This window comes from Ferrimonas kyonanensis DSM 18153 (assembly GCF_000425405.1).
GTDB classification, from domain to species: Bacteria; Pseudomonadota; Gammaproteobacteria; order Enterobacterales; family Shewanellaceae; genus Ferrimonas; species Ferrimonas kyonanensis.
Genome location: NZ_AUDJ01000028.1, coordinates 1 through 57,671 on the forward strand (window position 1 = coordinate 1; position 57,671 = coordinate 57,671).

Sequence of the window (57,671 nt, forward strand, 5' to 3'; positions counted from 1 at the left end):
TTTGGTTCTTCGCAGATTAGCGGGAACTAGATACGAGAACGGCTGGAAAGGTTATTGTGTAGTCGCCAAACAAACCCAATAACCAACCAGCCGTTCTCGATGCCGAAGCTTACCTTGCCTGTCTCACTGTGGGAAGGGTTTTCCCCCACTCATACTGAGCTCCACCACGACACTCTTACCATCCATTTGACCCCTACGAGCCCCGGTCGATGTCACTGTGGCCAGCCAGTCACTCAGGTCCATGATGTTTCCTCGCGCACTGTCCAGGAGCGAGACATTCTTGGCTATCGCACCCTGCTATCGCTGCCGCTACGCCGACTTCGCTGCTCTGGTTGTGGAGTAACTACCGAGAGCCTCTCCTGGCTTGAACCCCATGCGCGGCAGACCAATCTGCTGATTCATTACATCGAACACTTGCTTAAGCTGATGCCCATCAAGCACGTTAACGAGCTGACTGGTTTGCACTGGCACACCCTCAAGCGCCTGGATATGCGGCGCCTGACCCGAGAGGTGATGGAACCTGACTGGAGCCAGGTGCGGCGTTTGGTCATGGACGAGTTTGCCCTGTTCAAGGGCCACCGCTACGCCACGGTCATCGCTGATGCCGATACCCATCAGGTGCTGTGGGTCGGCGAGGGCCGTAGTCGAGAAGCAATACGGCCGTTCTTCCTACAGTTGGGGGAGCACTGCCAGTACATCGAAGCGGTGGCCATGGATATGAATACCGCCTTCGACCTGGAGGTGGCTATGCACTGTCCAAACGCCGAAGTGGTCTATGACCTGTTCCATGTGGTGGCCAAGTATGGCCGGGAAGTGGTGGACCGGGTTCGGGTAGACCGAGCCAACGAGCTGAAGCAGGACAAACCGGCCAGAAGAAGGGTGAAGCGAGGTCGTTGGGTGTTGCTGAAGAATCGGGAGAACATGACCGGCAAGCAACATGCCTATCTGGAGGAGTTGCTAGCCGAGAACCGGTCGCTGATGGTTGTGTACCTGATGCGAGAGCAACTGAAGGAGTTGTGGTATGCCGACAGTCCCGATGTTGCTCTGAACCAGTGGCAACTGTGGTGGCAGCAGGTCACCGAGAGCGGTATAGAGCCGCTAATCCGCTTCGCCAGGAAGCTCAAACCTTACCTCAAAGGCATCGTCGCCTCAGCGACTTATCGGCTGCATACCTGCAAGCTGGAGGGGATGAACAACAAGATAAAGGTCATCAAACGCATGGCCTACGGATACCGGGATAGCGACTACTTCTTCTTGAAGATACGAGCCGCTTTTCCCGGTAATGCGCGATGAACCTTTTTTTAGGGGGATTGAAGCTACACTCGCGAGCGCTGATTCAGCTCCGCCAGCTTCATGGTCACCGCTTCCAGCGCTTCGGAAGCGCCGCGGCCGAAGCGATTGGCCAGGTTCTTTTTGATCACATAGCTTAACTTCAGTACCTCTTTGTCCTTGGCCTGTTTCATCAGCCAGTCGTCGGAGGTGCTCAGCTTATCCACCAGCCCCAGGTCCAACGCCTGAGTCGCAAACCAGTGTTCGCCGGTGGCCACCTTACCCAGATCCAGCTCGGGGCGATAGCGGCCGATGAAGTCCTTGAACAGACCGTGGGTCTCTTCCAGCTCCTCGCGGAACTTCTCTCTAGCCGAGTCGGTGTTTTCACCAAACATGGTCAGGGTGCGCTTAAACTCACCGGCGGTGTGCTGTTCAAACTCAATGTTGCTCTTTTTCAGAAGCTTATTGAAATTAGGAAGCTGGGCAATGACACCGATAGAGCCGATGATGGAGAACGGTGCCGCCACAATGTGGTCCGCCACACAGGCCATCATGTAGCCACCGCTGGCCGCCACCTTATCCACCGCGATGGTCAGCGGAATGCCCGCCTCCCGCAGCCGCGCCAGTTGACTGGATGCCAGGCCATAGGCATGCACCATGCCACCGCCACTCTCCAGTCGCACCAGCACCTGATCCTGCTTGTCGGCCACCGTCAGCAAGGCACTGATCTCCTCTCGCAGACTGACCACCTCGGACGCCTCGATGCCGGCTTTAAAGTCCAACACAAACACCCGGCCATCGCGGGGCTTATCGACGTTGGCTTTCTCCTCTTTCTGGCGGGCCTTTTCGGCTTTCTTCTCCGCCTTCTCTTTGGCCTTCAGTTGCTCCTTAGTCAGCAGCGCACCCTCGAGGTGATGCTGATAGTCTTCCAACTGGTCCGACAGACAGGTGACCTGCAGCTCGCCCTTCTGGCCACGCTGCGAGCGCCCGACCTGGGCCGCCACCAAAATGATCGCCACCACGGCTACCACCAGGGTCAGGGCCTTTGCTAAAAACAGGCCGTACTCAAATAAAAACTCCAAAATCAGCTCCCTAGCTTTGTTTGGCCCTTATTCTATAACGAATCCAAAAAAAAGACCCAGCCTTGGCTGGGTCCTGTTCAGAGTTTACTCAGTTCAGGGACAAGGCTGAGTCACCACGTCGTTGCTCACCGGCAACGACATCCCCAGGCTGGCCGCAAATTCGGCCACCTGAGCCTGCATTTCAGCCGTAGTCGCGGCGGCATTGACGCCGTCGGTCACGCCGGGGATCTCGTTGGGGCTCAGCAGCGAACCGTGGTGGCCCTTGCTAAAGCGCACCGCACCACTGGCGTCGGCCCCCTGCAGAGTTTCATCCACACAGCCCAGGCCGATGGCGGCAATCAGAGGCTCGGTTCCCGACAGAGGCGCACCGGCCACGGTATTGGGCAGCACCTGGTCCGGCAGGTTGGTGTCGCCGTCGCCAACGATCTCCTGCACGTGCACCTTGGCATTGGTTGACGCCAGGGCCGCCGCATGGTTGATGGGATCAATCGCCTCAATCTGAGTCTGAATCGAGAACATCAGCAGCGGAATCACCTCCTCCTGCACCTGTTTGGCAAAGGCTTCGTATTCAGGCGTACCCGGCTCGGGAACCGGTACGCCGGCTTCCTCCGCCAGCACCTTAATCAGCTCATTCACTAACAACGGGCCAAAAGTGGCACTGCCGGCAAACACTCCGGCCAGACCGGCGGCCGGCGCCGACAGCGACGCCGCCTGAATGGTGTAAGGGTTCATCTCGGCCGGAACGCCGTCGATCGGCAGGTTGGCGTAGGTGGTCAGGTCGGCACCGGTAATGGCACCCAGGCTCAGCCCCTGCATGGTGACCTTGGTCAAATCATAGGTCGGCGCACCGCCGGCTCCCACTTCGGCCATGACCATGCCAGTGACTGCCGCCCGCACTGCCAGGTGGTCAATCAGCGCTTGACGGAAGTTATCCCGTACGGTCAAACCGCTGCTGATGTTGATGAACACCAAACCGGAACCATTGGCAAACTGCGGCCCAAAACTCGGGTCACTGGCGCTGATCTCGTACACGCCGTCGCCATTGAAATCAAAGCCACGCTCACCGTGCAGCGGCATGTCGATGGCAATGGTAGCCAGGCCCGCCGCCGACATGGCGCCGGAATTGGCCAGGGTGGTCTCCTTGGTGGCGCTCAATCCGTGCAGCGCCATGCTCAAGGGCCAGCCGGTGGCCGGCTTGGACACGGTAATGCCCAGCGCCGCCAACTTGGCCGCATTTGGCATGGTCATCAGCACAGGTACCGTCTGTGCCGACTTCGGAGCCGGTACCGGGTTGAAGCGGGTCAGGTGCTGCTGCACATCCAGATCGCTGCCGTCGTCGGCAAGGATGGTACAACCGACAATCTCGGCCGGGTTGGAGATCGCTTCCACCGGATCGCGACCACAGGCCACCACTTGCTCAGAGAACTTCTCCAGCGTCAGGGTGCCCGCCTGCAGCGCCTGCAGCACCGCCAACGGGCTGTCCCCCAGAGCACGCCAGGTGCTGGAGATGGTCGGGTCCGCCGGCGTCGGCGCGGTCAGGTAGTAAGGCAGAGTCAGTTCGGCCTTAAATACGTCGGTGGCGTCGGCCAACAGATAGGCGACACCGTCGGCCGGTGTCAGCGGCAAATAGTTGGCGGCGGTACCAGCTGGCATCGGCGGTGCGGTCCAGACTGGTTTAAATGGCGCGTGCTCGGCGGCGGGAGACACCACCAGTTGCTTGGTGATCTCCAGTACGTCAAACACCGATTGAGTGGTGTAGACCCCACTGTAGGTGATGCTGTCCGGGTCGACACCAAATCCGGCGGCCAGGCTGCCTTCGTAGTTGTTGACCAGCGCCTGCAGGTCCCGAGAGCTCCCTTCCGGCAGTGGCTTGGTATTAATATCTAACTTCAGCTGTTTATAGGTTTCCGATGCTTGCAACTGGCGGCCGTCAGAGTCCTGCAGCAGATCGGTGGTGATGTACAGGTATCCACTGGTGGCTGGCAGCGGCTTCAGCGGCTGGGCAATCACGGTGTTGCCGGATACGGCGGTAACAAAGTCGCTGCCCCAAACCAGCTCCTCGCCCACCTTACACACGCTCAGTGACGGCGCGGCGCTGCACTCGGCATCCGGCGACAGGGCGCCGCCCAGAGTCACGGAGAACACCCGTACGGCACCGGCCTGGGCCACGCTGGTGGCGTCAATGGTTAAGCCTTCCGGCAGTTCGATGTTTAGCTGAATCGGCTGCGTGGTGGACCAGCCATCCAGTGCGCCCAGGGCGACCATAGGATCGGTGTAATCCGGCGTATCGCCGGCGGCCACTTCATCGGGAATCTGCAAGGTTCCGTCGGGAGTCCCCAGGAACAACAGGTCATTCGGCAAAGGCAGCACACCATTTGCCGGATCAAAGGCCACACGGGCTGAAACTGGAATCGGTTTGGCGTTGTTCACGTCGTCGTTGTAGCTGTCTCCGTTACAGCCTGACAGTGCCAAAGCCGACAGGACGGCAGTACTAACCAGCAGTCGTCTCATTTTCTCTCCCCAATCCTTGTTGTAACCCACGGCTGCCCCCAAGGGATTAAGGGCTGAACAGGTCTGCGACCGTGAGTATTAGTTTTGTTTTCCGTAATTAATTTCGTCACAATAGGCGCGATTCTGGCGAATATGACGCTCTATATGCCGATTGCGACCTATTTCAAAGTAACGCAAAAACCATAACTTAGCTACATTTTTGCAACGAGCAGCCGGTTCTGCGGTCCTAACAAAGCAATCAAATGTTTAAAACAACTGTTTGCCGCCGCCGCAAAGCCACAAATGACGCGTATTACAAAAAAAGGATGGCGTTAAAGGATGTTGGATTACAGCCCCAAAAAAGATCTGCTTACTGACAAGGTAATCCTGGTCACCGGCGCCGGAGACGGCATTGGCCGTCAGGCTGCCCTGACCTACGCGGCCCACGGTGCCACCGTGATTTTACTTGGCCGCAGCGTCAACAAGCTGGAAGCGGTGTACGACGAAATTGAAGCCCTTGGCGCACCACAAGCGGCGATCATTCCGCTGGATATGCAGGGCGCCACCGAGCAGAACTACATCGACATGGCCGACACCATCGAAGGCCAGTTCGGCCGCCTCGACGGCGTGCTGCACAACGCCGGTATGCTCGGCAGCCTGACCCCCTTGGAACAGGTCTCCACCGAGATGTTCAATGAGGTGATGCAGGTAAACCTGACCGCTCAGTTCGTGATGACCAAGGCACTGATGCGCTTGTTCCGGCAGCAAAATGCCGGCTCCATCATCTTTACCTCTTCCGGCGTGGGTCGCAAAGGCCGGGCATTCTGGGGCCCCTACGCCATCTCCAAGTTTGCCACCGAAGGGATGATGCAAGTGTGGGCCGATGAACTGGACGACACCCAGATTCGGGTCAACTGCATCAACCCCGGCGCAACCCGCACCAAGATGCGCGCCCTGGCCTACCCGGCCGAAAACCCGGAAACCCTGAAGACGCCACAGGAACTGATGCCGCTGTACCTGTACCTGATGGGCGATGACAGCCTCGAGGTTAATGGCCAGAGCATCGACGCTCAGCCAAAATAGCCGTCACGGCACCCCTAATTCCAGGCGCGGGCTGATCACATTCAGCCCGTTTTTTTTAAGACAGGGCGCAATACTGGCCAAACCTTTGCCGCATTCATAAGCACTCTGTAACGAATTCATTATAATAGCCTGACTTAAGAGGGTTTAATGATGAAACCGACGCCAGGTCGTGACACACTAGATGCCCCGTTATGATGCCCCTATAGACAGAGCCCTTTTGAGCCAATGAAATGGAATAATGCTGCCCCCCTTCCCTCTGCAGCCAAACGGAACAGCAAGCGCTCGGACTCCGGCCTCAAACCTCTTTATGGCGCCGTGGCAGCTTCGGCCATCTTTATCTTTACCCTGGCCCTGACCATCAGCGCCGCCAAGACCATCGAAAACTACGAGACCGACAAGCAACGCAACCAGATCTACGACTTCCTCAGCAGTGCCGAAGAACGCATGGTCTCCGAGGTCGCCAAGATTCACTCGGCCATCTACCTGGCCGCGTCCTCCATCCAGCAGCACCACCAACAGCCCGACCTCAAGCAGCGGTTTCAATCACTGGCCTATCTGGTGCTGCAGAATAACCCCAGCGTCCTCAGCCTGGATATTGCCCCGGGGGGGCGCATCTGGGCGGTCTACCCGCAGATCAGCAACAATGCCATTGGCCACGACACCAGCGACACCCTCTCCAGCCGCGAGGCAAGGCGACTGCGAAAGGCGGTGATGGGCGGTCCCTATACCCTGTACGCCGGCGGCACTGGCCTGGTGCTGAGCCAGCCGATTTTCGTCTCGGACAACGCGGAAAATCCGCCACTGACGCCGGCCGACGGCGAGCGGTTCTGGGGCTACATCAATGCGGTGATGCGCTTTGGCGACAGCAAGATGCTCAGTGGACTGGATATCCTCGCCAACGACACCATCAACTACAGCCTCTATTGCGGCAACGTCATCGCCAAGCATGTGTACAACAACAGCGGCGACCCGGTGGAAAAGGGCCTCAAACGCAGCTTCACCGTCGATGGCCTCAGCTGTGAGCTCAGGGCCGAATCCAAACTGCAACAGCAGACCCCGATCTCGGCGCTGTTTATCTTCCTGTGTGGCCTGGTAACCGCCACCCTGATGAGCTTCTGGGCCTGGCAACAGAGCACCGCCAAGCGGCAACTGGAGCTGCTGGTGGCACAAAAAACCAAGGCTCTGCAAGACTCGGAACTGCAGTTTCGCGAGCTGTCGGAACGCTCACTGACCGGCATCTTTATCATCGTCCACGGCCGCTTTACCTACACCAACCCCACCATGTGCAACACCTTGGGTTACAGCGCCGATGAACTGTTCGCCATCAAGGATCTGTCGGAGCTGATTCATCATCAGGACTACCTGCGCATTCAGGAATGGCTGGACGATCCCAGCACGGTGGAAAGCCCCAATAACGAGCGGGACAGCCAGCATCTGCACCAGCGAGTGCGCTGCTTCAACAAAGCCGGGGTCACCAAACACCTGGAGTTTTACTGCGTGACCACCGAATATCGCGGCGAAACCGCCATCTTCGGCTCCATGCTGGACGTCACCAGCCAGGTGGCCGCCGAGCGTAAGATCACCTACCAGGCCTACTACGATCAGCTCACCGGCATGCCCAACCGGGCGTCGTTTCAACAGCGAATCAAGCAATCCATCGCCGCCGCCAGTGGCCATCAGCAACTGGCGTTGATGTTCATCGACCTGGATAAATTCAAGACCATCAACGACAGCCTCGGCCACGACTACGGCGATCAGTTGTTGAAGCTGGCGGCCTCGCGACTCAAAACCTCGTTAAGAAGCGATGACTTCATCGCCCGCATCGGTGGCGACGAGTTCTCCATCCTCATTGAGGACTATCAGGATAAACATCAGATAGAACAGATCGCCCAGCGGGCCATCAATGCCTTTAAGGAGCACTTTACCCTCAAGGGCAAGAACTTCTACATCGGCCTGAGCATCGGCATCTGCCTGTACCCCAATGACGGCGAAGACGCGGAAACCCTGCTGAAAAACGCCGACATCTCCATGTACCTGGCCAAGAACAGCGGTGGCTCCAGCTACAAGTTCTTTGACGAAAGTGAATCCCACCTGTTCTACAGCAAACTGGATCTGGAGAACGAGCTGCGCAACGCGTTGGATCAAGGCGGGCTGCATCTGGAGTATCAGCCGCAAAACTCGCTGGTCAGCGGTGACATCATCGGCACCGAAGCCCTGGTGCGCTGGTACCATCCGGTCAAAGGACGAATTCCTCCGGTGGAGTTCATTCCGGTAGCCGAGGAGAGCAGCCTGATACTGGAGCTGGATCGTTACGTACTGGAGCGGGGCTGTAAGCAGTTGGCGCAGTGGCAACAGAAAGGCATCAACGTCAAGCTGGCCATTAATATCTCTTCGGCGCAGCTGGAGAAAGGCGACCTACTGGGGCTGGTCAGTACCTGCCTCGATACCTACCAGATTCAGCCAGACAGGCTGGAGCTGGAGATCACCGAAAACTCACTGATCAAGAGCCCAACCGAAGTGGCCGCCATTCTCAGTGGTCTGCAGGAGATGGGGGTCAGCATCGCCATCGACGACTTTGGTACCGGCTACTCGTCGTTTGCCCTGCTCAAAGATCTGCCCATCAATAAGATCAAGCTGGATAAGAAGTTCATCGACGCCATCGAAACCGATGCCAAGGATCGCAAGATCATCAACACCATCGGCGAGCTGGCACGGTCACTGCAGTTGCAACTGATTGCCGAAGGGGTAGAGAGCAACTCCCAGGTAATGCGGCTCTTGGAATGCGGCTGCTATCAGGGCCAGGGGTTCCTGTTTGCCCGCCCCATGAGCGCCAGTGACTATGAAGAGATGCTGGCCCACAGCCACATCATCGACTAATCCCGGTCACAGGCACAAAAAAACCAGCCACTTGGCTGGTTTTTTATTGGCTTGCGCTTAGCGCTTCGGCCCCTTCGCCGGGCGATGCTTCTTAACGGCACGGCGAATCTTACCGGTCTTAATCTTGTTCTGACGTCGAGCCGCCTGCTTGTCCTTATCCATCAGGGTGCGGGACTCGGTGCCCAGGTCCACCAACTTGCGCAGGTAGTTAACCTGGTCCAGTTGCAGCTCTACCCAACCGCCGCGAGGCAGGCCTTTCGGCAGCGTGATGTCACCGTAGCGGATACGCATCAGGCGAGACACTTGCATCCCCTGACTTTCCCACAACCGGCGCACTTCACGGTTACGCCCTTCACTGAGGATGGCGTGGTACCAGTGGTTAAGGCCTTCGCCGCCCGCGGCAATCAGTCGCTTAAACCGAGCCGGACCGTCTTCCAGCTCAACACCGGTGCGCAGCGCCTGCAGATTCTGCTCGGTGACTTCGCCAAAGACCCGTACGGCGTACTCCCGCTCCACTTCCCGAGACGGGTGCATCAGCCGGTTGGCCAGTTCACCGTCAGTGGTAAACAGCAGTAATCCTGAGGTGTTGATGTCCAGGCGCCCCACGGCCACCCAGCGACTGCCGCGCACTTTAGGCAAACGATCGAACACCGTCGGCCGCCCCTGCGGGTCGGTGCGGGTACAGAGTTCGCCTTCCGGCTTGTAGTACGCCAGCACTCGGCAAATCACTTCATTTTCAGCCTGAATGGACACCAGGTGGCCGTCAACCCGAATCAGAGCATCGCTACCGGTCTCAACCCTATCGCCCAGCTTGGCGACACTGCCATTCACACTTACTCGACCGGCCTCAATCACAGCTTCCATCTCACGACGGGAACCGTGGCCAGCTCGAGCCAACACCTTCTGTAGCTTTTCGCTCATCAAATCTCTTCTTTAATGTACGGAGTCTGCGCTTTTGCCGGTATCGAGCAGGGCCTCGATGGCACCTTCATCACTCAATGCCGGCAACTGTGCCAGACTCTCCAGGCTAAAATACTGCAAAAATGCATCGGTAGTCGCATAGAGGGCGGGCCGTCCCGGCACCTCCTTATGTCCCACTACCTTAACCCAATCTCGTTCTGTCAGGGTGCGGATAATATTGGAACTCACCGCCACCCCACGAATTTTTTCAATCTGTCCCCGAGTCACCGGTTGCCGATAGGCAATCAGAGCCAGAGTTTCCAGCAGCGCCCTGGAGTAACGGGGCGCTTTCTCCTGCCACAGGGCACTTAAATGGGCGCTCAGATCCTGGTTGCTCTGGAACCGGTAACCACCGGCCACCTTGACCAGATTAATGCCTCGACCGGCGTAATCGCCTTCCAGCTCGTCCAGCACCTCGTTGATGCGCCCCAGGCTGACCTGCAGGCTGGCCAGCACACTCTGGCGCAACCCCTTGGCAGACATCGGTGCATCTGCCACAAACAACGCCGCCTCAATCAACTGCTTTAACTGAGTGTCATTAATACGACTCATGCTCGGGCTCTCACGTAGATGGCACTGTCAGGCTGTGCCTGTTGAATCTCAACTAAGCGCTCTTTCGACAACTCCAGTATCGCCAAAAACGACACCACCACACCGGCGCGCCCCTCTTCGGGCGTAAACAGAGCCACGAAGGGCGTAAAACGTTCCGGTCCCAATTGACTCAGGATGTGGCTCATCCGCTCCCGGGTCGACAGGGCCTCGCGCGCCACCTGGTGCTGCTCAAACAACTCCGCTTTAGCCAGCATGCCCCGCAGCGCCGACACCAACTCGTCCAGCTCTACCTGGGGCGGCACCACCTGGGGCACCAGGTTAGCGGCACGGGCCGCCTGAGCCACCCAGTGTTCGCGCTCCAGCCGAGGCAGTTGCTCCATCTGCTCGGCCGCCTGCTTCAGCACCTCGTAGGCCTGAAGCTGGCGAATCAGCACCATCCTGGGGTCGTCTTCCTCCCCCTCTTCGGTAGCCGGTTTGGGCAGCAGCAACCGGGATTTTACCTCCGCCAGCGTCGCGGCCATCACCAGGTACTCCCCCGCCAGCTCCATCTGCATCTGATCCATCAGTGCAATGTAGTCCATATACTGACGCGTGATCTCAAACACGGGGAGATCCACAATATCCAGTTTATGACGACGAATGAGGTACAGCAGCAGGTCTAACGGTCCCTCAAATGCTTCGAGAATAACCTCGAGGGCATCTGGCGGAATGTACAGATCCGCAGGCAACTCCACCATTGGCTTGCCGCGAACCACGGCAAGGGGCAGAGGAGGCTGAACCGTTAATGGGGCTTGAGTCATATCAGATCATGCTCATAGCAAACGCCGCTATTATAGGTATTTGGGGGTAAAAAGCTAACCATACTATAAAAACGGAGTCGAATCCCCCGCCCCTTCACGAACCACAACCACGTCATCGTCGCTGCAATCCACCACCGTGGTCGGGCTTTCACTGAGGTAACCGCCGTGAATGATCAGATCCACCTGGTGTTCCAAACGGTCACGAATCTCTTCCGGATCCGACTCGGCGAACTCTTTCCCTGGCAAAATCAGGGTGCTGGACATCAGCGGCTCACCCAGCGCTTCCAGCAACGCCAGGGCAATGGCGTTGTCGGGAATGCGAATGCCGATGGTCTTACGCTTGTCATTCAACAACCGGCGCGGTACCTCTTTGGTGCCTTTGAAGATAAAGGTATAGGCCCCCGGGGTATTGTTGCGCAGCAACCGGTACGCCTGATTGTCCACTTTGGCGTACAGAGACAACTCCGACAGATCCCGGCACACCAGGGTAAAGTTGTGGTCACTGTTGATCTGACGAATGCGGCAGATCTGTTCCAGCGCCTTTTTATTGCCAATCAGGCAACCGATGGCGTAACCGGAATCGGTGGGATACACCACCACGCCGCCGTTGCGAATGATGGCCACAGCCTGGCTGACCAGCCGGGTCTGCGGGGTTTCAGGGTGTACATAAAAAAACTGACTCATACTTCCTCCAGGCCAAGCCGTTGCCAGACACCGGGAAGATCCGGCAGATGCAGATGCCTTCCCAGTTCAATCCAACGGCCCGGTTGATGAAAATCACTACCGACCGAAGCCAGCAAACCGTGCTCCTGGCACAGTTGGGCTAAAAATTGTCGCTCCTGAGGTGGCTGCTGACACAACACCACCTCCATGCCATCCCCTCCCACCTCGGCAAACAGCGCCAACAGCTTGCGCAGCCATTTGTTGGAGAGACGATAGCGGCAAGGGTGGGCAAGCACCGCCAGCCCCCCCGCCTGGTGAATCACCGCCACGGCGGTCTCGATGTCACACCAGTTATTGGGCACGTAACCGGCCTTGCCCTTGCCTAAATACTTATCGAAGGCCGCCTGTTGTTGGCTGACCAGTCCCCGGTCCATCAGTACCTTGGCGAAATGACCACGGCCGACCGCACCATTACCAGCCTTGCGTTTGGCCTCCTCATAGACCCCGTCGATGCCCCGCTTCGCCAACCGCACGCCGATCTCCAGCGCCCTGGCCTCACGGCGCTGACGCTGCTGCGCCAGCAGTTCCACCATTGCCGGCTCGGCCGGATTGATGCCCAGCCCGACGATGTGGATGTCGAAACTGTGCCAACGCGCCGAGATCTCCACCCCGTCGATGATGGTCAATCCGGTTCCCGCCGCCGCCCGGTGCGCTTCCTCCAGGGCGTCGGTGGTGTCGTGATCGGTAATGGCCAGCACCGCCAGCCCCTGATTACGGGCACGACCCACCAGTTCACTCGGAGTCAGGTCACCATCGGAGGCCTTGGTATGGGAATGGAAATCAAACTTCATCTATCGCCTTTTGACCGCGCCTTGGCAATCTCTCATCAATACAAAACCGCCAGGAAGCTGGCAAAACGTAAACCGGGAAAAAACAACGGGACAGGACAGTCCAGGCAACTAACCCGCATTCTGTTCCCTCTATTGTACGTTAGTTTGTAATATTCGCACCCCCAAGCACGGCTAACCACGGCATTGGCCTGCAATTATTCGCCGATTCAATCTGCGTCCTGGGGCCACAGCGCTTCTGTTACAAACAGCAACAAGGCATTTGCGCCAAAGGTGTTGACACCTCAGCTCCAGCAAGGTAATTTTGCTGTAAACGCCAAGCGTAAACTTATAGATACGGATTTACAGCAATGACTCAGGTTTCCATCTTCACCTCAGCTCACACCACTCAGTGGTGGTGGCGCATCCCAAATAAGCGGGGTGTACGGTGGCCTGTGCCTGAGTAAAAAGAGCACAAACCAAACATCAAAAACCCGCTTTTTAACCGAAGCGGGTTTTTTTATACCTTTTTGACGAGAATATGAACATGATCATTATCTTAAAACCACATGCCAGCAAAGAAGAAGCGCAAAAGCTGCTTCAGCAAATCGAGCAAAAAGGCCTCAAGCCACTGTACATGCCCGGCGTGGAACGCACCGTTATCGGCGCCATCGGCGACGAGCGTGTACTGCAATCCTTACACCTGGACAGTCACCCGCTGGTGGATCAAATCAAGCCCATCCTGTCCTCCTACAAACTGGTCAGCCGTGAACTCTACCCCATCGACACCCGGGTCAAGGTGGGCCGCCACGCCGTCGGTGGCGAAACCTTTACCGTTATCGCCGGCCCCTGTGCGGTAGAAAGCCAGCAGCAACTGGACGGCATCGCCGATTACCTGACCACCCACGCCGTTGCCGGCATTCGCGGTGGCGCCTACAAACCCCGCAGCAGCCCCTACAGCTTTCAAGGCCTGGGCGAAGAGGGGCTGAAGATTCTGAAAGCCACCAGCGACCGCACCGGCCTGCCAACCATCTCCGAGGTGGTGGACGCCAACGACGCGCCGTTGATGGCTCAGTATGTCGACTGCCTGCAGATCGGGGCCCGCAACATGCAAAACTTCCGCCTGCTGGAAGCCGTAGGCAAGTTGGACAAGCCGGTTCTGTTGAAGCGAGGCATGAGCGCCACCATCGAGGAGTTGTTGCTGGCCGCCGAGTACATCGTCAATGCCGGCAACCCCAACGTGATTCTGTGTGAGCGTGGCATCCGCACCTTCGAAACCGCCACCCGCAACACCCTGGACCTCAACGCCGTGGCTTACCTGAAGCAGAAAACCCATCTGCCGGTACTGGTGGATCCCAGCCATGGCACTGGGGTCAGAGAGTTGGTGATTCCACTGGCCCGGGCGGCGGCGGCAGTGGGCGCCGATGGCATCATCGTCGAAACCCACACCAACCCGGCCGAAGCGCTGTCCGACGGACATCAAAACTTAGATCCGCAGCAATTTGATGATTTAATGAGCTCACTGAAGCCGTTTGTGGAAGCCGCCGGAAGGAGACTGTAATCATGACCGAACTGCAGCCGGGTCACAGCCATACCCTGACCCTGACCTGTCGCTATCAACATCAACCGGCGGCCCTGTTTCAGGCCCTGTGTGGTGACAAGGCCAACAGCATGCTGCTGGAGTCTGCCGAGGTGGATACCAAGGCTGGCACCCAGAGCCTGCTGATGATCGATGCCGCCCTGCGCATCGAGTGCAACGGTCGCCAGGTGCGCTGTGAGCCACTGACGCTCAATGGCGAAAGCCTGATTCCGCTGCTCAGCGAACGCCTGGCCACATTTTCTCCGCAGCTGCAGCAAGGCACCCTGTGTCTGACGGTACCAGAGCCACCACGGGATCTGGACGAAGACAGCCGCCTCAAAGCCCCTTCGCCGCTGTCGGTGCTCAGGCTGATTCAACAGAGCATCGAAGATGACGACGCCTGTGCCCAGTCACTGCTGCTGACCGGCGCCTTCGCCTTTGACCTGGTGGCCAGTGTCGAGCCCCTGCCCACGGTCAGCGACGGCCCCAACAACTGCCCGGATTTTCTGTTCTACCTGGCGGAAACCACCCTGGTCATCGATCACGTCCGCCGAACGGCGCGGCTGGTGGGGGCCCTTCAGGGCGGAGACTACAGCGAGCGCTACCACCACCACCTGAGTCAACGCCTGGCGGACCTGGCCCGACAGGTCGATGAGTTCGACGGCAACGAAACTCTGACCCCGGCCCCGACCGCCGCCGTCAGCATCAATCAGGACGACGCCCTTTTCCGCAGCAAAGTCGAGCAGCTGAAGCAGCACATTCGCGCCGGCGACATCTTTCAGGTGGTGCCCGCCCGCCGCTTTTCCCTGCCCTGCCCCCAGCCACTGGAGGCTTACGCCCGCCTGCGCCGGGACAACCCCAGCCCTTACATGTTTGTACTGCAGGACGCCAGCTTTACCCTGTTCGGTGCTTCGCCGGAAAGTGCACTGAAATACAGTGCCGAAAGCAACCAGGTGGAGATCTACCCCATCGCCGGCACGCGAAAACGCGGCCGTAAGCCAGGCGGCGAACTGGACCATGACCTGGATGCCCGCATAGAACTGGGGCTGCGCCAGGATCAAAAAGAAACTGCCGAGCACATGATGCTGGTGGATCTGGCCCGCAACGACATCGCCCGCATCAGCCAGCCCGGCAGCCGCCAAATCCCCGAGTTGCTGAAGGTGGACCGCTACAGCCACGTGATGCACCTGGTGTCCCGGGTGACCGGCCAACTGCGCACCGATCTGGATGCCCTGCACGCCTATCAAGCCTGCATGAACATGGGCACCCTCACCGGCGCCCCCAAAGTGCGGGCCGCCCAACTGCTGCGCCAGGCTGAAGGCGAGCGTCGTGGCAGCTACGGCGGCGCCGTCGGTTATCTCAATGGCCGCGGCGACATGGACACCTGCATCGTGATCCGCTCAGCCCTGGTCAACAATGGTACCGCCCACGTCCAGGCCGGCGCCGGGGTGGTCTTCGATTCCGACCCGCAATCAGAAGCGGACGAAACCTGCAACAAGGCCATGGCAGTCATTCGCGCCATCGGAGGTTCCCTATGACCCCCATCATCCTGCTGGACAACTTCGACTCCTTTACCTGGAATCTGGTGGATCAGTTCCGCACCCTGGGTCACCCGGTCACCGTGTACCGCAACGACATCGATGCCCACACCCTGGCCGATACCCTGATCAACCAGCACCACAATGCGGTGCTGGTGCTGAGCCCGGGCCCCGGTGCCCCAGCCGAAGCAGGCTGCATGATGACCCTGCTGTCTCTGGTGGCAGGCAAGCTGCCGATTCTGGGGATCTGCCTCGGCCACCAGGCGTTGATCGAACACTACGGCGGCAAGGTCGGATTCGCCGGCGAAGTGATGCACGGCAAGGCCAGTCCCATGCGCCACGACAATGGTCCGCTGTTTGCCGGCATGCACAACCCGCTGCCGGTAGCCCGCTACCACAGCCTGGTGGCACACCAGGTGCCGGATTGCCTGTCCGTACCGGCCCAGGTCGGCGACATGGCCATGGCGGTGGTCCACAACCAGCACCGCGCCGTCGGCTTTCAATTCCATCCCGAGTCCATCCTCACTCAGGATGGCAGCGAACTGTTAACCCGAACCCTGAGCTTACTCACCAAGGAGAGCCCGTTATGCTAACCGAATTGATGGCCACCGTAATGAACGGCCAAGCGCTCTCCCAGACCCAGAGCCAGCAACTGTTCGCCCAAATCATGGCCGGAGAAGTGGGTCAGATTGAACTGGCCGGGATCCTCACCGCCATGAAGATGCGCGGCGAGACCGTCGATGAGATCACCGGTGCCGCCAGCGCCCTGCGCGCCGCCGCCACTCCGTTTCCCCGCCCCAAGGGGGATCTGCTGGACATCGTTGGCACCGGCGGCGATGGCGCCAACACCATCAACATCTCCACCACCTCGATCTTCGTCGCCGCCGCCGCCGGAGCCCGCATTGCCAAACACGGCAACCGCAGCGTCTCCAGCCAGTCCGGCGCCTCCGACCTGCTGACCCAGTTCGGCGTTAATCTGACCATGAGCCCGCAGCAGTCGGCCCGCTGCCTGGAACAACTGGGAGTCACCTTCCTGTTTGCGCCGCATTATCACGGCGGCATCCGTCATGCCATGCCGGTGCGCCAGGCGCTGAAGACCCGCACCCTGTTTAACGTGCTGGGCCCACTCATCAACCCGGCCCGCCCCAACCAGATGCTGTTGGGGGTCTACAGCCCGGAACTGGTGCAGCCCATCGCCGAAACCATCGCCGCCCTCGGCGTCGAGCGGGCGCTGGTGGTGCACGGCCTGGGCCTGGATGAGATTGCCATCCACGGCGAAACCCATGCGGTGGAGCTGCTGCAGGGGCAGCTGATTCAGCGCCAGTACACCCCGGCGGATCTCGGTGTCAACCAGCACCATATCGAGGCCATTAAGGGCGGCAATCCGGCCGAGAACCACGCCATCAGCCAGGCCATTCTCGGCGGCGGTGGCACCGATGCCCAGCGCAGCGCGGTGGCGGTCAATGCCGGTGCCGGCCTGTACCTGGCCGGCAAGGCCGACAGCCTGGCAAAAGGCACCGAACTGGCGTTTGCCACCATGGACAGCGGCAAACCCCTGCAGCTGATGCAGGCCTTCGCCGAAATGAGCAATCAGCAACCGGAGCAGTAACCGATGAGTACCATTCTCGACACCATTGTCGCCACCAAGGCCGCCCACATCGACGCGCTATCGCGGCGCTACGGCGAACGGTTGAGCCAGCGAGCGCCAAAGAGTGAGCGCTCACTGTTTGACGCCCTTAAAGGCGGCAATGCCGGCTTCATTCTCGAATGCAAGAAAGCCAGCCCATCCAAAGGGCTGATTCGCCCAGATTTTGATCCGGTGGCCATTGCCACCCTGTACCAACCCTATGCGGCGGCAATCTCGGTGCTCACCGACGAACAGTTCTTCCAGGGCGACTTCGACTACCTGCAAGCGATTCGACAGGCGGTCGAGCTGCCGTTGCTGTGCAAGGACTTCATCATCGATGTGCGTCAATTGCGACTGGCCCGTCACATGGGGGCCGATGCCGCCCTGCTGATGCTGTCGGTGCTGGACGACCCAACATACCGCGCCCTGGCCGAGGAAGCCGACGCCCTGGGCCTGGACATTCTCACCGAGGTCAGCAACCAGCAGGAGTTGGAACGGGCCCTGGCCCTCGATGCCCGCATCATCGGCATCAACAATCGCGACCTGCGCGATTTGTCCATCGACCTGACCACAACCGAGCGACTGGCGGCGCAGATCCCTGCCGATCGAGTCGTCATCAGCGAATCCGGTATCGAAACCCACCAGCAGGTCCGCCAGTTGGCTCCCCATGCCGATGGCTTCCTGGTCGGCAGCAGCCTCACCGCCCAGGCCGACATCGATCTGGCCTGCCGCACCCTGATTTTTGGCCACAATAAGGTCTGTGGCCTGACCCGGCCCGAAGACGCCCGCCACGCCGCAGCCGCCGGTGCCGTTCATGGCGGCCTGATTTTCGCCGCCAAATCCCCCCGCTGCGTCACTGAAGCCCAGGCCCGGGAGATTCGGGCCAGTGCCAACCTGAAGTTTGTCGGCGTCTTCGTCAACCAGGCCATCGACGAGGTGGCCCGACTGGCACACGCCCTCAAACTGGATGCGGTGCAGCTGCACGGCAGCGAAGATGACCACTACCTGGCCGCGCTGCGCCCGCTGCTGGCTGACACCGAAATCTGGAAGGCGGTCAAGCCCGATGGCAGCAACCGGGTCGACAGCGCCGATCGGCTGCTGTTTGACTCCGCCAGCAACGGTCGCTTTGGCGGCACCGGCGAAACCTTCGACTGGCAACGGGTCGGCAGCGAGCGCCGCAACGCCATGCTGGCGGGCGGCCTGACCCCAGACAACGTACAACAGGCCGTGTCAGCCGGATTCCTCGGCCTGGATCTAAACTCCGGACTGGAATCGGCCCCCGGCATCAAACACCCCGATAAAGTCTCGCTGGCGTTTGCCCGCCTGCGACAGTACTAACGAAGAGGCTTAAGGAAACCCATGACCATTCTCAACCCCTACTTTGGCGAATACGGCGGCATGTATGTGCCGCAAATTCTGATGCCAGCCCTTAAGCAGCTGGAACAGGCGTTTGTCGACGCCCAGCAGGATCCGGACTTTCAAAGCGAATTCATGGATCTGCTGAAAAACTACGCCGGTCGGCCAACGGCGCTGACCCTGACCCGCAACTTCAGCCCCAACCCCAAGGTGAAAATCTACCTCAAGCGGGAGGACCTGCTCCACGGCGGTGCCCACAAGACCAACCAGGTACTTGGCCAGGCACTGCTGGCCAAGCGAATGGGCAAAAAGGAGATCATCGCCGAAACCGGCGCCGGTCAGCATGGGGTCGCCACCGCCCTGGCCTGTGCCCTGCTGGGACTGAAATGCCGGGTGTACATGGGCGCCAAAGACGTGGAGCGTCAAAGCCCCAATGTGTTCCGAATGCGGCTGATGGGCGCCGAGGTGATTCCGGTCCATGCCGGCTCGGCCACCCTGAAAGACGCCTGTAACGAAGCGATGCGTGACTGGTCCGCCAACTACGACCACGCCCATTACCTGCTGGGAACCGCCGCCGGACCGCACCCCTTCCCCACCATCGTCCGCGAGTTTCAGAAGATGATCGGTGAGGAAACCAAGCAACAGTTGCTGCAGAAAGAGGGGCGGTTGCCGGACACCGTCATCGCCTGCGTCGGCGGCGGTTCCAACGCCATCGGCATGTTTGCCGACTTTATCGACAACGAGGAAGTTGCACTGATTGGCGTCGAACCTGCAGGCAAAGGCATCGAAAGCGGTGAACATGGCGCGCCTTTGGCCCATGGTACCACCGGCATCTTTTTCGGCATGAAGGCGCCGATGATGCAGAATGAACACGGCCAGATTGAGGAGTCCTACTCGGTGTCCGCCGGGCTGGATTTCCCTTCCGTCGGCCCGCAGCACGCCCACCTTGCCGCCAGCGGCCGAGCGAGCTACCTGTCGATCACCGACGATGAAGCGCTGGAAGCGTTTCAGAAACTGGCCAGCAGCGAGGGCATCATTCCTGCTCTGGAGTCTGCCCACGCCCTGGCCATGGCCCACAAGCTGGCCACCGAGGCAACCGACGACACCTTGATGGTGGTCAATCTGTCCGGGCGCGGCGACAAAGACATCTTTACCGTACACGACATTCTGCAGCAGGAGGGCAAGCTGTGAGCCGTTATCACACCCTTTTTGACACCCTGGCCCTCAAGGGCGAAGGCGCCTTTGTTCCCTTCGTGACCCTCGGCGATCCCGAGCCGGGAATGACTCTGGACATCATCGATGCCCTGGTGGCCGGGGGCGCCGATGCCCTGGAACTGGGCATCCCGTTCTCCGATCCACTGGCGGACGGCCCCACCATTCAGGACGCCACGGTGCGGGCACTCAATGCCGGCACCACCCCGGCCCTGTGCTTTGAGATGCTGACCGAGATTCGCCGCCGCTACCCGCAACTGCCCATCGGCCTGCTGGTGTACGCCAACCTGGTGTTCTCGCCAGGGCTGGATGCCTTCTACCAGCGCTGCCGTGACGCCGGTGTCGACTCAGTACTGGTTGCCGATGTGCCAGTGGAAGAGAGTGCGGAGTTTGCCGATGCCGCGCGTCGCCATGGCATCGCTCCCATCTTCGTCGCCCCGCCAAATGGCGATGAGGCGACGCTCAAAGCGGTGGCCGAACAGGGCGAAGGCTACACTTACCTGCTGTCCCGGGCCGGAGTCACCGGCACCGAGTCCAAAGCCGGTAAACCGGTAGGGCCACTGCTGGATACCCTGAAGCGCTTTCAGGCACCGCCGGCCATTCTCGGCTTTGGCATCTCTGAACCGCAACAGGTCAAAGACGCCATCGCCGCCGGTGCCGCCGGGGCCATCTCCGGCAGTGCCACGGTCAAACTGATCGCCGAGCATCGGCAGGACCCAGCCGCACTGACCCAGGCCCTGACCCAGTTTACTCAGGCGATGAAAGCCGCAACCCGCTGATTTTCGGGTTTTCTGGACCTAAGGTGAACGCCACAGGGCGTTCACCTTTCCTGCCCAGCCGGGATTGGTTAGAATGTGGCACCCTGCTCGCTGAAAACAGAATCCATGAAACAAATACTCGACTTTCTGCCCCTGCTGGTCTTCTTTGGTGTCTATAAATTCTATGACATCTACCTGGCCAGCGGCGCCCTGGTAGCCGCCTCTGCGGTTCAAATCGCCCTGCTGTATCTGCTGTACAAGAAAGTAGAAAAGCAGCACCTGATCACCTTTGCCCTGGTGGCGGTGTTTGGCACCCTGACCATGGTGCTTCGGGATGACACCTTCATTAAGTGGAAAGTCACCGTGGTGCAGTTCCTGTTTGCCGGCGCCCTGCTGATCAGCGAATTGATGGGTCGCTCGCTGCTCAAAGCGATGCTGGGCAAAGAGATGCCGTTGCCGGATCGCATCTGGCGCAACACCAGCTTTGCCTGGGTGGCGTTTTTTATCGCCAGTGGCATTCTGAATATGTACATCGCCTTCAATATGTCTCAGGAGGTCTGGGTCAACTTCAAGGTCTTCGGCCTGATGGGGATGACCCTGGCCTTTACCGTCGGCACCATCGTCTACCTGTACCGGCACCTGCCCAAAGATTTCAAACCGCAGGACAAACAGAAATAATCCCATCCAGCCCGCACCACGCGGGCTTTTTTATGCCCGCCTTTCCCTCTGACTCTCGCTCGTGAGTGTTTAATTCCTAAGCAGATACTTTGCCAAGCGGCGAGCTTTGTACTAGCTGTTAATACTAAAGCCAGCCACCTTCAGAGCAGGCAAGTGATCAACTTAGAGGAAAGGATTCGATGATGACCGTCGCTTCTCCTGGGGTTTCCCTGTGCCATTTCGATCAAGAGAGTCCCGGTAAACTGGCGGCTCAGCTCAGCGACGCCCTCACAATCACCGTTCACCGGGTTTCGGCGCTGCCCGACGGCAACGATCCCTGCATTGTGGTTATGAACAAGCAAGACCATCGGGAGATGGCGGCAATCGAGCAGATTCGCCTCAAGCAACCCGGCCGCAGCCTGATGTTGCTGATGCCGAGATTGTCAGTCCCGGCACTGCGCTGGGCCTTAAGCCACAGCGTCACCCAGGCCTACTCCTACCCGTTGTCGGCTCTGGAAGCGACCGAATTGAAACTGCAGCTGAATGAGCACTACCACTGCCCGAGCGTCATGCAACGACACACTCACGACAAACTGCGCCAGGTGCTGGATCTTATCGAACACACCTTCGATCGCCCATTAACCCTCAACCAGTTGGCAACCGAGGTCGGCATCAGTCACAGCCGGCTCAGCCACCTGTTTCGCAAAGAATTGGGGATCAAGTTCAGCCACTACCTGATCTGTCGACGGCTGGAGGCGGCACCGGCACTGCTTCACGAAGAGGGGTTGACCGTCGCCGCCATCGCCTATCGGCTGAGCTTTTCGACACCGTCGCACTTTTGCCGCGCTTTCAAGGCTCACTTTGGCCTGACCCCATCGGAGTACAAACAGGGCGCAAAATCCGGCCAGTACAGCAACTCCTATCGCCGCTACCTTGAGTGCCGCCAGCCGCAGAGCCTCCGTCACGGTATCGCCCTTGCGAGCCTGGCATGAGGAGAGCGGCGCTGCTACTGATGCTGTGGGTCAGCCTGGGGTTCCCCGCCGCCCTAGCCAATCCCCCCTTGCCGAGCACCGACGATGCCAGGGTATCGTGGCCGACCAGTTGGGTAGACCTGCTTCAGGATCTGGCACTGCTGGCCGAACAACCTCACTACAGCGATGCAGAGCTCAAACACGCCTCCAAGGCCTTCATCAACCTAAGGGGGGAGATGCAGCGCAAGTCGGTGACCGACGAGCAAACCCGGTTTGATGCCCTGCAGAACAGCCACCAGCTGGAAAACTGGATACGGCTAAACCAGCCCCAATACCAGGCCTTTAGGCTGTTGCAGCAGGCGCTAAAGTCGGAACAGCAACTGCAGAGCCTGCCAAGGCCCGATACCGACCTGATTCGGCACCTGTCGCTGGGGCAGAGCCACCCGGAAGTCGTGGTGCTGCGCCGCCTGCTCGCCGCCCGACTGGGAGAGAGATTACCGGCCCACCTAAACAATCGTGCGGTATGGGACCCAGCGCTGATAGAGGCACTCAAGCGTTATCAGGGCCACAACGGCCTAAACACCACCGGCACCCTGACTCCGGCAACCATCGACTCCATCATGGCCAGTGGCGAGCACCGAATCAAAGCCATTCGATACAGCTTACGGCAGTGGCTGCAACTGCCTCCCAGGCTCAACGGAGACAGCATCATCGTCAACCTGCCGCACTTTAACCTGCTGGTACTGCAAGACAACCAGGTTCGGCTGACGCTGCCGGTGATTGTTGGCAACCCCAACACCCCGACACCAAGATTCAACAGCCGCTTCAACTCCATCACCGTCAACCCCAGTTGGACGCCCCCCTACAGCATCATCAGTAGCGAGCTGATTCCAGCCTATCACCGAGATTCCCAAAGCCTGAAACGGCAGGGGTTCGAACTGCTGTCCGGCCCCCGCAGCGCCCCGGAAAAACTGCCCTGGTCCGAAGTGGAATCCCTTGAGCGTGCGCTGGCCAACCACCGACTGGTTCAGCGTCCGGGTAGCAACAACGCCTTGGGAAAGGCGAGGCTGAACCTGGTCAACAGCAATGCCATCTATCTGCACGACACCCCCAATCGCAAGCTGTTCCGGCAGACAAACCGGGCGCTCAGCCACGGCTGCATTCGGGTTGGTAACATCGATGCCCTGCTGACCTATCTGGCTGATCAAGCCCCCAGGGCCAGTCGCGATGCGGTCCGGGCCGCCCTGAAAACCGGCGACTCACTGACCCGGCGAATTCGCAGCAAAACAGAGGTGTACATCGTCTACATGCCCGCTTGGCCCAACGCCGATGGCACCCTATCCATTGCCGCCGACATCTACAATAAAATTTAAAAAGGCACTAATATCAGTTTGATAGCAAGACAAATGGCATAAGTTATGCCGGAAATATCTCAGTAAGAATTCATTTTAATGAAAGAAATAGCAACTTGGTGTTAGGCACAAGCAATTATTTGGACTAACTTTAATTCTGTGTCGAGCATCCATATGTACCCTATGCTCAGACATTTCCTAGTGCAACAACTACTAGGCATTAATCTAACTGCGCGGAGATATTGCTATGTTTAAGAAAGCACTCGTTGATTTCTGGAATGACGAAAGCGGTTTATCCGCGGTAGAGTATGCTATTGCTGGTAGCCTTGTCGTAGGTGGCATGGTTATCGCGTTTGGTGAGCTAGGGACAGAGGCCACACAGGAAATTTCTGCCTTGTGCGCTGCAGTAGATGCTGCAGGTGACTGTGACGGCCAATAGACAGGGAAGTTTAAATACTTTGTCGCGTTAAGAGCACTGCTTTATGGGCAGTGCTCTATTTATTTGGGGGACGTTTTTTATGTCGGAGCTGACGTTAATACAAGCAAAATACATTCTTGCCTCGGTCGTATTCATTATCGCCGTCATCACCGATTTAAAAACAGAAAAAATTCCTAATACCCTGGTGTTATTCGGTGTGATCGCCGGATTCACCGTTCAAACCTTCTACAGTGGCTGGTTGGGCATCCTGCATGCATTCGCCGGTGCGCTGACGGCCGCCATCTGTTTACTGTTTTTTTATGCGAAAAAAATGCTCGGCGCTGGCGACGTAAAATTGATGATAGCCATTGGCACCATACTCGGGCCCTACATGGTGTTCTGGAACCTCTGCTTTGGCATTATTGCCGGAGGACTGACCACGCTAATTTTTGCGTTTTCCCGGGTCGGTTGGCGCGGCGTCTACACCAGCTTAAAGCGCTATTACCAATGCCTGCTTACCCGTACCTATTACAAGCCTGCCGCCGATGAGGCCGCCGGGCTGCAGGTACCCTATGCGCCGGCTCTGGCCATCGGCTGGCTGATCATCATGTGGGCACCATTACGCTTACCCGGGCTCTGATAGGAAGCAGGGACTCCAGACCACTCTACGCAACTGGGTGACAGAAAACCCCACACCTTACGACTATGCTTTAGTCATTATCGACGTAATTTAGGCTGTTGAACGTCAATCAGTTACACAGAGACACGACAACCGTGCTGGAGAGATTCCATGGCCATACTTCATGCCGTTCGTACCTTCTGGCTCGATGAATCGGGCTTATCTGCAGTTGAATACGCCATCGCTGGCAGCCTGGTAGCCGGCGGCATGGTGATTGCCTTTACCGAACTTGGCACCGAGACATCGGAGCAGATTTCGGCCATGTGCGCCGTGGTCGATGCCGCAGGAGATTGCGACGGACAGTAATTAAAATCTATACACAAGATAAACAAATCGTATATTCGGGCACTGCTTGGCAGTGCTCGAATATCTGCGCATAAAAAAACAAACCCCATCGAAATTAAAAAATCACGCCAGAACACCCCTGTTTTGAATTGCCTTTGACCGCATCTGAACTAACTTAAATATAAGTGAGTTTTTCAAAGGATAGGTTGATGAACAGCGAGGTTAATCACCCCAGTGCCAGCACTGCGAACCAACTGGCGATAAAGCCGGCCTCGATGGAGGCCGTTGGCGTCGACCCTCAGTTACTGCAAAGCCTGCTGTTGAAGCATCTGCTCGACGGCGATGTCCTGACCATGGAGAACCTCAATCAACGACTGGCCCTGACTGGAACCCTGGTACAACAGTTACTGGATAACGCCAAGCAAAACAGTCTTGTCGAAAACAAGCAAACCACCAGCGATGGTCAGATGCGCTATACCCTCAGCCACCTGGGACGTGAGCAGGCTGAGTACGCACTGAGTCGCAGTGGCTACCTGGGGCCGGTGCCGGTGCCTTTGGATCAATACTGGCGCGTCTGCAGATTGCAATCCAGCCGCCAACACACCATCACCCGACCGATCATCAACCAGGCTCTCGAGGGTTTGGTCCTTCCTCACCGGTTGATGGAAGAGATAGGCCCAGCCCTGAACTCCAAACGGCCGGTGCTGATTTACGGTCCTCCCGGTACCGGGAAAAGCTACCTGTGCCGCCATTTTAACCAGGTTTTTGGGGACGATGTGTTGATCCCCCATGCCATCGCCATCGGCCAGGCCATCATCCAGATCTTCGACCCTCAGCTGCATGAACTGCATGAAAGCAACGGCGACAATCAGTCGCTGCTGCTCACCGAAGGTCACGATCCCAGGTGGCACCGCTGTCGCCGCCCTCTGCTGGTGGTTGGCGGTGAACTGACCCAGGAGATGTTGAATGTCCATTACGATCACAACAGCCGCACCTACCATGCGCCAATTGGCCTTAAATCCAACAACGGAATATTGTTGGTCGATGACTTAGGTCGGCAGCAAATTACTCCAAAAGAGATATTCAACCGCTGGATTGTTCCCATGGAAGAGAGCAAAGATTTTCTCTCTCTTCCCAGTGGCGAACATTTTGACGTTCCCTTTGAGCAAATATTGCTTTTCTCAACTAACCTTGATCCAGAGCAGTTGGTTGACGATGCATTTTTAAGAAGGCTGGGATACAAAATTCAATTTGCAGCCCTCAACAAAGAGCAATTTAGCGATATTTGGCGACAAAATTGCCATGACTTCAACCTGAATTATGATCCTCACATATGCGACTGGATTATTGCCAATCTCTATGAACCGGCAAGCAAGCCTTTATTGCCCTGTCACCCGAGAGATTTGCTGTCCATTGTCGCGGATCAAATTAGCTATAACGAGTTACCCGCAGAGGTAACCCAACAATTATTGCAGCGGGCTTGGTCAATCTACTTTGTAAATAGCGCGCACTAGTCGAAATCACCTCGATACGGCATTGCTGGGAGGAGAGATGAATACCCGATCATTATTTTTCGTTCTGTTATCACTGGTGTTTGGCGTCGGCGCCGTCATGCTGGCTCAAAACTGGCTGAAACAAAGCCAACCAACCTCTGATCACCCCGATCAAGCGGTGGTGGTCACTATGTCGGTCAGCGTTCCATCCGGAACGGTTCTGGAAGCCAAACACCTGTCTCTCCAGGCCATTCCAAAAGCTTTGGCCCCCCGGGATGCCCTGACCTCCATCGACCAGGCCGTGGATAAAGTGGCCAAATTCCCGATGCTACAGGGTGACACCCTGCATCCGGATAAGCTGGCTCTACGAGGCGAAGGCAGCGTCCTGGCCAGCTTGATTGAGCCGAATAAGCGCGCGGTCACCATTCGAGTCAACGACGTGGTCGGGGTCGCCGGTTTCCTGCTGCCGGGCAACCGGGTCGATGTGCTGGTGACCTTTAAAGTCGGCAACGTCCGCAATGTGGCCGCCGAAACGCAAACCGAAGTGGTGCTCAGCAACCTGAAAGTGCTGGCGGTGGATCAGAAAGCCAACCAGGACAGCAGCCAACCGCTGGTGGTCAGGGCCGTCACCCTGGAGGTCACGCTTGAGCAAGCGGAATCCCTGATGAGTGCAAGAGGCAAAGGCACCATTCAACTGGCGCTGCGTAACCCAACCGATGATTCCGAAGTGTCGGTCGCTCAGGCATCACCAGAGCCACAACCGGGCACCCCCGTCACTCAACCAGAGGCGGTTCCCGCCAAAGTGGCCCCTCGCCCGCCAGAGCAACGAAAAATGAAAATCGAAGTGATACGAGGAACGGCCCAGCAGACCGTCACCGTGGAAAGCTGATCTCGACCACCAGCATCATTAGGAACGCGAAACTATGGATACACTGACTCAGAAAATGGGCAAACTCCTTGGCCGCATCGCCATGCTGTTGCCTCTTATCGCCGCCCTGCAGTGGCACCATGCTGCCGTCGCCGGTGGCCCGACGGCCCTGCAACTACAGAGTTTTCCGGTTCCCATCTACAAATCCAGAACCCTGCCAATCAAGCAGGCGGCAGCCCGGGTTTCCGTGGGTAACCCCAACATCGCCGATATTCTGATCATGCAGCCAACCGAGTTGTATGTGCTCGGCAAACAGCTGGGCAGCACCAATATCCTGGTTTGGGATGACGAAGATCGGCTGGTGGACATCATCGACATTGAGATCACCCACGATCTCAATGGCCTCAAAGAGAAGCTGTATCGTTTCCTGCCGGAAGAGCCCATACAGGTTCACAGCTCTCAGGGACAACTGGTCATCGGTGGTCAGGTCTCCAACCTGGACCGAATGAACATGGCCATGAACCTGGCCCAGGGCTATGCGGTGGCAGCGGACACGTCTGGCAACCCCAGCACCGTGCTGAACATCATGTCGGTGGGCGGCGGTCACCAGGTGATGCTGGAGGTGACGGTAACCGAAGTGCAGCGGGAACTGGCGCGGCAGCTGGACTCGGATTTTCAGTTGATCACCGAAAGCAGCGATTTCATCGGCGGCATCGTCGGCGGTGATGGCATCATCAGCGACAAGGGCTTCTTCGGCAGCTACGTCAGCGGTGACTTCCTGTTCAACTTCGCTCTGGATGCGGCCAAGCAGCAAGGCCTGGCCCGAGTTCTGGCGGAACCCAATATCACCGCATTGAGCGGTCAATTGGCCGAGTTCCTGTCCGGGGGGGAGTTCCCGGTACCGGTTCCCAGCCGTGAAGGCACCACCATCGAATACAAGAGCTTTGGTGTCGGCGTTAAATTTGTCCCCACCGTGCTGGACAGCGGCCGCATCAACCTGAACCTGAATGTACTGGTGAGTGAACTCAGTAACGCCAACTCGGTGGGCATCGTTCCCGAAGGCTCCACCGCGGCTCTGGTGACCCCATCCATCATCAAGCGCAGCGCCAACTCCACCATCGAGCTGGGCGACGGCCAGACCATTGCCATCGCCGGTTTGCTCAGCAACACCGTGCGCGAAAGCCTGGACGAGCTGCCTGGGCTGGGAGAGATCCCGATTCTGGGCCAGCTGTTCAGCAGTCAGGAGTACCGCAATGGTGAAACCGAGCTGGTGATTCTGGTCACCCCGAGATTGGTTCGTCCCATCATTCGTGACGACCTGATTTTGCCCACCGATGGCTTCGTCTCACCCTCCGATGTGGGCTTCTACCTGCTGGGCGAGATGTCTCAACGCGAAGAGCAAGATCACATCGACACCAACCCCAATACCGTCGTCAGCGAACAACCCCTGGCACCGGTTCCGGCCACCGACAACGGCGGAACTCAAAACAAATACGGCCATTCGCTGTAAGGAGCTAACTATGAAACGTCCCCTGTTCGCTGGCCTGTTGTTCCTGCTCCTAAGTGGGTGCGCTTCCGATGTGATGACCCAGTTTGAACTGGGCACCACGACGGCTCAGCTCAAGCAACAAGAGATTCTGGATCCGGACGCGGTCGCCCGCAACGCGGGTAAGGTTAACCAGCTCGATGGCCAATACGGAACGGCGGTAATGGAAAACTACCGCACCTCGACCTACCGGCCAGAAACCGCCCGCAGCCAATTTATCGACGTCAGCTTAGGTGGCGAAAACAACTAAGTTGACCAGGAGTGACTCTTTTTCCTTGGAGGTGAACATGAACGTTTCACGACGCCATTTTCCGGAACGGACTCCAGGAAAACAGCGCGGAGCCATCGTGGTTCTGGTGACCATCGCCCTGCTGACCATCGTCATCATGGGCGCCATGGCGCTGGAAAGCGGTCATCTGCTGCTGAGTAAAACTCGGCTCCAGAATGCCGTCGATGCGGCCGCCCTGTCCGCAGCCGTGTCTCTGGATGATGGTAACAACCATGCCGCAGCTCGCCAGAGTGCCGTCACCACCCTGACCACAGTACTGGGTGCGTCGGATTTCAGCCAGCTTAGCGGCGACATCGATCTGGCCAGTGCGTCCTACAGTCAGAACCAGGTAACCGCTCAGCTGGTCATCGAGTTCTCTCTGCAGCCGGACCCCTTTACGGTGACCACCGACGTCGACGCCAAGTACGCCCGAGTGCGGGTCGATGATGTGGAGCTGGCCACCTACCTGGGCAAGGCCATCAACATGGATAAGTTCACCAGCGCCTCCGCCGTGGCCGGCCCCAGCACTCCCTTGGTCAACTGCAGCCTCAATGTGCTGCCGATGATGGTGTGCGAAGGCGACACTCCCGGCGAGCCCTTTGGCTACCCTCAGGGCAACATCATGGCGATGAAGATCTCCAGCAAACAAGACTCGCCTATCGGCCCGGGTAACTTCCAGCTGATCCGCCTCGGCGACAACTCCGGTGCCGCCGACATTCGCGCCGCCATGGCTGGCGAAGACTCCGGCAACAACTACTGTTTCGGCGGCGACGACGGCATCTCAACCGAGCCTGGTAACAACGTCGGCCCGGTGGCCACCGGCATGAACACTCGACTCGGTCAATGGCATGGCGGCACCGTCAACTCCACCGATCACCCCAGAGACAAAGACATCTGCGTCGGCGAAGAGCTGGAGATCAACGACGATGACGAGATTGTGTTCTCTTCGGACGGCGCCCTGGTGGATGGAACCGCCGCCACGCCGTCGCTGTACCGCTACTCAGATTACACCGATAACTACGTCGACAACACCATCGATGGTGGCTCGCTCTACCAGAACAGCTGCGCCGCCACCGGTGACAACTGGGACTCCGATGGCGGTGCCAACCGCCGCGAGTTTGCCATCGTGGTGGGCGATTGCGATGGCCAGAGCAATGGCCAGAACAACGACATCCCCTTCAAAGGGTTTGCCTGCTTCTACCTGATGCAGGAAGTGATTCAGAAAGGAAACCTGGCCTACGTGCTGGGCGAGTTTGTCGAAGACTGCACCGGTACCGGAGTGGCCACCGATGACACAACGGTCACCGATGGCCCCTACACCATTGTCCTGTATCGGGATCCCGACAATAAGGACTCCTGACCATGAAAACCAATGCGCGCTCACTCAACAAGCAACAGGGACTGGCGGCCATCGAAGCGATGATCACCCTGCCGATCCTGTTTCTGTTCTTTTTTGCCATCGGCGAACTGGGCCGGGTGATGTACCAGTACAACCAGTTGAACAGCATCGCCCGCAACGCCTGCCGCTACCTGATCAACAACGCCAAGCCCGGCACCACCTCGCTGATCGATCTCACCGACGCGGTTCAGTCTCAGGCCAAGGACCTGGCGGTATATGGCACGACTGGCGGCAGCACCTCGCTGTTAAGCGGCTTTAGCGTCAATGACATCAGCATCTCGGTTCCCGCCGGAACCGATGTCATTACCGTCACCGCCACCTACAACTGGACGCCGATCTTTAACGGCAACCTGGCCGGCGACTATGGCACCACCGTCGATTACAGCTTTCCCCTGACGGCCACCATTTCGATGAGGGCACTATGAATCACAAAAACCAACGAGGGGTCTATGCGGTAGAGTTCGCCATCGTTGCCACGGTGGTGTTTGTGATCATCTTTGCCTGTCTGGAGGTCTCCAGGCTGATGTTCGCCTACAACGTGTTGACCGAAGCCTCCCGAAGGGCGGCCCGTCTGGCCACCGTCTGTGCCCCCGACACCTCGGGCAACCCGGCGGCACCGGTAGCACTGCAATCCCTGGCCCTGTTTGACGGCGCCAACTTCGGCCCGGCCATCACCAATGCCAACCTGAACATTGAGTACCTGACCCTAGCTGGCGTCACCGCCACCTCCTTCTATGACATCGCTCTGGTCAGGGCCTCGATCACCAACTACCAGCACACCTTCGTGGTACCCGGCATCACCCTGCAGATTAACTCTCCGGACTTTGTCACCACCCTGCCCAGAGAAAGCCTGGGTGCCACACGATTTGGGACAACCGTATGCATTTAAATACCCATAAGGAGTGACCAGTATGGACAAATCCAACACTCCGCTGGCTCAGGAACAGTGGCAGGACACCCAAACCCAATCCATTAAGCCTGCCCGGCCTAAAGCGCTGCCAGTGCCCATGAGTGCACTGCTGGTGGCTGCCAACCTCACCGATCAAACCGCACTGGTGGAGGTGTTGCGCTCCACCCCTAACCTGCAGCTGGACTCTCTGCCAATCAACCAGATCAATACCGATCTGCTGGCCGCTACTCAGTTGTTGATCCTGCTGGTTCCCAACGACCCCAAGCAGGCCACCACCCTGATTCAGAGCTTTGCCGGCAAAAGCAAAAACATGATCATCCTGGGTAAAGAAGCCTCGCCGGAGGTGCTGCGCATCGCCATGCAATCCGGCGCCAACGACTTCATTCCCATCGAGTCCTCCCCGCAGGAACTGACCACAGCGATTCATAAAATTGCGCAAGAGCTGGCCCATTCCATGCGCTTGGCTCCGGTCATCGCCGTGGTCAACGCCAAAGGCGGTGCCGGCGCCAGTTTCATTAGCACCTCCCTGGCCGACGAATTCGCTCAGCGCGACAAGAAAACCAACGTCGCTCTGCTCGATGGCGATCACCTCAACGGCAACCAGATGCTGCTGCTGGACACCAAGCCTCAGTACTTTTTTCATGACGCCCTGTCTCAAGTAGAGCAACTGGATGACACCGCCATTACCGGCCTGATGAGCCAGATAGACAACATTCACCTGCTGCCGGCGCTGCCATTCAGTCAACTGGACAATCAATGTTTTCAGTTTGAACACCTGCCGACCCTGCTGTTTAAGGTGCGTACCCACTACCAGTCGGTCACCGTGGATCTGTCCCGGGGACCGGACAACTGGTCGCTGCCGCTGCTAGTGGACGCCCAGCACGTTCTGGTGGTGATACAGGACAGCATCGCCTGCCTGCGAGATGCCGCCGCGGCCATTCGCTACTTCACCCTGCAGCTGGGCATTCCGCAGAACCGTCTGCACATCATCTTCAACCGCTACACCCCCAACCGCAGCCAAATCACCGTGGCCGACGTTAAAGAGACCGTCGGCGTGGACTCGGTATTCACCGTTCGCAACGACTACAAACGCGTCAGTTGCTGTGTGGACGAAGGCAAACGTCTGTCTGAATTCGCCGCCAAAGAAGCGATCACCAAAGACATCCGCAAGATCTGCGATGACCTTGTCCCGAACGAGGGAGAGCAGCATCAGACCGGAATCTGGGCCAAACTCTGGAGAAAATAAGCTATGGACGCCTCACAAGACATCAGTAACAAGCTGCTTAATGAGCAGGAAAACATCATTAAGAAGGAGCTGCACGACCGCCTGATGCAACTGCTGGACGTATCCCGTCTGGAGTCCATCAGCGAGACCGAGGCCCGTCAGCAGATCTCCAAGATCTGCAATGAGATTCTGTATGAAAATCCGCGCCCCATTAACCTCAGTTCGCGGGAAAAGATCATTAAGCAGATCAACGATGAAGTGATGGGACTGGGCCCTCTGGAGACCCTGCTCGAAGATCCCACCATCTCAGACATCCTGATCAACAACTTCAACAACATCTTTGTCGAGCGCTTCGGTAAACTGGAACAGGTGCCGATGCAGTTTAATGACAACCAGCACCTGCTCAATACCATCGACAAAATTGTCTCCGGCGTCGGCCGGCGGGTGGATGAATCCAGCCCCATGGTGGACGCCCGCCTCAAAGACGGTTCCCGGGTCAACGCCATCATTCCGCCCTTGGCCCTGGATGGCCCCAGCATGTCCATTCGTCGCTTCACCGTCGATAAACTCACCGCCGAGCAGTTGGTGCAATTCGGCTCCATGACCCAACAGATGTCTGACGTGCTCAATGGCACCGTGCTGGGCAAACTCAATATCTTGGTCTCCGGCGGTACCGGCAGCGGTAAAACCACCCTGCTCAACATCCTGTCCGGCTACATTCCCGACGATGAGCGCATCATCACCATCGAGGACTCGGCAGAGCTGCAGATTCAACAGCCACACCTGGTCCGCCTGGAAACCCGTCCCGCCAACCTCGAAGGACGGGGAGAGGTCTCCCAGCGCGAACTGGTGAAAAACTCCCTGCGCATGCGCCCGGATCGCATCGTCGTCGGCGAGGTCCGGGGCGCCGAAGCCATGGACATGCTCACCGCCATGAACACCGGCCACGAAGGCTCACTGACCACCTTGCACGCCAACTCTGCCCGCGACGCCCTGAGCCGACTTGAAAACATGGTGTGCATGGCCGGGTTCGACGTGCCGGTAAAGAACATCCGTACTCAGATCGCCTCGGCCATCGACCTGGTGGTGCAGTTGGAGCGGCAGGAAGACGGCCGCCGGCGCATCGTCAGCATTACCGAGATCAATGGCATGGAAGGTGATGTCATCACCATGTCGGAGATCTTCAGCTTCCAGCGCCAGGGACGTAACGAGCAGGGACAGATTCAGGGGAATTACCGAGCCAGCGGCGTGATTCCACACTTCCATGACGAATTGAACAAGAAAGGCATTGTGCTGCCGTTTGAGCTGTTTGGCGTCGATAACAACATGGACATCATGTAGGAGAGGCGGTCATGAGCATTCAAGTCATCTTTCTGGGCTGCGTTTTCGCTGCGGTGCTATTGCTGTCTCAGGCTCTGTTTTTACCGGTCTACCGACCTCAGCGGGGCGATACCCGAGTCATCAAAGACCGCCTCAAGCAGTTGGCCAAAGAGCGGGGTGACAGTGCCGACGACGTTTCGTTGCTACGCCGTAACCGGCTGCAGAAAGCCTCCTCGCTGGGACGCAGCATGGAGCAGTTCCCTTTTATTCAGAACCTGTCCTTTAAGCTGGAGCAATCCGGGTCTCGCTACTTGGGACACCAATACCTGATGATGGCCCTGTTTACCGCCACGGTGTTTACCCTGGTGTGCTGGTTCCTTTCCAAAGACTGGCTGTTCTGTGCGCTGGCGTTTCTGCTGACCCTGACCCTGTTTCACTTCAAGCTGTCGCGGGATTTTGACAAACGCATGGAGACCATTGAAGAGCAGTTTCCCGAAGCCCTGGACATTCTTCGGCGGGGTCTGCAGGCCGGTTACGCCTTCTCCGACTCGGTCAAGCTGACCTACGAGGAGATGGAAGGGCCGCTGGCATTTGAGTTCCGGCTGATGTTTGCCGACATCAACTACGGCAAAGACACCAAGCGGGCGCTGCTGCGATTTATCGAGCGGGTGCCGTCGGTATCGGCCATGGCTTTCTCCTCGGCGGTACAGGTGCAGAAAGAGACCGGCGGCAACCTGGCCGAGAACATGAAAAACCTGTCCCGGGTCATTCGCCAGCGGTTCACCTTTAAACGCAAAGTAAAATCCATGTCGGCCGAAGGCCGAATGTCCGCCTGGGTACTGGTACTGATGCCTCTGGGGCTGTTCGCGTTCCTGTTTCTGACCTCCCCCAGCTACGCCCGCGAATTGACCGACAGTGAATCGGGCAACGATCTGCTGATGTACGGCGCCATCGGCATGATGATTGGCACCTATTGGATTGGCCGCTTGATTCGAATCGAGGTGTAACCATGGACTATCTCTTAAGCCTCCTCAACCAGCTGCTGCAAAATCAGACCTACTCGGTCTACGTGGTCTACCTGATTGCCGCCGGCGCCGGGGTTACCCTGGCCATCGGTGTCGGACTGTTGTTCAGCGGCCTGTACTCCCCTGCCCGTCAACGGCTGGCCCACCTCAAAGCCACCGAGGGCAACGCCGCACAACTGCATGACGACTTCGACGATTCCCTGGAGCATGGCCTGCACCATAAGAAGCATCAAAAGCTGATTGGCCGCTTTGCCTTTGGCAACGAAGACACTCGAAAACGACTGATTCACTCAGGCTTCCACTCCAATAACGCCCTGGCCGTCTACAACGGCTGCCGCATCCTGGTGTTCGCCGCCGCCATTGCCGGCTGCATGTATATGCTGCGAACCTTCACCAACACTTCAGGCACCGTCTTGTTCTATGGCATGGCGGTGATCCTGGGCGTGGCCTTTGTGCTGCCCAGCTTCATCCTCGACACCCTGGCCGACAAGCGAATGCGCAAGATGCGGGTCGGTTTTCCCGACGCCCTGGACCTGTTGGTGGTGTGCTGTGAGGCCGGCCTGGGGCTGCTGGCGGCGCTGAACCGGGTGGCCGCCGAGATTCGCCTCAGTCATTTCGAGTTGGCCGAAGAGTTGCAGTTGGTGTGCCAGAAGAACCGGGCCGGATTGCCCATGAACGTGGCGCTGCAAGAGTTTGCCGATCGCACCGGGCTGGAAGACATTCGCGGACTCAACGGCTCCATTACCCAGTCGATGCGCCTGGGTACCGGCATCGCCGAAACCCTGCGAGTCTACTCCGAAGAGTACCGGGAAAAACGGATTCAGGCCGCCGAGGAGATGGCCGGGAAACTGGGGGTCAAGATGATGTTCCCGATGATCTTCTGCATCTGGCCATCGTTCTTTATTGTCGCCATCGGACCGGCGATGCTGAAATTGGCCGAAGTATGGGATGTCGCCTTCTAAATTTGCGTCTTCAACAAGGAATAATCATGACCAATAAGCTTATCTCAGCCCTGTTGACCGTCATTGTCACCTTGCAGCTCAGTGGCTGCGCCTCGGCTCCGGAGCCACCGGCGTACGAGCCCCCGGACATCAATAACCTGCTTGGCCAGGCGCAGGCGGCGCAAAAACGCGGCCAGTACGATGCCGCCCTCAAACATTACCTGGAAGCACTGGAACAGCAGCCCGGCGATGCCGACATTCTGTTTCACATTGGCCAGGTCCAGACCCAGCTCGGCAACACCGAGTACGCCTTGCGGGCGTTTCAGGACGTGCTTAAAAAGGAGCCCGATAACATCGAGGCCCTGACCGCCCTGGCACTGCATAAGCTCAAGGCCGGTGAGAACCAGCAAGCCCGCACCTACCTGACCAAAGCCAAAAACCTCGACCAGCAGCGACTCCTCAGCGCCAACCATCAGGTTCTGGTGGGAGACGGAGACGAGCAGGCGCTGCAGCCACTGGATAAGACCTCCCCGCTGCGATGCTACAACGCCCTGGGGATCCTGCATGACCTCAGCGGCGAATACGCACAGGCGAGAGAGATGTACCAGCTGGTGCTGGCCCGGGCTCCGGGCGCCGCCAATGTCCTCACCAACCTGGGCTACTCCTACTACCTGGACGGCGACCTCAGGCAAGCGGAGATCCACCTGAGGCAAGCGGTTCAAAAGCAACCCGACTTTAAACGGGCCTGGACCAACCTGGGGCTGGTGTACGCCCGAATGAAGCACTACAAACGGGCCCTGGTATCACTGAAACAGGTCATGCCAGAAGCCGACGCCCTCAACGATCTGGGTTACTTTGCCATGCTGGAAGGCCGCTACGCCGACGCCAAAGAGCTGTTCTGGCGGGCCATCGACGCTTCCCCCATCTACTTCGCCAAGGCTCAGGACAACCTGGAGAAACTGCAGGAGATGCAAGGCAAGAGCGTCACCGCTCACTCCAGCTACCGCCCAATGCCTCTGCTCATGGAAGCGAACTACAAAGCCGAAGTAAGCAACTCTGTAACCGCAGAGATTGCAGGGGAAAATTGATAGCGGCCCCGCCAGCACTGGCGGGGCAATGAGCTAAATTCATGATCCGAGAATTGAATCCGGGATACGGCCTTTACTCTGGCACAGTGAGCACTGATAATCAGACGGATTTCACTCACAAAACTAGGATCGCTCTATGTGGTATATGATCTACTCCGAAGACGTGGAAAACAGCCTGCCGATGCGCAAAACCTCGCGTCCCGCTCACCTGGCACGACTGCAGCAACTGAAAGAGGAAGGCCGCCTGTTCGCCGCCGGCCCGCTGCCCGCCATCGACAGTGACGATCCAGGCGAAGCAGGCTTTACCGGCTCACTGGTTATTGCCGACTTCGACTCTCTGGCCGACGCTCAAAGCTGGGCCGATGCCGACCCGTACATCGAAGCCGGCGTCTACGCCAACTCCACCATCAAGCCCTACAAGCTGGTTCTTCCCTAACCCATTAAGGTGACGCTATGAAGTTTGTGTCATTCAACATCAATGGCATACGCGCTCGCCTGCATCAACTGCAAGCCCTGATCGACGTCCACCAACCGGACGTCATCGGCTTGCAGGAGATCAAAGTCGATGATCCACAGTTTCCGCTGGAAGCGGTACAGGCCATGGGTTATCACGTCGAGCACCATGGACAGAAAGGACACTATGGTGTGGCGCTGTTGACCAAACAGCCACCTAAGGACGTCCAGAAAGGCTGGCTGACCGATGATGAAGACGCGCAAAAGCGGATGATCATGGTCACCATTGACGATGACGATGGCAGCCCCATTCGAATCCTCAACGGCTACTTCCCTCAGGGGGAGAACCGCAGCCACGAAACCAAGTTTCCCGCCAAGCAGAAGTTCTATGCCGATCTGATGAGCCACCTGGACTCCCACCACTCGCCGGACGACAAACTGGTGGTGATGGGCGACATCAACATCAGCCCGACCGATTTGGACATCGGCATCGGTGAAGCCAATGCCAAACGCTGGCTCAAAACCGGCAAGTGCTCATTTCTTCCCGAAGAACGAGAATGGCTAGATAAATTAGTTAGTTGGGGATTAACAGACAGTTTCAGATATTTAAATCCTGAAATTTGCGATCGCTATAGTTGGTTTGATTATCGCTCTAAAGGCTTCAATGATAATAGAGGGTTGCGAATAGATGTCATTCTGACAACCAAATCGTTATCGGAAAGGCTATTAGAGTCGGATGTGGATTATGATTTGAGAGGTATAGAGAAACCGTCTGATCACGCGCCCATCTGGACGACAATTAGCAGCAAAACTTAACCAGAACTGAACCAATCCCCGCCATATCGACGGAGTCTATCACTAGATAAACTCCGCTTATTCTTGCAAATACACCTCTCAGCCTTTTATTAGAGTAGTTATTCAACCCTTTACACAGTTATCGGGTTGTAAATAAAACGTCCGAATGAAGTTTTAATTATGCAGTTTTTTCAGTCGCAATGTATTCGAGATCAAATTTTCATTTTTTAAAACTGGCTATCGAACATATCTGCTGATATCAATACGCATGAAACACTCAATTGATCGCGATTTTAATTATAAGAATGCGTCGATCACCAAAGAGCCTTGACCAGAGGAAACAAAAAATAATGGCACAAGCTCAATTGTCCAAACTGATGGATGCCGTAGAGATTTTTAGAGACGTCTACTCTGAGATTCCCCCTCAGACTTGCCTGATGTTCATGCAGGTGTGTCAAGAGGAAGGGTGCTCCATCAAAGATCTGCAGGAACGCTTCGAGATGTCCCAGGCCAGCGCCAGTCGTAATGCCCGTCTGTTATCAGACCGCGTGCACTCCGGCCGCCAAGGACTGGGATTGGTCGAGTTGCGCATCGACGAACAAGACTACCGTATCAAACGCGCCTACCTGACCGAAAAAGGCCGGGAAATTCGCGACCGCCTCACCAGCATTGCCTAACCGCAATGTGGCCTGTGTGCTAACACTCTGGTGCCCGTCAGGGCACCCACCCTACTAACATGCCACCGCTTGCGGTGGCATGTTTTTATCTGCCCTTTCGACGCCATTGATTAATCTGGATCAGCGGTGGCCTCATCAGACCTGCTACAGTGATAGGAGCAGACTCCGGATTCAGCGCTCAACCTGACTCCGGTTAGGCTCGCAGCACCCATAACAATAAGGCGCAGGAACGCCTCTTTCGCACCGTGTCAGGCGACCTGCAGTCCCTCAGACCCTTCAGGGTAAGGAGTAGCGGATGAAGATACGCACCATCGCCACCGTCACCGGCGCCGACCGCTCCGGTCTGCTCAAGCAACTGGCCGGATTCACTCATGAGTTGGAAGGCAAATGGCTCAGCAGTAAGGTGATCCACCTGGCCGGCCAAACCGCCATTTTGCTGGAGATTGAACTGCCGGAACACAACCTGGACGCCCTTCAGCGCCAGTTCAGCGCTCATCCCGACATCACCAGTCAGTTCACGCCTCCAGCCAGCCGCAACGATGCCCGGTTTACCCTGGCATTGCAGGTCGATGCCGATGACCGCGCCGGGCTGATTCACGACATTACCGGCGCCATTCATGAGATGGACATCAACATCGTCAACTTTGACAGCCTCAGGCTGACGGCAGCGGATCTGGGCCGTACCGTCTTTACCGCCACCCTGGAGCTCAGTGCCCCGACTCAGATTGAATCCAAGGTGTTGGTCGAGAAACTCGAAGCCCTACCGGGCAACGTGCGGGCCGAGGCAGCCTAAACACCTCACACAGCCAAACCGCAGCCATAAAAAAACGCAGCCAGCTGGCTGCGTTTTTGTCTGTGGGGCGAAAGCCGGGTTACAGCAGAGCTGGAACGCCTGGCAGCATGCCCACGGCCAGCATGGCCGCGACACAGATGATAAAGGCACCACCAGGGATAATCAGGCGGTCAGCAAACGACAGCTTGTTGGCGCGCTCTTTGTCACCGATCAGGCCGTTGTTGTCCAGCAGCATGGTCAGGGCCCAGGCAAATACCGGGTTTACCACGATGGAGGCGAAGATACAGATACCGGCAGACTGGGAGTCTTTGGTGTCCTTCACCATCTGCATGCCCGCTTCCAGCAGCGGCAGGAATACCCCAACCAGCAGCGCGATGGACATAACAGGACGCCATACGGTGATGTCCATTGGGTAGCCGATCATAGCAACCACAATACACAGAACACCCAGTACGATGGCACCAGCAGGGATAGGACGCTTGGCAATCGCCGCCGGAATCATGTAAGTACCCCAGGAGGAGGTGATGTTACCGCCACCAAAAGCAGTACCCACCATCTGACGCAGGGAGCAGCAGGTCATGGTGTCATCCACGTCCATCAGCACCTTGTCGGTCTTCTTAGGGTAGTTCAGCTCCTGGAAGATACGGTGACCCAGGAAGTCCGGAGACCACATGGCAACCGCCAGGATGGCGAACGGCAGAGAGGCGATGAAGTGCTGCAGGTTAGGCAAGCCCAGCTGCCAGCCGGTCTCGGTGGAGCCCCACCAGTACACAGGATTCAGGTTAGGCAGACCAGGAGCGGTTACGAACTTCAGATCCAGACCGGCGCCGAACGCAAAGGCGATGGCAACGGCGGCGATGGAACACAGTGGAATCGCCAACCAACGCTTACCCAAGCGCGCCAGCACCGAGTAGACGATGATGTTGACGGCCAGGATCATCAGAGCCACGTGGCTCAGGCTGTAATCCAGGGCGTGCTTCGCCTGCAGGCCTTCGGCCCAGGTAAACAGAGAACCGATCTGTCCCATGGAGCCCATGGCTCCCAGGTACACCAGCAGACCGCCGGCGACCCCCTCTCCGGTGAGGTTAACGAGTTTCGAGCCCCCCTTGAAGTAACTGAGCAGCAAACCAAAGACACCCAGCAGAATCGCCAGGGCCAGAGGGTGAGCGCCCGCCAGCGCGATGGCGCCGATCAGGGGAATCATCGGGCCGTGGTTACCGGCCAGGTTGGCACGCGGGTTAATGAAACCCGAGCCCAGAATACAAAACAGCAGAGCCGGGATCAGCATCTCAACGCGAACCACCTCAATGGCCCACTCGGCGCCCAGGTTCACGTGTTCCCACCGCTCGGTCAGGCCTGCACCCCAGGCTGCCATTACGGCGGAATACATCACGGTGATGCCGATGGTACCGGCGATGGCTGGTACCAAATCTTCCCACTCAAAACGGAAATCACGGCCAGGAAGGTTCAGACCCCAGCGACGTGGCTTCATAATTTGCAGCTCGTGGTCCAGATAGTCTGAACGGCTGTCAAATTCACTGCTAGGCTTGTGCAACTCGCTATAGCTCGAGTTTTCTACGTCCCGCATGCTTATCAACCTCGGTTAAAAATCACGATGGTGCTTGTGGCGGCGGCAACCAGCCGACACAACAACTTAACGCCTTACCTGACCGCCACAATCGGCTAATTGGTAAGACCATTTTACTAAAAATAAATCGGCTGAATTAAACTTCACCCCCGAATCGATGTCAAACCACGAAACGTTAGCCTGATCACAAAGAATCGGGATGGCCTTCAGGTCAATTTCAGGTGAAAGTTGATAAGTGCTGGTTATAAAAGATAAAAATGGGTTATTCCCACTCAAAAACAGCAGTTATCAAATGTTTGATCTTGAACAAGATTAGCGTAGATAGTCGCAGTCTGCCGATTGCGATTCAGTCCCACCCTGGTATCGATGCAATCCACGCCGGTTTGCCCTTGCCCGTTCACCAATTGGGTCGACATCGGCGCAGCGATTTCGCCACCGGGCTCGCCACTCGCAACACCGGTTCAAATGCGCTGCCTTTGCTAACACTCAACCCAGGGTTGCCGCCGCCAAGCTGGCACAAAAAAAGCGACCCGAGGGTCGCTGTGTTCACGCTCAGCTTAGAGGCTAACAACGCCGGCTCAGCCACCACTGCACCAGCACAAACCCCAGCAGCGACAGCGCCAGCGCCGGCACGATGGCGTGCATGTTGGCCAGCTTTATCTTCATAAAGGTCATCGGCAGGTAACAGCTCAACCCAGTCAGCACCGAGGCCAAGGCCGCCTCGCTGCGGGCGGCGGGCCAGAATAATCCCAGCACCAGCGGCCACAGGAACACCACCTGCAGCGCCCCAAAGGCCGCCATATTCAGCCAGATGATCATCTGCGGCGGGTCCAGCGCCAACAGGGTGCAACTGGCGGCCACCACCAGAGTCACGCCCCGGGTCAGCCACTTCTGCTGAGATTCGCTGAGCTGACGCCCCTGCATCGCCAGGTCATTCACCAGGGTCGAAGTGGCCTGCAGCAGCATCGAGTCCACCGACGACATCACCGCCGCAATGGGGGCCGCCAGCAGCAAGCCCGCCACCCAGGGCGAGAACAGCTGCACCATCAGGGTGGGGATCACCTCATCCGGGCTGTTGAGGTTGGACACCAGCGGTCGCCCCAGGGCGCCGATCAGATGGGGAAGCAGGGTCACCAGCGCCGTTACTGCGGTCCCCAGTACCATGGCCCGGGCAATGGCCTTACCATCCCGGGCCGCCATCACCCGCAGCACCGTGTGAGGCAGGCCGATGGTACCAAAGCACACCAGCACCCAGAACGACAACAGAAACGGCCAGGACATGAAGCCATCCGGACCATGGGGCTGCAATAACCCCGGATCGATCTGCGCCATCTGCGAGGTCAGGTGAGTCACACCGCCGCCATGGCTGAGCACCCCCATCAACAGGGCAAACATGCCCGCCAACATGATCAGCCCCTGAATGGCATCGGTGTAGCTGACGGCACGAAAACCGCCCCATAAGGTGTAGATCACCACCGTAGCCACAAACAGCAGCAGCGCCGTGGTGTAGTCAATCTGCGCCACCACACTCAGCAACCTGGCACCGCTGGTAAACTGCACCACGATCATTCCCAGAAACCCTGCCACCAGGCTGATCCCCGCCAGCCACAGCAGCGGCTTGGATCGATAGCGGTCGCGGAAGATGTCGAGAATGGTCACCGCCTGGCTGGATTTTGCCAGCGTCCACAACCGTGGCCCCAGCACCCCCAGGGTCAGCATCGCCACCGGCACCTGAATCACCGCCAGCAGCACCCAGCCCAGACCATAGGTATAGGCGGCCCCCGGGCCGCCAATGAAGGAACTGGCACTGGTGTAGGTGGCCACCAGAGACAGCGCCAGGATGCCGCCGCCCATAAACTGGCCGCCGAGGAAATGTTGGCGGGAAAAGCCCGCCTCGTTTTCAGAGCGGGCCGCCGCCAGGCGCGAGACCAGCAGCGTCAGCAGCAGGTACGCAAGAATGGAGATCAGTATTGGATTCACGGTATCAACGTCGCAGTAACAGCAGGTAGGCCGCCAGGATCAGTCCGCCCGGGGCCAGCACACAGGAAAACCAGAACCACAGTGGCAGCCCAGCCACCCGTTCCGGCACGGTGGCATCGCCACCAAACAACAGCGGCCCCAGGGCCCACAGCAGGAAATAGGCCAGAGTCAGAGCCACCGCCTTGATGGTCAACCTGGCCGGAAGGGAGTCACCGCTCACAGCGTGTTCCTTTTCTTATTCAACATCAGTGCCTTCCCTTTATACCCCGAATCGAGACTTGTGGTCTTGGTCAAAGAACGAAAAACTGCTTCCAACAGGCCGATTTTACAGGGGGTCAGGCTGCGGCGATGGTAAACGATGACAGATAATTCGACAATCAATGGCAATGAAAAAGTGATTCACTATAAAAGCGTTTATTTTACAAACTAACCCCGATCCCCATCACATTTTTTCAGCAAATAATATCGATCCAGCGCATGACTCCATTCCAATTCATGATAGCCCTCACAAAGCTGACCATGATTAGGCCGAAAAGTTGTTACAGGGGCTATGCTCTGGAACAATGGTAAAACCAATTTGGTTGAATCGTTTTCAAACTACCCCAAACTGGGTAGCTTGGATTTCGCCACCGGAGTGTGACGAACAGAGCAATCTGGCGATGGCAGAGGGGCGTCACAGGCTTCCTCTACCTATACTCAAGGTTGGGTATAACGTGGTACCACCGAGCACACTGTGAATGAGTAAATGGTGGGGGCGTCAACCGACAGTTTTGCAGTTTTAATGCAACCGGTACTGCCTTTTGAGCAATCAGTTGGCGGTATTGAAAAATCGCTTCGTCATAAAGGGGACACCCTAACGTGCCGTCAATGACGAAACGTATCATCTTTACATTTGTTAAAGGTTAAACACTATGACAGAGAAAACGACTCAGTTTGCAAAGGCTTGGGAAGGCTTTGCAGCAGGTGACTGGAAGACCGAAGTTAACGTTCGTGACTTCATCCAGAAGAACTACACTCCTTATGAAGGCGACGAGTCCTTTCTAGCCGGTGCCACCAACGCCACCGACGAGCTGTGGGCTAAGGTAATGGAAGGCATCCGCATTGAGAACACCACTCACGCGCCGGTTGACTTCGACACCTCCAAAATCTCCACCATCACCGCTCACGACGCTGGCTACATCAACAAAGATCTGGAAACCATCGTTGGTCTGCAGACCGAAGCGCCTCTGAAGCGTGCCATTATCCCTAATGGCGGTATCCGTATGGTTGAAGGTTCCTGCAAAGCGTACGATCGCGAGCTGGACCCAGTGACCAAGGAGATCTACACCGACTACCGTAAAACCCACAACGCTGGCGTTTTCGATGTCTACACTCCTGATATCCTGCGCTGCCGTAAGTCTGGCGTACTGACTGGTCTGCCAGATGCCTACGGCCGTGGCCGTATCATCGGTGACTACCGTCGTATCGCTCTGTACGGCATCGACTTCCTGATGCAGGACAAGCTGAACCAATTCCACAGCACCCAGAACGATCTGGAAAATGGTGTGGACCTGGAAGACACCATCCGCCTGCGTGAAGAGATCGCCGAGCAGCACCGTGCCCTGGGCCAGATGAAAGTCATGGCTGACAAGTACGGCTTCGACATCTCCCGTCCTGCGGAAACCGCTCAAGAAGCCATCCAGTGGACCTACTTCGGTTACCTGGCTGCCATTAAGTCTCAGAACGGCGCCGCCATGTCTCTGGGCCGCGTATCCACCTTCCTGGACGTGTACATTGAGCGTGACCTGAAAGCTGGCCTGCTGACTGAAGAGCAAGCTCAGGAGATGGTTGACCACTTCGTAATGAAGCTGCGTATGGTTCGCTTCCTGCGTACTCCTGAGTACGATCAGCTGTTCTCCGGCGACCCAATCTGGGCCACCGAGTCCATGGCTGGTATGGGCGTTGACGGCCGTTCTCTGGTTACCAAGAACTGCTTCCGCTTCCTGAACACCCAGTACACCATGGGTCCTTCTCCAGAGCCAAACATCACTGTACTGTGGTCTGAAGGTCTGCCAGAAGGCTTCAAGAAGTACTGTGCCAAAGTATCCATCGATACTTCTTCCATCCAGTACGAAAACGATGACCTGATGCGTCCTGACTTCCAGTCTGACGATTACGCCATCGCTTGCTGTGTATCCCCACAGATTCTGGGTAAGCACATGCAGTTCTTCGGCGCCCGTGCCAACCTGGCCAAGACCCTGCTGTACGCAATCAACGGCGGTGTGGATGAGAAGTCTAAGGCCCAGATCGGTCCTAAGATGGACGCCATCACTGATGAGGTTCTGGACTACGATACCGTATACGCCAAGCTGGACACCTTCATGGATTGGCTGGCTAAGCAGTACGTGACCGCACTGAACACCATCCACTACATGCACGACAAGTACAGCTACGAAGCGTCTCTGCTGGCTCTGATGGACAAAGACGTTGAGCGCACCATGGCTTGTGGTATCGCCGGTCTGTCTATCACTGCTGACTCCCTGGCAGCCATTAAGTACGCCAAGGTGAAAGCGGTACGTGACGAAGACGGTGTTGCTACCGATTTCGAAATCGAAGGCGACTATCCGAAGTTCGGTAACAACGACCCACGTGTGGATGACATTGCTTGTGAGCTGGTTGAAAGCTTCATGAACAAGATCCGTGCGCTGAAGACTTACCGCAACTCCACCCCGACTCAGTCCATTCTGACCATCACCTCTAACGTGGTATATGGTAAGAAGACCGGTAACACCCCTGACGGTCGTCGCGCTGGCCAGCCATTCGCTCCAGGCGCCAACCCAATGCACGGTCGTGATGAGTCTGGTGCGGTAGCGTCCCTGACCTCCGTTGGTAAACTGCCGTTCGCCCACGCTAAAGATGGTATCTCTTACACCTTCTCTATCGTACCTGGCGCCCTGGGCAAAGACGACGACGGTCGCCGCGCGAACCTGGCTGCCCTGATGGACGGTTACTTCAAGAACACCCAGACTCGTGAAGGTGGTCAACACCTGAACGTGAACGTGATGAACCGCGAGATGCTGCTGGATGCCGTTGAGAATCCAGAGAAGTACCCTCAGCTGACCATCCGTGTATCTGGTTACGCCGTACGCTTCAACGCTCTGACCAAAGAGCAGCAGCAAGACGTAATCACTCGTACCTTCACCGAAACCATGTAAGTTTGGTGAAATCGAGTTAACATTAAGGCTCTGTCTCTGACAGAGCCTTTTTTACATTACAGGCCCGAGGTTTCCTCTTTTGAAGATCGACATATAACGAACTGATAAAGAAGAACTTATTAACCGGGCAAACGGAGAGACAATGAGCGTCGAAGGCCGAATTCATTCTTGGGAATCCTGTGGCACCGTCGATGGGCCCGGAATCCGCTTTATTGTGTTCATGCAAGGATGCCTGATGCGCTGTCAGTACTGCCACAACCGGGACACCTGGGATCTCGACGGCGGTAAAATCGTGACCGTTGATGAGGTCATGAACCAAGTGGACTCCTACCGCTACTTCTTTGAAGCCAGCGGCGGTGGCGTCACCGCCAGCGGCGGCGAAGCCATCCTGCAGCCGGAGTTCGTCGCCGAACTGTTCCGGCGCTGTAAAGAGCACGACATCGACACCTGTCTGGACACCAATGGCATGGTGCGCACCTACACTCCCGCCATTGACACCCTGCTGGACAACACCGATCTGGTCATGCTGGATCTTAAGCAGATCAACGACGATATTCACCGCAACCTGGTGGGCGTTTCCAACAAACGGCCGCTGCAGTTTGCCGACTACCTGACCAAGCGCAATCAGCGCACCTGGATCCGCTATGTGGTGGTTCCCGGCTACACCGACGACGACGCCTCCGCCGAGCAACTGGCCGAGCGCATCGCCCCCATGGGCAACGTCGAATTGGTCGAATTGCTGCCCTACCACGAACTGGGCAAGCACAAATGGACCGCGCTGGGCGAAGAGTACCAGCTGGACGGCGTCAAGCCGCCAAGCGGCGACACAATGAAACGCATCCAGGCGATCTTCGAAGCCAAAGGGCTGAAGACCAAATACTGATGCCGGCACACCGTGCCAACCAAAAAAGGGAGCCTGAGAGCTCCCTTTTTACTGTCTGCCGATGGCCGAAGGCAATGCTCAAGCGCTCTGACGCTGGGCCCACTTCATGGCACTGATCATCAGTACCGTACAACCGCCGATGGAGGCAATCAGCCACTGGAAACCGTTGATGCTCGCCACCGACGCCACCTGTTGCTGCAGGGCCTGGCCGATCAGCGCCGCACTGTGGCCTCCCACGGCCTGCTGCAGCTGCAACGACTGCTGAACAAAGGCATCACTGCGGCTGCTGAGGTGCCCCGCCATTACCAGGCTGGCGTTGGCGGCATCAAACGCCTGCAAGCGGGAAAACTCGACACTGGCCAGCAAGGATCCCAGGTTTCTGAACAGGTAAAACCAAGCAATGGCCTCCACCAGCTGTGCCTTGGGCATCCGCCGCAGAATATGAATGGTCACGGTGACATTGAGAATGCCCACCGCCACCCCTTTGAGCAACATCGCCGGCCACAGGTCGCTGCGGCCACTGTCCGGGCTAACCCCGGTCAGTATCGAGCAGGCAATCACCATCAACAGCACGCCTAAGGGAATCACCTTCTCCGGCTTACCGCCTTCCGTGGTGGTGACCTTAATCGCCAGCATCAGCCCCAGCAACATGCCATAGAAACTGATCCGCTCAAGCTGCCCCAGTTGGGCGTGGCTGTACCCCAGCACTCCGGTCACAAACCCCGAGGTCAACATGGTTGCTGCCATTACCACAAACCCGGCCACCGCACCGTTGACCATTCCGACCCGGGCATTGGGCACCCGCAAAATGCTTGGACGCAGATACTCGCCCCGGCCCCAACCTCGGCGCAGCGCCAGCACTACGCCTGCGCCCAGCAGCGCCGTCACCACCGCCAGCACCACCCAGTCGGGATCGCGAAACCAGTTGTAGCGTTCCCCCTTCATCAGCAGTACCGTCAGCGCCACAATAAAGCCGCTCAACAACCCGGCCTGCAGCAGGTTCAATCGAATGCGTTGACGCGTATCCGGCCAGGGCCAGGGGCCAAAACGCACCCAGTACAACACCGCCGCGTAGGGAATCCACTGCAGCGCAAAGGCCCAGCGCCATCCGCCCGCCTCCGCCAACAGCCCCATCAACAACGGGTACAGCCCCATGGGCACTAACACAAACAGCAGCAGCATCACCGCTTCGGCCTTGGCGATGCGGACAAAATCCAGGTTGGTCATCACCAGTCGGTGTGCCAGCACCACCATCACGCTGGCGCACACCCCGTGGCCCAGCCAGGCGACGTACTGCCACAACGGCGCCTCGACCAGCACGCTGATCAGCGCACAACCCAGCCCCAGCGCCGCCGCCGAGCGCAACAGGCGCCGGTTACCCAAGCGATAGGCCGCCCAGCTGGCCAGGGGCAGCGCCAGCAGTTGGCCAACCATAAACAGCACATTGAACCAACTGGCCTCATCCAGCGACAGCCCCAGGGCGCCGGCGATGTCGGCGGCGCCGCTGCTGTAGATTGCCGATGCCAACCCTTGCGGGATCAGCATCAGCAGCGCCAGTGGCAGCAATGGCCAGATTCGGTTACTCATGGCGGGCATCCACGGCCACTACCGCCGACAGCCCCGGCACCACCCGTCCCCGCAGCACCTCGGGCAAGCTCAGGGCAATCTTCACCGGCACCCGCTGCACCACTTTGACAAAATTGCCGGTGGCGTTGTCCGGCGGCATCATGCTGAACTGAGCCCCGGTGGCCGGCGCCATGCTGAGCACCCGGCCCTCGATGGGGTGATCGGGAAAGCCATCCACCTCCACCAGTACCGCTTGCCGAGGTTTCAGCCGGGCAATCTCGCCCTCTTTAAAGTTGGCTTCTACCCATACCTGGTCGGTAGGCACAATGGACAGCAGCGGCGTACCTGCCGCCACCAGTCGCCCCTGGCGCACGGCGCGGTTACCCACCACCCCGGCCACCGGTGCCCGAATGTCGGTGTCTTCCAGGTTCAGCTGCGCCAACGCCAGCTCCGACTCCGCCTGAATCCGTCGCGCCTGCAGCAACTTCAGCTGACTGCGAGCCGTCGCCAGCGCCTGGCGGGCCCCCTCCAGCTTGAGCTTGGACGAGGTCAACGCCAGCTCGGCCCGCTCCATGCGGGTTTTCTGGCCGTCATGAGTCGATTTCGACGCCAGGTTGTCCCGCAACAGGTTCGATAATCGCTGCCACTCCACCCGCTGATAACGCGCATCGGTGGCGGCAGAGTCGATGGCCGTTTCGGCTTCCTTGACGGCAATGATCTGCATCTCGATCTGCTGCCGGGCACTAACAATGCTCGCCTCTACCTCCGCCAATGACCCGGCCGCCTTGTCCTTCAGCGCCAGGTAGTTACGCTTATCCAGCTGCGCCAGCAAGGTGCCAGCCTCCACCCACTGGTTGTCGGTCACCAGCACCCGGGTCACCACTCCCGCCACCTCGGCGCTGACCGGCGTAATCTCGCCCTGCACGTAGGCGTTATCGGTTTCAATCCAGCCTTGCCGCGGCGCCAGATAGAGGTACAATCCGCTGATGACCAGCACCAGAGTCAGCGCCACCAGGACTTTCTTTTTTCCACTGTTCATAGACACAACCATTGAAGAATCAACCACCATCAGCATCCAGATGTCTGCAAACCCGCCACGGCAACGCCTCGTCAAAGCCCACTGTCGTTTGGTCTGGTTCAACAGTCATTAAGATACTGTACTGTACAGTATCATATTTGAGTAGTAAGATGGATTTCAAGCCCTACCAGGCAAAAACTGTACTGAGGAGTACCATATGCGCCCTTCCAGCCTGAAAAAGAAGCAGAATTATTTGGATGTCGCCACCGAGCTGTTTCTGCAACAGGGCTTCGACGCCACCGGGCTGGACCAGTTGATCGAGCGCTGCGGTGGCTCCAAGCTGACCCTGTACAACTATTTCGGTGACAAACGCGGCCTGCTGAAAGAGGTGGTGACCCGGCTGACCGGCGAACTGCAGACCATCCTGGCCGTAGATTCGGATCTCAGCCACAGCACCGAGCAACAGCTGCAGCACTTCTGCCGCAGCTACACCAGCTTCGTCTATCACCCAAAAACCATGGGCCTGTTTCGGCTGATGATTGCCCAAAGCAAACAGGATCAGGAGCTGGTGGAGTTCTTTCTGGATCGCGGCCCACGCCGGGCACTGGCCACCCTGGAACAGTTACTGGTGCAACTGGTGGCCGATGGCCAGCTGCAATTGGACGATCCACACAACAGCGCCGAGCAGCTGCTGGGGGCACTGCGGGGCTCCCGTTACTTCGAGGCCCTGCTGACGCCGCTGCCCTCGGATTCCGCTCAGTTGCAGCGCTACGCCGATACCGCGGTGGCCACCTTCCTGAAAAGCTGCCGCTAAAGCAACCTGGGCCACAATGAGGTACTCTTTTAAAGACAGAGAGAGAAAAGGACACCTCAATGCCCTCAGCCGCCGAAGGCCTGGCCTGGGTACTGTGGATCTGGCTGACGCTGCACTGCCTGATCCGTGGCAACCTGTGGCAGGCCATTAGAGAACACGACTACGTCTTGCACCTGACCCTGGGGTTCGTCGTTGGCCTCAGCGGCTTATGGCAGTTGCGAGCCGGAATCTACGACGGCCTGGAGCTGCACTTTGTCGCCCTCACCGTCACCACCCTGGTGTTCGGCTGGCGTAATGCCATCGTGGTCGGCAGCCTGGCTCTGTTGGCCAGTGTCGGCCTGGGCAGCGAGCCCTGGCAGGGCGCTGGCGCCGTTGGCCTGCTGGGGGTGGCTGCGCCCATCGGCCTCAGTTTCGCCATCCTGACCCTGAGCCACAACACCCTGCCCCGCAACCTGTGGATCTACATCTTCGTCGATGGCTTTTTCAATGGCATTGTCTGCTTCGTGGCTCGCACCCTGTTGCTGGCCAGCTGGTTCAGCTTTGACTACGACTGGACCATTATTCGGGACAACTATTTGATTCTGATGCCGCTGTTTTTCTTCCCCGAGGCCATGCTCAATGGCTTCAGCACCACCCTGTTGGTGGTTCACAAGCCCCATTGGCTGGCGACCTGGCGCGAAGAGCAATACCTTAAATAGCCCCTTAGCTGGCCAGTTGTACGTTGAGGCTGTCGTCCACCTCCACCCACAGCGCCACCGAGCGCTCAATGCCGATCTGCAGCGATTTGCCGGCCCCCATGCGGCGGGTTTTCACCCCCAGCAAACGCAGGATTCGTTCACAGGCCACGGTGGTCACCAACACATAGTGCTTAATGTCGTTATCGATGGCGAAATCGTAGAACGACTTTACCAGCGCGGCGGTGGAGTGATTCACCAGGCCGCGGCCCTTCTCACCGTCGCCCTTGCGCACGGTAAAACGGCTGATCTCCCACACCTTCTCCTGCTGTGGCGCCGCTTCGCCCTGCAGCAACTCCGGAAACACGTCCTTCAACATGTACTGGCCCTGGGTCGGCAGCGCGCGCCAGCAGCCGATGACGCTGTCGTTATGATCGGTCATGGCGATGTGCGACACCTGCAGCGCATCGAAGTTGTCGGTTTCCAGGCCGTCCTCACAACTGACCTCCCAACCAAGGCGCTGCTTAAAGGTCTCATTTCTAAGCTTAAAGACCTGATTCAACAGCTCAGGGTTGGCAGGAGAAGTGTGTGGGTTGATCACAGTAATGTTGGACATGTTGCTCACCTTTTCGGAATCGAAATCGTGAGCAAAAATTAAGAAATTCCCCGCCTCGGCATAACTGTCAGTTGTGCCCATGTCAGATCTGACAGGTGGTCGCCAGCGCCGTCGTCCCTTACCTTTACCGCCGTCACTGATGCACCGTCGCGCCCCCCCGCCAAACCGAGCATTGACGCGGATCGGGACGACAGCAATCAGCCCTACTGTCACAACTGACAGCTAACCCGGCACGGCACTTCGGGCTAGTCTGAACCCAATCACTGATATGGACGACGTTTGCCATGACTGCACAGGCCCACCACGCACAGCACACTCAACACAGCGCCCTGCCCGGCGAACTGTTGTTTACCCTGGATAAGGCTCAGCACCTGTCCCGGCGTTCCGGCTGGGCCTGGTCCCTGACCCGCAACAACCGCCGCATCGGCTCTGGCTCCGGCATGTTTGGCTACCCGGTGTCATCGCTGCTGCACGCGGCAGTGCAGGAGCAGGCCGACGCCCTGTACCTGTCGACGCCGCCACACGACGGCTTCATCACCCTGGGCGAGCTGTTACCCAGCCTGAAAGCGGCCAACATTCGTGAGCTCAACATCCCCAGCATTAATTGCCCGTGGTGGGTGTTTGGCCAACAACAGAAACAGGCGTCGGATCACGGCATCACCATCAACCGTTTTCCGGTCAAAGACATCGGCAACCAGATCTATTACGGCCCCTACACCCTGGCCACTCAGGGTCGCCCCTGGGTGGTCGCGGTCTGCGCCACCACCCTGGGTGGCGGCGATCACCCACTGGCGGCGTTCGATGGCGAGTTCGGCCACAACCAACGCATTCGCCAGCGGGTGCTGAGCAGCCACGCCCTGGCCAGCGATCTGGCCGACGCCACCCAGGCCTACGCCGGCCTGCGTAACGCCGCCGGCAGTGAACTGTCGTTGCAGCAATTCGATGGTGCCGAGGCCTTTGCCCGGTTGCTGCTGCAACAGGCACAGATGCAGCTGCCGACGCTGGTGGTGATCACCAACCAGAGCCGCTGCCAGCAGCTGATTCAACGGGGCTGGGTGGACGAACTGCTGCTCAGTTGCCAGCTGATCGACAGCCAACCCAGTCATCAGGCCCTGGCGCCGCTGACCAGCCTCAGCGGCTGGCAGATGAGCGACTGCCACTTGTTAAGCAACGGCGTGCAGCTGGAACTGCTGCGCAAGCCTTACTGATTATCACCTGAAGGAACAGGAGCCCTCTCATGGACAGAAAAATCACCCCGAGCCGCGGCCCGGCCATCAAAAACGCCGTCATCGCCACCCTGTTGGGGCTGGTGCTGGCCTCGGCGGCCTACGCCCTCAGCCATGGCGACAGCGACCGCGTGCAGCAGCGAGTCGACAGCGCCACCCTGATGGTCACTACCGTTCAAGCCGGTGCCTTTGAGGACACCTTGCGACTGCGTGGCAGCATCAAGCCGAAAACCAGCATCTACCTGGATGCCATCAGCGGTGGCCGGGTGGAGCAAAAGCTGGTGGAACAGGGGGAGTTTGTCACCGAGGGCCAGCCGCTGGTGAAGCTGTCCAACAGCGCCCTGCAGCTGGACGTCATCAGCCGCGAGGCACAGATCACCGAGCAGCTCAACTTCCTGCGCAACACCCAGATGACCATGGAAACCAACAAGCTCAACCTGAAACGGGATCTGCTGGAGATTGAACACCAGATCAACCAATTGCAGCGCAAGGTTAAACAGGCCATTGCCCTGGAGAAGCGCGACCTGATCCCCAAGGACGACCTGCTCAACCTGCAGCAGGATCTGAGCTACTACCAGAAACGCCGCCAGCTGACCCAAGAGCGCCAGCAGGCGGAAAACCTGATTCGCCAGGCGCAGATCACCCAGTTGGAGGACAGCGCCAAGATGCTGGACACCAACCTGGCCTTTGCCCGTCAGAACCTGGACAACCTGCTGGTGAAAGCACCGGTGTCCGGCTACCTCAGCGACCTGGACGTGGTGGTGGGCGAGTCCAAGACCAAGGGCGCCCGTCTCGGCCAAATTGACCTGCCCGGCGAGTACAAGCTGGCAGTGGAGGTGGACGAGTACTACCTCAGCCAGGTGCAACTGGGCATGGCCGCCAAGGTGCGGGTCAACGGCCGGCTGATCGACGCCATCACCACCAAGATCGACAGCCGGGTCAACGCCTCTCGCTTCACCGTGGAGATTGACCTGCCCGGCGACCTGGCCGGCATCAAACGTGGCCAGAGCCTGGACGTGGATCTGGTGCTGAGCAGCCCTCAGGACAACGCGGTGCTGCTGAACAAGGGCGCCTTCGTTAACGACAGCGGCGGCCACTGGGCCTTTGTGCTGTCGAGCGACGGCCACCAGGCCCACCGCACCGCCATTCGCCTGGGCAAGAAAAACGCCACCGTGTTTCAGGTGCTGGAGGGGCTCAAACCCGGCGACCGGGTGATCACCTCCAGCTATTCAAGCTTCGACAACGCCGACGAACTGCTACTCAACTAATCAATAAAAAAGGAATTTTGTCATGATTACCCTGACCGGCATTCATAAAGCCTTTCGCACCCACGACATCGAAACTGTGGCCCTGGACGCCCTGGATCTGACCGTGGCCCCCGGCGATTTTGTCTCCATCATGGGGCCGTCCGGCTGCGGCAAGTCGACCCTGCTGTCGATCATCGGCATGCTCGACCATCCCGATGCCGGCCAGTACCGCTTCGACGGTGAGCAGATTGAGGGCTTTTCCGAGCGGCAATTGGCCAGCCTGCGCAGCCGCTGCCTCGGCTACATCTTTCAGAGCTTCAACCTGGTAGATGACCTGACCGTGGCCCAGAACGTCGAGCTGCCGCTGCTGTACAACAAGGTCGCCAAGGCCGAACGACGCCAGCGGGTGGCAGCCATTCTGGACCAGCTCAACATCGGCCACCGCGCCGGTCACCTGCCGCAGCAGCTGTCCGGTGGTCAGCAGCAGCGGGTAGCCATCGCCCGGGCGCTGGTGATCAACCCCAAGCTGATTCTGGCGGACGAGCCCACCGGCAACCTGGACTCGGAAAACGGCCTCGAGGTGATGCGATTGCTGACCGAACTCAACCGCAAAGGCACCACCATCGTGATGGTGACCCACTCCCGCCGCGACGCCGACTACGGCAACCGCATCATTGAACTGCTGGACGGCAAGGTGGTCGACGGCGACCAGGGCCAGCCATTGAAGGAGGTGCAGTGTGCTTAACCAGTATCTGATCACCGCCTATCGCGCCATGCTGCGGCAGAAAAGCCACAGCCTGCTGAACATTCTCGGCCTGGCCGTGGGCCTGGGCGCCGCCATTCTCATCGCCCTGTTTGTCAGCTATCAGCTGTCCTTCGATCGCTTTTTGCCCCATGCCGACAACACCTATCGGCTGCAGCAGCACTGGCCCTCCATGGGCATGCAGGCACCGCTGGTCAGCTCCGCCTTTAACACCGAGCTGAATAACGTTGCCGCGGTAGAACAGGTGTTTAACCTGATGGACCTGTCGCAGAAAGTCGACCCCAAGGTGGAGCACATCGGCCAGCAGTTGCAGCTGGGCACCCTGTTTGCCGCCAGCAGCAACCTGACCGAGCTGCTGCCGCTGACTACCCTGGCCGGCGACCTGCAACGGGCGCTGACCGAACCGGATCAACTGGCGCTGTCCAGTGACGAGGCCCGGCGCCTGTTTGGCCACACCGAGGTGGTGGGCGCCACCTTGCAGGGTAAAGCGCAGCGCTGGACCATCGCCGCGGTGTTTGAAACGCTGCCGGACAACAGCCACTTCGCCTTCGACCTGCTCACCGCCGCCAACCCGGCGCTGATCGGCACCCCCTCCATGGGCCACAACAACAGCTACACCTACCTGCGTACCCGCCCCGCTGCCGACACCGAGCGTCTGGCAATGGATCTGACCGCCCTGTACGACGCCCTGGCCTATGGCGGTAAAAACATGGTCACCATGGAGCTGCAGGCCATTACCGACATTCACCTGGACGCCGAGTCTCAGTTTGAGATGAAGACCAACGGCTCACGCTTTGTGGTCACCGTCTGCACCGGCCTCAGCCTGCTGCTGGTGGCCATCGCCCTGATCAACTTCGTCAACATGAGCACCGCCCAGGCCGGGCGCCGTGCCCGCGAAGTGGGTGTGAAGAAAGCACTGGGGGCCAGCCAGCCACAACTGGTGAGCCAGTTTCTGTTTGAGTCGACCCAGCTGGCACTGGTGGCGGTATTGCTGGCCACCGGCCTGGTGCAACTGGCCCTGCCCTGGTTCAACGCCCTGGTGGAAGCGCCACTGGCACTGACTGCCAGCCCGTCGCACCTGCTGGCCCTGGCGGGACTGACCCTGGGCATGGGCATCAGTGCCGGCCTGTATCCGGCGCTGTTTCTGTCGTCGTTCAGCGCTAAGCGAGTGCTCAGTGGCGACCTGCAGCGCGGCAAGACCGCCATTGTGGTTCGTAAGTCGTTACTGACCCTGCAGGCGGCGCTGTCCATCGGTTTGATTGTGGCAGCGGTGGTGCTGTTCCAGCAGCTGGCGTTTCTCAAATCCCAGCCGGTAGGCTACGAGCGCAGCCAACGACTGGAGGTGAGCGGCCTGCCTAAAGCGGCGCTGTTTGATCACGCCGACACCGCCCTGGTGCAGCGCATCGACGCCTTGCCGGGCATCAGCAACGTCAGCTTTGCCGACGCCTCACTGACCGCCACCACCAACACCTCCACCAAGTTGCTGTGGCCCGGTGCCAGCGCCGATGCACCGTTTCTGCCCTTCGTCGGCAGCGGCTACGGCATCGTTGAGGCCCAGGGGCTGACGCTGCTGGCCGGGCGCGACTTCGACAGCCGCTTTGGCGCCGACTGGTACCACCAGCAGGACGACGGCCGCGGCTTTGCCAGCATCATCATCACCGAGTCCATCGCCACCATGGCCGGACTGGGCAGCCCCGAGCAGGCCATCGGCAAGATCTGGCGCTTTAAGACCGGTCGCGGCGCCGACGCCGAGTTCCCGGTGAAGATCGTCGGCGTGGTGGCCGACATTCAGGTGGGCTCGGCCCGAGAGAGCCGCTCGCCACTGCTGTTCATCTGTGGCTACAGCTGGGTGTCGCAGGCCAACCTGATCGTCACCGCCACCCAGGGGCCGATCAATCTGGCCATCGGCACCCTCAAAGGCGAACTGCAACAACTGCTGCCACAGCAGGATCTGACCGTCACCGTGGTCGAAGAGAACTACCGCGCCCTCTACCGCCAAGATGAGCGGGTGGCCACCCTGGTGCTGATCTTCTGCGCCCTGGCGGTGTTTCTGACCTGCATCGGCATCTTCGGCCTCTCCTCCTACAGCGCCCAGAGCCGCCGCAAGGAACTGGCGATTCGCAAGGTGCTGGGAGCCTCCCGCCTGGATCTGGTTAACCTGTTAGCCAAAGAGTATGTGCTGCTGCTGGGGATCAGCGTGCTGGTGGCGGTACCCGCCGCCCACCTATTGCTGCAACAGTGGCTAAGCGGCTTTAACGACCGCATC

At 58.3% G+C, this 57,671-nt stretch carries 53 protein-coding genes (1 of these 53 running past the window's edge); 40 read left to right on the forward strand and 13 right to left on the reverse strand.

Features of this window, described 5'->3' with window-relative positions; all coding sequences use genetic code 11:
• The first annotated feature begins 99 nt into the window (after window positions 1–99).
• Window positions 100–1,293: an ISL3 family transposase gene (locus tag H598_RS0110345; protein ID WP_028112189.1), complete on the forward strand. Its 1,194-nt coding sequence runs from the start codon at window positions 100–102 to the stop codon at window positions 1,291–1,293.
• A gap of 23 nt (window positions 1,294–1,316) precedes the next feature.
• Here the strand turns inward: H598_RS0110345 and sohB are convergent, their stop codons facing one another.
• Together sohB and H598_RS0110355 are read right to left on the reverse strand one after the other, a co-directional pair.
• Window positions 1,317–2,351 (reverse strand): protease SohB, encoded by a 1,035-nt coding sequence (gene sohB, locus H598_RS0110350; protein WP_028112958.1) that lies wholly within the window; start codon window positions 2,349–2,351, stop codon window positions 1,317–1,319.
• 93 nt (window positions 2,352–2,444) lie between these two features.
• A complete protein-coding gene (locus H598_RS0110355; RefSeq protein WP_028112959.1) occupies window positions 2,445–4,862 on the reverse strand; it encodes a VolA/Pla-1 family phospholipase in 2,418 nt (805 codons plus the stop codon).
• A gap of 318 nt (window positions 4,863–5,180) precedes the next feature.
• Between H598_RS0110355 and H598_RS0110360 the strand changes: the two genes are divergently transcribed.
• A complete protein-coding gene (locus H598_RS0110360; RefSeq protein WP_156896996.1) occupies window positions 5,181–5,924 on the forward strand; it encodes a YciK family oxidoreductase in 744 nt (247 codons plus the stop codon).
• 225 nt (window positions 5,925–6,149) lie between these two features.
• Window positions 6,150–8,801, forward strand: coding sequence for a bifunctional diguanylate cyclase/phosphodiesterase (locus tag H598_RS25535; RefSeq protein WP_051252655.1), 2,652 nt, complete (start codon window positions 6,150–6,152; stop codon window positions 8,799–8,801).
• A 57-nt stretch (window positions 8,802–8,858) separates the two neighbouring features.
• Here the strand turns inward: H598_RS25535 and rluB are convergent, their stop codons facing one another.
• The 5 genes from rluB to rnm form a co-directional block, all read right to left on the reverse strand.
• On the reverse strand, window positions 8,859–9,722 hold the full coding sequence (gene rluB / locus H598_RS0110370) for a 23S rRNA pseudouridine(2605) synthase RluB (protein ID WP_028112961.1): 864 nt from the start codon (window positions 9,720–9,722) through the stop codon (window positions 8,859–8,861).
• Window positions 9,723–9,734: 12 nt separating this feature from the next.
• Window positions 9,735–10,313, reverse strand: a complete 579-nt coding sequence (gene scpB / locus H598_RS0110375; protein ID WP_028112962.1) for an SMC-Scp complex subunit ScpB — start codon at window positions 10,311–10,313, stop codon at window positions 9,735–9,737.
• Window positions 10,310–11,113, reverse strand: a complete 804-nt coding sequence (locus tag H598_RS0110380) for a segregation and condensation protein A (RefSeq protein ID WP_028112963.1) — start codon at window positions 11,111–11,113, stop codon at window positions 10,310–10,312. Before H598_RS0110380 ends, scpB begins: the two co-directional genes overlap by 4 nt.
• 63 nt (window positions 11,114–11,176) lie before the next feature.
• Window positions 11,177–11,797, reverse strand: coding sequence for an L-threonylcarbamoyladenylate synthase (locus H598_RS0110385; RefSeq protein ID WP_028112964.1), 621 nt, complete (start codon window positions 11,795–11,797; stop codon window positions 11,177–11,179).
• The gene (gene rnm, locus H598_RS0110390) at window positions 11,794–12,627 is read right to left on the reverse strand and encodes an RNase RNM (RefSeq protein WP_028112965.1); all 834 of its coding nucleotides are present in this window, start codon (window positions 12,625–12,627) and stop codon (window positions 11,794–11,796) included. Before rnm ends, H598_RS0110385 begins: the two co-directional genes overlap by 4 nt.
• A 523-nt stretch (window positions 12,628–13,150) precedes the next feature.
• Here rnm and H598_RS0110395 point away from each other — a divergent pair.
• The 29 genes from H598_RS0110395 (at window position 13,151) to H598_RS0110535 (ending at window position 39,836) form a co-directional block, all read left to right on the forward strand.
• Window positions 13,151–14,164 carry a bifunctional 3-deoxy-7-phosphoheptulonate synthase/chorismate mutase gene (locus tag H598_RS0110395; RefSeq protein WP_028112966.1) on the forward strand — a complete coding sequence of 338 codons (1,014 nt, stop codon included), beginning with the start codon at window positions 13,151–13,153 and terminating at the stop codon, window positions 14,162–14,164.
• A gap of 2 nt (window positions 14,165–14,166) precedes the next feature.
• Entirely contained in the window at window positions 14,167–15,720 is a 1,554-nt protein-coding gene (locus H598_RS23995; protein WP_035415804.1) for an anthranilate synthase component 1, read from the forward strand.
• Window positions 15,717–16,313, forward strand: a complete 597-nt coding sequence (locus H598_RS0110405; protein WP_028112967.1) for an aminodeoxychorismate/anthranilate synthase component II — start codon at window positions 15,717–15,719, stop codon at window positions 16,311–16,313. Before H598_RS23995 ends, H598_RS0110405 begins: the two co-directional genes overlap by 4 nt.
• Complete coding sequence (gene trpD, locus H598_RS0110410) at window positions 16,307–17,329, forward strand: anthranilate phosphoribosyltransferase (protein ID WP_028112968.1); 1,023 nt, start codon at window positions 16,307–16,309, stop codon at window positions 17,327–17,329. Before H598_RS0110405 ends, trpD begins: the two co-directional genes overlap by 7 nt.
• Before the next feature lie 3 nt (window positions 17,330–17,332).
• On the forward strand, window positions 17,333–18,685 hold the full coding sequence (gene trpCF, locus H598_RS0110415; RefSeq protein WP_028112969.1) for a bifunctional indole-3-glycerol-phosphate synthase TrpC/phosphoribosylanthranilate isomerase TrpF: 1,353 nt from the start codon (window positions 17,333–17,335) through the stop codon (window positions 18,683–18,685).
• Between the two features lie 21 nt (window positions 18,686–18,706).
• Entirely contained in the window at window positions 18,707–19,894 is a 1,188-nt protein-coding gene (gene trpB, locus H598_RS0110420) for a tryptophan synthase subunit beta (protein WP_028112970.1), read from the forward strand.
• Window positions 19,891–20,694, forward strand: a complete 804-nt coding sequence (gene trpA / locus H598_RS0110425) for a tryptophan synthase subunit alpha (protein ID WP_028112971.1) — start codon at window positions 19,891–19,893, stop codon at window positions 20,692–20,694. The genes trpB and trpA overlap by 4 nt, the downstream gene beginning before the upstream one ends.
• Before the next feature lie 105 nt (window positions 20,695–20,799).
• The gene (locus tag H598_RS0110430; protein ID WP_028112972.1) at window positions 20,800–21,351 is read left to right on the forward strand and encodes a septation protein A; all 552 of its coding nucleotides are present in this window, start codon (window positions 20,800–20,802) and stop codon (window positions 21,349–21,351) included.
• 179 nt (window positions 21,352–21,530) lie between these two features.
• Window positions 21,531–22,322 carry a helix-turn-helix domain-containing protein gene (locus tag H598_RS0110435; RefSeq protein WP_084144417.1) on the forward strand — a complete coding sequence of 264 codons (792 nt, stop codon included), beginning with the start codon at window positions 21,531–21,533 and terminating at the stop codon, window positions 22,320–22,322.
• The gene (locus H598_RS0110440; RefSeq protein WP_084144418.1) at window positions 22,319–23,674 is read left to right on the forward strand and encodes a L,D-transpeptidase family protein; all 1,356 of its coding nucleotides are present in this window, start codon (window positions 22,319–22,321) and stop codon (window positions 23,672–23,674) included. Before H598_RS0110435 ends, H598_RS0110440 begins: the two co-directional genes overlap by 4 nt.
• A 226-nt stretch (window positions 23,675–23,900) precedes the next feature.
• On the forward strand, window positions 23,901–24,092 hold the full coding sequence (locus H598_RS0110445; protein WP_028112975.1) for a Flp family type IVb pilin: 192 nt from the start codon (window positions 23,901–23,903) through the stop codon (window positions 24,090–24,092).
• A gap of 79 nt (window positions 24,093–24,171) precedes the next feature.
• Window positions 24,172–24,711 carry an A24 family peptidase gene (locus H598_RS25540; RefSeq protein ID WP_051252656.1) on the forward strand — a complete coding sequence of 180 codons (540 nt, stop codon included), beginning with the start codon at window positions 24,172–24,174 and terminating at the stop codon, window positions 24,709–24,711.
• A 150-nt stretch (window positions 24,712–24,861) separates the two neighbouring features.
• A complete protein-coding gene (locus H598_RS0110455) occupies window positions 24,862–25,056 on the forward strand; it encodes a Flp family type IVb pilin (protein ID WP_035415805.1) in 195 nt (64 codons plus the stop codon).
• Between the two features lie 188 nt (window positions 25,057–25,244).
• Window positions 25,245–26,549 (forward strand): ATP-binding protein, encoded by a 1,305-nt coding sequence (locus tag H598_RS0110460; protein WP_028112977.1) that lies wholly within the window; start codon window positions 25,245–25,247, stop codon window positions 26,547–26,549.
• A 37-nt stretch (window positions 26,550–26,586) separates the two neighbouring features.
• Window positions 26,587–27,417, forward strand: coding sequence for a Flp pilus assembly protein CpaB (gene cpaB, locus H598_RS0110465; RefSeq protein ID WP_028112978.1), 831 nt, complete (start codon window positions 26,587–26,589; stop codon window positions 27,415–27,417).
• Between the two features lie 34 nt (window positions 27,418–27,451).
• Complete coding sequence (locus tag H598_RS0110470; protein WP_156896997.1) at window positions 27,452–28,906, forward strand: type II and III secretion system protein family protein; 1,455 nt, start codon at window positions 27,452–27,454, stop codon at window positions 28,904–28,906.
• A gap of 10 nt (window positions 28,907–28,916) precedes the next feature.
• On the forward strand, window positions 28,917–29,192 hold the full coding sequence (locus H598_RS0110475) for a hypothetical protein (protein WP_035415806.1): 276 nt from the start codon (window positions 28,917–28,919) through the stop codon (window positions 29,190–29,192).
• 37 nt (window positions 29,193–29,229) lie between these two features.
• Window positions 29,230–30,570: a pilus assembly protein TadG-related protein gene (locus H598_RS0110480; RefSeq protein WP_028112981.1), complete on the forward strand. Its 1,341-nt coding sequence runs from the start codon at window positions 29,230–29,232 to the stop codon at window positions 30,568–30,570.
• Window positions 30,571–30,572: 2 nt separating this feature from the next.
• Window positions 30,573–31,034, forward strand: coding sequence for a TadE/TadG family type IV pilus assembly protein (locus H598_RS0110485; protein ID WP_035415807.1), 462 nt, complete (start codon window positions 30,573–30,575; stop codon window positions 31,032–31,034).
• Entirely contained in the window at window positions 31,031–31,498 is a 468-nt protein-coding gene (locus tag H598_RS0110490) for a TadE/TadG family type IV pilus assembly protein (protein ID WP_028112983.1), read from the forward strand. The genes H598_RS0110485 and H598_RS0110490 overlap by 4 nt, the downstream gene beginning before the upstream one ends.
• Window positions 31,499–31,520: 22 nt before the next feature.
• Window positions 31,521–32,765, forward strand: coding sequence for a CpaE/TadZ family protein (locus tag H598_RS0110495; RefSeq protein ID WP_028112984.1), 1,245 nt, complete (start codon window positions 31,521–31,523; stop codon window positions 32,763–32,765).
• 3 nt (window positions 32,766–32,768) lie between these two features.
• Entirely contained in the window at window positions 32,769–34,085 is a 1,317-nt protein-coding gene (locus H598_RS0110500) for a TadA family conjugal transfer-associated ATPase (protein WP_028112985.1), read from the forward strand.
• Between the two features lie 11 nt (window positions 34,086–34,096).
• Complete coding sequence (locus tag H598_RS0110505) at window positions 34,097–35,071, forward strand: type II secretion system F family protein (RefSeq protein WP_028112986.1); 975 nt, start codon at window positions 34,097–34,099, stop codon at window positions 35,069–35,071.
• A 2-nt stretch (window positions 35,072–35,073) separates the two neighbouring features.
• Window positions 35,074–36,051: a type II secretion system F family protein gene (locus H598_RS0110510; protein ID WP_028112987.1), complete on the forward strand. Its 978-nt coding sequence runs from the start codon at window positions 35,074–35,076 to the stop codon at window positions 36,049–36,051.
• Window positions 36,052–36,077: 26 nt separating this feature from the next.
• Window positions 36,078–37,118 (forward strand): tetratricopeptide repeat protein, encoded by a 1,041-nt coding sequence (locus H598_RS24005; RefSeq protein WP_051252657.1) that lies wholly within the window; start codon window positions 36,078–36,080, stop codon window positions 37,116–37,118.
• 136 nt (window positions 37,119–37,254) lie between these two features.
• Window positions 37,255–37,554: a YciI family protein gene (locus tag H598_RS0110520; protein WP_028112988.1), complete on the forward strand. Its 300-nt coding sequence runs from the start codon at window positions 37,255–37,257 to the stop codon at window positions 37,552–37,554.
• 17 nt (window positions 37,555–37,571) lie between these two features.
• Window positions 37,572–38,387, forward strand: a complete 816-nt coding sequence (gene xthA / locus H598_RS0110525) for an exodeoxyribonuclease III (RefSeq protein WP_028112989.1) — start codon at window positions 37,572–37,574, stop codon at window positions 38,385–38,387.
• 329 nt (window positions 38,388–38,716) lie between these two features.
• Window positions 38,717–39,043, forward strand: a complete 327-nt coding sequence (locus H598_RS24010; protein WP_051252658.1) for a helix-turn-helix domain-containing protein — start codon at window positions 38,717–38,719, stop codon at window positions 39,041–39,043.
• A gap of 295 nt (window positions 39,044–39,338) precedes the next feature.
• On the forward strand, window positions 39,339–39,836 hold the full coding sequence (locus H598_RS0110535) for a glycine cleavage system transcriptional repressor (RefSeq protein ID WP_028112991.1): 498 nt from the start codon (window positions 39,339–39,341) through the stop codon (window positions 39,834–39,836).
• A 79-nt stretch (window positions 39,837–39,915) separates the two neighbouring features.
• Here H598_RS0110535 and H598_RS0110540 read toward each other — a convergent pair whose 3' ends face one another.
• The 3 genes from H598_RS0110540 to H598_RS0110550 all read right to left on the reverse strand — a co-directional run bounded on the left by H598_RS0110540 (window position 39,916) and on the right by H598_RS0110550 (window position 43,624).
• A complete protein-coding gene (locus H598_RS0110540) occupies window positions 39,916–41,424 on the reverse strand; it encodes a DUF3360 family protein (RefSeq protein WP_028112992.1) in 1,509 nt (502 codons plus the stop codon).
• A gap of 564 nt (window positions 41,425–41,988) precedes the next feature.
• Window positions 41,989–43,404 carry a sodium/pantothenate symporter gene (panF, locus tag H598_RS0110545; RefSeq protein WP_028112993.1) on the reverse strand — a complete coding sequence of 472 codons (1,416 nt, stop codon included), beginning with the start codon at window positions 43,402–43,404 and terminating at the stop codon, window positions 41,989–41,991.
• A 4-nt stretch (window positions 43,405–43,408) separates the two neighbouring features.
• Window positions 43,409–43,624, reverse strand: coding sequence for a DUF997 family protein (locus H598_RS0110550; RefSeq protein WP_028112994.1), 216 nt, complete (start codon window positions 43,622–43,624; stop codon window positions 43,409–43,411).
• A 691-nt stretch (window positions 43,625–44,315) separates the two neighbouring features.
• Between H598_RS0110550 and pflB the strand changes: the two genes are divergently transcribed.
• Both pflB and pflA read left to right on the forward strand, forming a co-directional pair.
• Window positions 44,316–46,598 carry a formate C-acetyltransferase gene (gene pflB / locus H598_RS0110555; protein WP_028112995.1) on the forward strand — a complete coding sequence of 761 codons (2,283 nt, stop codon included), beginning with the start codon at window positions 44,316–44,318 and terminating at the stop codon, window positions 46,596–46,598.
• Window positions 46,599–46,740: 142 nt separating this feature from the next.
• Window positions 46,741–47,481, forward strand: a complete 741-nt coding sequence (pflA, locus tag H598_RS0110560; RefSeq protein WP_028112996.1) for a pyruvate formate lyase 1-activating protein — start codon at window positions 46,741–46,743, stop codon at window positions 47,479–47,481.
• Between the two features lie 78 nt (window positions 47,482–47,559).
• Here the strand turns inward: pflA and H598_RS0110565 are convergent, their stop codons facing one another.
• Complete coding sequence (locus H598_RS0110565) at window positions 47,560–49,068, reverse strand: MFS transporter (protein ID WP_028112997.1); 1,509 nt, start codon at window positions 49,066–49,068, stop codon at window positions 47,560–47,562.
• A complete protein-coding gene (locus H598_RS0110570; protein ID WP_028112998.1) occupies window positions 49,061–50,086 on the reverse strand; it encodes an HlyD family secretion protein in 1,026 nt (341 codons plus the stop codon). The genes H598_RS0110565 and H598_RS0110570 overlap by 8 nt, the downstream gene beginning before the upstream one ends.
• Before the next feature lie 196 nt (window positions 50,087–50,282).
• Here H598_RS0110570 and H598_RS0110575 point away from each other — a divergent pair, with 196 nt between their 5' ends.
• Both H598_RS0110575 and H598_RS24015 read left to right on the forward strand, forming a co-directional pair.
• Entirely contained in the window at window positions 50,283–50,879 is a 597-nt protein-coding gene (locus H598_RS0110575; protein ID WP_028112999.1) for a TetR/AcrR family transcriptional regulator, read from the forward strand.
• A gap of 59 nt (window positions 50,880–50,938) precedes the next feature.
• The gene (locus tag H598_RS24015) at window positions 50,939–51,577 is read left to right on the forward strand and encodes a hypothetical protein (protein WP_051252659.1); all 639 of its coding nucleotides are present in this window, start codon (window positions 50,939–50,941) and stop codon (window positions 51,575–51,577) included.
• Between the two features lie 4 nt (window positions 51,578–51,581).
• On the opposite strand, the gene H598_RS0110585 is transcribed toward H598_RS24015, so the two are convergent.
• The gene (locus H598_RS0110585; protein ID WP_028113000.1) at window positions 51,582–52,169 is read right to left on the reverse strand and encodes an acyl-homoserine-lactone synthase; all 588 of its coding nucleotides are present in this window, start codon (window positions 52,167–52,169) and stop codon (window positions 51,582–51,584) included.
• Window positions 52,170–52,453: 284 nt separating this feature from the next.
• Between H598_RS0110585 and H598_RS0110590 the strand changes: the two genes are divergently transcribed.
• The 4 genes in view from H598_RS0110590 to H598_RS0110605 are tightly spaced (at most 29 nt apart) and all read left to right on the forward strand, a layout consistent with a single transcriptional unit that may run on beyond the window.
• Window positions 52,454–53,377, forward strand: coding sequence for a hypothetical protein (locus H598_RS0110590; RefSeq protein ID WP_028113001.1), 924 nt, complete (start codon window positions 52,454–52,456; stop codon window positions 53,375–53,377).
• Window positions 53,378–53,406: 29 nt separating this feature from the next.
• On the forward strand, window positions 53,407–54,663 hold the full coding sequence (locus tag H598_RS0110595; protein ID WP_028113002.1) for an efflux RND transporter periplasmic adaptor subunit: 1,257 nt from the start codon (window positions 53,407–53,409) through the stop codon (window positions 54,661–54,663).
• A 22-nt stretch (window positions 54,664–54,685) separates the two neighbouring features.
• Entirely contained in the window at window positions 54,686–55,387 is a 702-nt protein-coding gene (locus H598_RS0110600; RefSeq protein ID WP_028113003.1) for an ABC transporter ATP-binding protein, read from the forward strand.
• Window positions 55,380–57,671, forward strand: partial view of an ABC transporter permease gene (locus tag H598_RS0110605; protein ID WP_028113004.1) — the 5' portion only. Its footprint extends 126 nt past the window's final position; only the first 2,292 of its 2,418 coding nucleotides appear in the window; it begins with the start codon at window positions 55,380–55,382; the stop codon falls past the right edge of the window. Before H598_RS0110600 ends, H598_RS0110605 begins: the two co-directional genes overlap by 8 nt.

What these genes read in the sequence shown, in the direction of transcription:
- H598_RS0110535 (WP_028112991.1), top strand. Translation starts at nt 39,339, where the DNA reads ATGAAGATACGCACCATCGCCACCGTCACCGGCGCCGACCGCTCCGGT.
- H598_RS0110565 (WP_028112997.1), bottom strand. Translation starts at nt 49,068, where the DNA reads ATGAGTAACCGAATCTGGCCATTGCTGCCACTGGCGCTGCTGATGCTG.
- H598_RS24015 (WP_051252659.1), top strand. Translation starts at nt 50,939, where the DNA reads ATGCCCTCAGCCGCCGAAGGCCTGGCCTGGGTACTGTGGATCTGGCTG.
- rnm (WP_028112965.1), bottom strand. Translation starts at nt 12,627, where the DNA reads ATGAAGTTTGATTTCCATTCCCATACCAAGGCCTCCGATGGTGACCTG.
- H598_RS0110455 (WP_035415805.1), top strand. Translation starts at nt 24,862, where the DNA reads ATGGCCATACTTCATGCCGTTCGTACCTTCTGGCTCGATGAATCGGGC.
- H598_RS0110485 (WP_035415807.1), top strand. Translation starts at nt 30,573, where the DNA reads ATGAAAACCAATGCGCGCTCACTCAACAAGCAACAGGGACTGGCGGCC.
- H598_RS0110380 (WP_028112963.1), bottom strand. Translation starts at nt 11,113, where the DNA reads ATGACTCAAGCCCCATTAACGGTTCAGCCTCCTCTGCCCCTTGCCGTG.
- H598_RS0110480 (WP_028112981.1), top strand. Translation starts at nt 29,230, where the DNA reads ATGAACGTTTCACGACGCCATTTTCCGGAACGGACTCCAGGAAAACAG.
- H598_RS25535 (WP_051252655.1), top strand. Translation starts at nt 6,150, where the DNA reads ATGAAATGGAATAATGCTGCCCCCCTTCCCTCTGCAGCCAAACGGAAC.
- H598_RS0110500 (WP_028112985.1), top strand. Translation starts at nt 32,769, where the DNA reads ATGGACGCCTCACAAGACATCAGTAACAAGCTGCTTAATGAGCAGGAA.
- H598_RS24005 (WP_051252657.1), top strand. Translation starts at nt 36,078, where the DNA reads ATGACCAATAAGCTTATCTCAGCCCTGTTGACCGTCATTGTCACCTTG.
- cpaB (WP_028112978.1), top strand. Translation starts at nt 26,587, where the DNA reads ATGAATACCCGATCATTATTTTTCGTTCTGTTATCACTGGTGTTTGGC.
- H598_RS0110460 (WP_028112977.1), top strand. Translation starts at nt 25,245, where the DNA reads ATGAACAGCGAGGTTAATCACCCCAGTGCCAGCACTGCGAACCAACTG.
- H598_RS0110355 (WP_028112959.1), bottom strand. Translation starts at nt 4,862, where the DNA reads ATGAGACGACTGCTGGTTAGTACTGCCGTCCTGTCGGCTTTGGCACTG.
- H598_RS0110510 (WP_028112987.1), top strand. Translation starts at nt 35,074, where the DNA reads ATGGACTATCTCTTAAGCCTCCTCAACCAGCTGCTGCAAAATCAGACC.
- H598_RS0110490 (WP_028112983.1), top strand. Translation starts at nt 31,031, where the DNA reads ATGAATCACAAAAACCAACGAGGGGTCTATGCGGTAGAGTTCGCCATC.
- H598_RS24010 (WP_051252658.1), top strand. Translation starts at nt 38,717, where the DNA reads ATGGCACAAGCTCAATTGTCCAAACTGATGGATGCCGTAGAGATTTTT.
- pflA (WP_028112996.1), top strand. Translation starts at nt 46,741, where the DNA reads ATGAGCGTCGAAGGCCGAATTCATTCTTGGGAATCCTGTGGCACCGTC.
- H598_RS0110520 (WP_028112988.1), top strand. Translation starts at nt 37,255, where the DNA reads ATGTGGTATATGATCTACTCCGAAGACGTGGAAAACAGCCTGCCGATG.
- H598_RS0110575 (WP_028112999.1), top strand. Translation starts at nt 50,283, where the DNA reads ATGCGCCCTTCCAGCCTGAAAAAGAAGCAGAATTATTTGGATGTCGCC.
- H598_RS0110595 (WP_028113002.1), top strand. Translation starts at nt 53,407, where the DNA reads ATGGACAGAAAAATCACCCCGAGCCGCGGCCCGGCCATCAAAAACGCC.
- H598_RS0110590 (WP_028113001.1), top strand. Translation starts at nt 52,454, where the DNA reads ATGACTGCACAGGCCCACCACGCACAGCACACTCAACACAGCGCCCTG.
- H598_RS0110435 (WP_084144417.1), top strand. Translation starts at nt 21,531, where the DNA reads ATGATGACCGTCGCTTCTCCTGGGGTTTCCCTGTGCCATTTCGATCAA.
- H598_RS0110405 (WP_028112967.1), top strand. Translation starts at nt 15,717, where the DNA reads ATGACCCCCATCATCCTGCTGGACAACTTCGACTCCTTTACCTGGAAT.
- H598_RS0110430 (WP_028112972.1), top strand. Translation starts at nt 20,800, where the DNA reads ATGAAACAAATACTCGACTTTCTGCCCCTGCTGGTCTTCTTTGGTGTC.
- H598_RS0110570 (WP_028112998.1), bottom strand. Translation starts at nt 50,086, where the DNA reads ATGAACAGTGGAAAAAAGAAAGTCCTGGTGGCGCTGACTCTGGTGCTG.
- H598_RS0110585 (WP_028113000.1), bottom strand. Translation starts at nt 52,169, where the DNA reads ATGTCCAACATTACTGTGATCAACCCACACACTTCTCCTGCCAACCCT.
- H598_RS0110475 (WP_035415806.1), top strand. Translation starts at nt 28,917, where the DNA reads ATGAAACGTCCCCTGTTCGCTGGCCTGTTGTTCCTGCTCCTAAGTGGG.
- pflB (WP_028112995.1), top strand. Translation starts at nt 44,316, where the DNA reads ATGACAGAGAAAACGACTCAGTTTGCAAAGGCTTGGGAAGGCTTTGCA.
- H598_RS0110495 (WP_028112984.1), top strand. Translation starts at nt 31,521, where the DNA reads ATGGACAAATCCAACACTCCGCTGGCTCAGGAACAGTGGCAGGACACC.
- rluB (WP_028112961.1), bottom strand. Translation starts at nt 9,722, where the DNA reads ATGAGCGAAAAGCTACAGAAGGTGTTGGCTCGAGCTGGCCACGGTTCC.
- H598_RS0110445 (WP_028112975.1), top strand. Translation starts at nt 23,901, where the DNA reads ATGTTTAAGAAAGCACTCGTTGATTTCTGGAATGACGAAAGCGGTTTA.
- H598_RS0110470 (WP_156896997.1), top strand. Translation starts at nt 27,452, where the DNA reads ATGGATACACTGACTCAGAAAATGGGCAAACTCCTTGGCCGCATCGCC.
- H598_RS0110395 (WP_028112966.1), top strand. Translation starts at nt 13,151, where the DNA reads ATGATCATTATCTTAAAACCACATGCCAGCAAAGAAGAAGCGCAAAAG.
- scpB (WP_028112962.1), bottom strand. Translation starts at nt 10,313, where the DNA reads ATGAGTCGTATTAATGACACTCAGTTAAAGCAGTTGATTGAGGCGGCG.
- H598_RS0110360 (WP_156896996.1), top strand. Translation starts at nt 5,181, where the DNA reads ATGTTGGATTACAGCCCCAAAAAAGATCTGCTTACTGACAAGGTAATC.
- H598_RS0110505 (WP_028112986.1), top strand. Translation starts at nt 34,097, where the DNA reads ATGAGCATTCAAGTCATCTTTCTGGGCTGCGTTTTCGCTGCGGTGCTA.
- H598_RS0110540 (WP_028112992.1), bottom strand. Translation starts at nt 41,424, where the DNA reads ATGCGGGACGTAGAAAACTCGAGCTATAGCGAGTTGCACAAGCCTAGC.
- H598_RS0110600 (WP_028113003.1), top strand. Translation starts at nt 54,686, where the DNA reads ATGATTACCCTGACCGGCATTCATAAAGCCTTTCGCACCCACGACATC.
- xthA (WP_028112989.1), top strand. Translation starts at nt 37,572, where the DNA reads ATGAAGTTTGTGTCATTCAACATCAATGGCATACGCGCTCGCCTGCAT.
- trpD (WP_028112968.1), top strand. Translation starts at nt 16,307, where the DNA reads ATGCTAACCGAATTGATGGCCACCGTAATGAACGGCCAAGCGCTCTCC.
- H598_RS23995 (WP_035415804.1), top strand. Translation starts at nt 14,167, where the DNA reads ATGACCGAACTGCAGCCGGGTCACAGCCATACCCTGACCCTGACCTGT.
- H598_RS0110440 (WP_084144418.1), top strand. Translation starts at nt 22,319, where the DNA reads ATGAGGAGAGCGGCGCTGCTACTGATGCTGTGGGTCAGCCTGGGGTTC.
- H598_RS0110385 (WP_028112964.1), bottom strand. Translation starts at nt 11,797, where the DNA reads ATGAGTCAGTTTTTTTATGTACACCCTGAAACCCCGCAGACCCGGCTG.
- trpCF (WP_028112969.1), top strand. Translation starts at nt 17,333, where the DNA reads ATGAGTACCATTCTCGACACCATTGTCGCCACCAAGGCCGCCCACATC.
- H598_RS25540 (WP_051252656.1), top strand. Translation starts at nt 24,172, where the DNA reads ATGTCGGAGCTGACGTTAATACAAGCAAAATACATTCTTGCCTCGGTC.
- trpB (WP_028112970.1), top strand. Translation starts at nt 18,707, where the DNA reads ATGACCATTCTCAACCCCTACTTTGGCGAATACGGCGGCATGTATGTG.
- H598_RS0110345 (WP_028112189.1), top strand. Translation starts at nt 100, where the DNA reads ATGCCGAAGCTTACCTTGCCTGTCTCACTGTGGGAAGGGTTTTCCCCC.